A 57,053-nucleotide genomic window follows, 5' to 3' on the forward strand; every position below is an offset into this window, starting at 1 on the left:
TGCGCGCCTGGACGACCTGGAAGATCCGTTCAAGCTGTACCGTTGCCACACCATCATGAACTGCGCACGGACCTGCCCGAAGGGGCTGAACCCGGCACTGGCGATCGCCGAGATCAAGAAATTGATGATGGCGCGTCGCGCTTGACCGACGGGTGCTGCCGGTGACGGGCATGGCCCGTCACTACCGTGGACGCATCGCAGGTAGAGCGGGGCCATGCCCCGCTGCCCGCCACCTGCAGAGCGGGACCATGCCCCGCTGCCGCCCTGTAGAGCGGGGCCATGCCCCGCTGCGGGTTTGAAGGAACGCAACAATGGACGAAGCCATTCTGCTGAAAAAGCTGCGCTGGCGCTGCCGCCGCGGCATGCGTGAGCTGGACCAGCTGTTCGAACGCTACCTGGACCGCGAGTGGCCTGCGGCACCTGCGGAAGAACGCGAGGTTTTCCTGTTCCTGCTGGACTGCGAAGACGATAAGTTGTGGCGGTGGTTCATGGGCTACGAGGCCTGCCCGCATGCACACGCCGTCCCCATGCTCGACCGGATCCGCGCCCTCGAGGCTTGAGTGGCGTCCTTCGCGCCTGCAGGCCGGCGCCGAAGCACTGGTACTGGCGGCGGCGCCCTGGTTGATCGCCGCCAGCGACCTGCCTGTACGCTGGCAGCCTCCACTGGTGCTGTCCTGCTGGTTGTTCGGCCTGGGAGGACTGTGGCGCGCGCTGCGCAGGCCGCGCCAGCGGCTGTGGCTGCAGGCCCTGCCAAGGCCGTTGCTGCTTGACGGAATCGAACTGGAGGCGCCTTCGCTGCAGGCACGTGGCCCCTGGCTGCAGCTGCGCTGGCAGGGGCCGGGGCAGGGTGGCTGCCTGTTGTTCTGGCCCGATGTCCTCGATCGCGCGCAGCGACGTGAACTGCGTCTGGCCATCCGTGCGCGACAGGTTTCCCGTCGGCCGTCGTCAGTGGCACCATAAGCTGAATTCCCCGGCGCACCTGAATGTTCAAACCCATCCCCGTGGCCATCGGCCTGCGCTACCTGCGCGCCAAGCGGCGCAATGGCTTCATTTCCTTCATTTCCATGGCGTCCATCCTGGGCATCGCGCTGGGCGTGACCGTGCTGATCACCACCCTGGCGGTGATGAGCGGGTTCCAGAAGGAGATCCGCGACCGCCTGCTGCAGATGTCCGCGCATACCACCATCAGCCGCGACGGTGAGCCGATGAGCGACTGGCAGCGCGCGGTCGATACCGCCTACAAGGATGCACGCGTGGCCGGCGCCGCGCCGTACATCGAGATCCAGGCGATGATCAGCGGCCCGCGCGTGCAGGGGGCGTTGGTGCAGGGCGTGGACCCGGCCATGGAACCGAAGGTGTCGGTGGTCGCCGAGAAGATGAAGAAGGGCCGCTTCGACAGCCTGCAGCAGGGCAGCTACAACATGATCCTCGGCCAGGAGCTGGCGCTGTGGCTGGGCGTTGACGTGGGCGACCAGGTGGTGGTGACGCTGGCCGAAGTGCAGGGCACGCCGATGGGGGCGATCCCGCGGATGAAGCGCTTCACCGTCAGTGGCATCTTCGAAGCCGGTTACAACGAGATCGATCGCGGCGTTGCCTTCGCCAACATGGAAGACCTCGAGCGCGTGCTGCGCATCGACGGCGCCACCGGCGTGCGCCTGAAGCTGCACGACATGGACCAGGCGCTGGAGGTGGGCGTGGACCTGGCGCAACGCCTGGGCGGCGCATACCGGGTCAGCGACTGGACCCAGCAGAACGCGAACCTGTACCACTCGCTGCGGATGGAAAAAGTGGTGATGGGCATCCTGCTGTCACTGATCATCGCCATGGGGGCGTTCAACCTGGTGTCCTCGCAGGTGATGCTGGTCACCGACAAGCAGGCCGACATCGCGATCCTGCGCACGCTGGGCCTGACCCCGCGCGGGGTGATGGGTGTGTTCATGGTGCAGGGTTCGATGATCGGCATCATCGGCACCTTGTCAGGCGTCATCGGCGGCATCGCCCTGACCCTGAACCTGGAACGCATCCTTGGCGCCATCGAGGCGTTGTTCAACGTCAAGCTGCTGCCGGAAGACGTCTACTACATCACCGGCCTGCCGACGGACATGCAGCCTGGCGACATCGTGGTGATCACCGTGGTGGCGCTGCTGATGAGTTTCCTGGCCACCCTGTACCCGGCGTGGCGCGCGGCCCGCACCCAGCCTGCGGAGGCGCTGCGTTATGAATGAGGTTTTTTCTCCCGGGCAGGAAGTGGTCCGTGCCGAGGCACTGGGCAAGACCTACGCCGAGGGCAAGCTGCATACGCCCGTGTTCGATGGCCTGGACCTGCAGGTGACGGCTGGCGAAACGGTGGCGATCATCGGCGCGTCCGGTGCCGGCAAGAGCACCCTGCTGCACCTGCTGGGCGGGTTGGACATCCCCAGCGCCGGCGAAGTGTTCGTGGCCGGCCAGCAGATGTCCACGTTGTCCGACAGCGAGCGCGGCAAGCTGCGCAACCAGGCGCTGGGTTTCGTATACCAGTTCCACCACCTGCTGCCGGAGTTCACCGCGCTGGAAAACGTGATGATGCCGGTACTGCTGGGCGGCGGTGATGTTGCCGCGGCCAACGAGCGTGCGCGCCAATTGCTGGAATCGGTCGGGCTGGGGCATCGCCTGCAGCACAAGCCCGGTGAGCTTTCAGGTGGCGAACGCCAGCGCGCGGCAGTGGCACGTGCGTTGGTGAACCAGCCGGCCTGCGTGCTCGGCGACGAGCCGACCGGCAACCTGGACGACCGCACCGCCGGCACCGTGTTCGACCTGATGCTGGAACTGAACCGCGCGCGCCACACCTCGCTGGTACTGGTCACCCATGACCGCAGCCTGGCACGGCGGCTGGACCGGGTGCTGGAGCTGCGCGAAGGCAAGCTCCACGCGCTGGCGCGCGCCGAGGTCTGAACGCGGCTTCGGGGCCTGGTCCTGTTGCCTGCAGCAAAAGGACCGGGCTCCTCTACAGACAATCCAGGTCAAGCCAGGTCGACGTTCCGCATCGATGTCAGCCAGCGGATGAAGGGCGAGGCAACGGCCTCGCTGCCGGCGGCCGTGGTCAGCCCGAGGCCGTCCGCTTCAGCGAGGTCGCTGGGTGACAGGTCGGGTCTGTCGTCGAGCAGGCCAAATGCCGCACGCCGTTCCAGCGTCTCCAGTGCCTGCCGGTCCACCGGTGAGACAAGCATGCCGGCCATGCCTGATACCGTCGCGCCGTGCTCCACGGCTTCGCCTGGCTCGCCATGTTCGGCGGCCAAGCGCTGCAGGTAGCGATGCGAGTCGGAGCCCGGTTTGATGGTCAGGCCGTCGTCCACCATCAGGCTCATTGGGATTCCGCCGCTCAGCAATGTTGCCGCGTGGATACGCAACCACACCGCTTCGTGCACGATCGGGTCAAGCTGCCTGAGGGCATTGCTGTCGAACCGGGCAGCGCCTGCGGTATCTGGCGCAAGTGAATGTATGGCATCGCTCCGGGTGTCCGGCGACCTGAGTGCGTCTCCCACCACGCCGCGCAGGGCTGCCATCTGCAGCCTCCTGATCCGCTCCGGGGCCTGCAGCGCTTCGTGGCTTGAGCAGAGCTGGGTGACCGTCCGGACGCCGCTGTGGGCTTGCTGCTCGGCCATGTCCATCAGGGAAGTGACATCGGGGTTGCGATCCAGGTGCAGGGACGCCTGCTCCAGATTGAAATGGGTAAGGTGCAGAAGTTCTCGTGGCGGGAAAGCGCCATGCATGTCGAGGATATTCCTGTCGCTGCCTGCCGCATTGATGCGGACGCGGGCGGCCTGGATCATCAGTGGGGCTGGCGAGAACGTTGCCGGTGTTGCATCCGGTGATGCGCGCTCCACGCCGGTGGTGTTGTGCACGCTCACCAGGGCGGCGAACCGGCTGTTCTGCGAAGGTCGGGGCTCGACACCGAAAGTCGGCAATGCAGGCTGACGGGGAACGTGGGTGATGGACATTGGCATGATGCGGCCTGCTGAAGGGGTCGATGGCATGGGGGGACCGTCGCCGATCCACGGGGAGCGGCGAAGCGGCATGGGCCGGGATCATCTGCCGCTGCAACCCGTCGTGCCTTCAGAATGCGTGCAGATGCGGGCAGGCGCGGGCAGGCGCGGGCAGGCACGGCACCTCGCCACGTTCACGGCATCGGGTGCATGATGCGGCGGGAAACCCTTGCACTGGAGGCCGCATGAAGCGTTTGATCGTTGCAGTGGCGATGTGCCTGACCCTGGTCGCCTGCGCCACCGGCGGCCGCCTGGACAGTGCCGAACGGCTTGAGCTGTATCGCGCGCATGCCGGCCCGCCGCAGCAGGACATGCAGTTCTTCGGCAGCCTCAACGGCTGGAACGAGCTTGGTGACAGCGCATTGGCGGTATGGACGCGGCCCAGCGAAGCCTACCTGCTCGAGCTGTCCGGCCCTTGCCAGGACCTGCCGTATGCGCAGGCGATCGGCCTGAGCAGCCAAAGCGGACGGGTGTCGGCACGCTTCGACAAGGTGCTGGTGCGTGGTACCGGTCCCGGCCCGCAGATGCCCTGCCATATCGCCAGCATCCGCAAGCTGGACGTCAAGGCACTGCGCGCGTCCGAACAGGAACTGCGCCAGGCGCAGGCCGAAGAACGATAGCGTCGGGCCACGCCGGGCGGACATTCTCCGCATTGCGCGCTCGCCGGGCATGGCCCGGCGCTACCGGTCAGCGCCGGTCAGCCTGCAGGTTGTCGAAGGTTTCGGTGTAGTCCTTGAACTCCGGAATCACCTGTACCAGGTCGGCTGGAATCGGATCCATGCCGGCGGGCGGCACGATCTTCACCGGCTTCCTGTCCGGATCGGCCGGCGCGTCGACGAGGGTGTTCTGGCGCAGCACCTGCAGGTGGCCGAACATCTGCTGCAGCATCTGCTGCTGTTCGGGGCGCAGCGGGATCTCGATCTCGTCCACCTTCATCTTGCCGTCGGGCATCACGATGATGTTTGGTGCGGGTGCACGGCGCACGGTGACCATGCTGTCACTGACGGTGATCTTTGGCTTGCTGCGCTCGACACGGTGGTTCCGGTATTCCTGGTCGCAGCCGGCAAGGACCAGGCAGAGCAGGGCGGCCAGCAGCAGGAACAGCTTCTTCATGGCGGTCCGTGGAAGTGGGGGGCACGTTAGTGTAATCCCCCCGGCACCGGCCGGCCGTCGTCCAGCGGCGGACGACGGCCGGGTGCGCTCATTTGCCGCAGTCGTCGATGTCGCTCTGGTCCATCGTGGAGTAGGGCGCGAATGCCGGCAGCGAGGCAGCCAGTGCCTGCTGGGACGCCATCAGCGCGGGAAGCCGCGCACAGATCTGGTTGGCTTGCGCCTTCAGCTTGTCGGCCTCTGCATTGATGCGCTCCTCGATGCCGTCGGTATTGCCGGAGAACACGCCCTTCAGCGCTTCGCCAGCGGCTTTCACGCCGAGGTTGGCGCCGGACACGCCGATATCCATGCCGGCCATCGCGATCGCCTCGATCTGACGGCGGTATTCCAGCAACTGGGTGCGCTGTGCGGCGGTGGTGACCACGTCCTTGCCGTCGATCAGCAAGGCGCCTTCGGGAGTGATCTCGGCTTTCGGCAGCCCATCGGCGGACAGTTTGAAATTGCCCTTGGCGATCTCCTTGCGCGCCTTGTCGGTGGCTTCCTGCACGGTGCGGCCGATGGTGCTGGTGGAGTCGCTGACGGTCCGCGCGGCATCGCCGCCGTGTTCACCGCAGCCGGCCAGCGGCAATGCCAGCAGCAGCGCGGGCAGTACGTTGCGCATCTTCATGGTGGTGATCCCCGTGAGGTTGTGGAGTGGCTTACTTGCCGCGTGGCAGGCTGACGGTGCCGCGTACGCCGCTGTGGCGGACGTCGCCGCTGCCGCTGCGTTCGACGGTCAGGTTGCCGCCGACGCCGTCGGCCTTGATGTCGCCCGAACCATGGCTGCCCACGCGCAGGTTGCCGGTGATGTCACGCAGTCCGGTGTCGCCGGAGCCGACCACGCCGATCTCCACGTTGCCGCGCACCTGGCGCACGTCGGTGTCACCGGAACCGATGCTGTCGATGCGCAGATCGCCGCCGATGTCACGCAGGTCGACGTCGCCCGAGCCGATGCTGCCGACGGTCACGTCGCGACGGATATTGGACACGTTCGCATCACCGGAGCCTACCGAGAGCAGGTTCAGGCTCTCGGCGCCGTCGATCAGCAGGTCACCGGAACCCACCGTGGCGTGCACGCTGCCCTGGGTGCGCAGCGCATCGGCATCGCCGGAGCCGAGGTCCACGCTCAGCGACTTCGCGCCTTCGATGTGCGCGTCGCCGGAGCCAACCTTCAGCTGCACCATCACATCGGCTGGCACGCTGCCGCGGATATCCAGCCAGGCGTAGTTGTTGCCCACGACCAGGCCGCGCTTGCCTTCGCGACGCAGGCTGACCACCAGTTTGTCGCCACTGTGCCGCTGGGTGAGGGTGAGGTCGCGCAGCCAGTCGGCGTTGGACGCGCATGCGCGTCCGGACAGCCGTGCCGGTCCGCTACCGGCTTCCACGTGCAGGTCGTGCTGGTTGACCTCGATCACCAGGGTCTTCGCACCGCCCAGGTCGAGCTGCAGGTCGCGGTTCTCGGTGAACCTGCAGGGCGCATCGTTGGCCAGGGCGGACAGCGGCAGCAGCATCAGGGTGGTGCAGGCAAGCAGGGTACGCATGGCGGTTGGCTCCTTGTACGAGGAAGACTCAGATTTCGCCGGCGCGGCGGCGCAGGCGGATGGCGATGACGATGAAGACCACGCCCACCGCCGCGCCGATCCACAGCTCCGGCAGGCTCAGTGCCGCCAGCTGGCTGGTCGGCGACAGGGCGGCGGCAAGGTTGTCCCTGTTTCCGGAAATGCTCGCAAGCTGCTCGCTGCGGTAGAACAGGTCACTGCCCGGCAGGGTGCCCAGCAGCAGGCGCCCGACGATGTTCTTCCAGAACCAGGCGCTGGTCATGTCGAAGGCGGTCATCACCCGCGTGGTGCTGACGATGATGCCGGCGAACAGCGGCAGCATCACCGCCCACAGGAACGGCTTGGTCCGGGCCCAGGCCGAACACAGCAGCAGCCAGCCCACCGTCGGCAGGGCCCACAGCAGGTACACCGGAATCCAGGACAGGTGGCCGGCGGCAATGGACAGCGGGCTGGCCGGTCCCCAGATCAGCGCCATGGCATCGCCACCATGCGCCATCACCACCACCGAGATGACCAGCACGAAGATGAACATGGTGAGGATGGAGGCGACCACGGCGATCAGCGGCGCCACCAGCAGGGCGCTGGCGGCCTTGGACAGCACCGTCTGTGCATCCGACAGCGGCAGCGACTTCCAGAACAGGATGCTGCGGTCGCGGCGATCGTCGTACAGCGCGCCCAGGCAGTAGAAGAACACCACGAAGGCCAGCACGATGAACGGCCACAGCGAGCTCAGCACCAGGGTCAGGTCCAGGCCATTGGCCAGGTCGGCCATGTCCTTGGCATCGAGCTGGCTGGTCAGCAGGTTGAGGTCCAGGCCGTTGACGTTTATGTCGCTGTTGTTGATGTGCAGCTCGCCCTGCGCGGCGGCGCGGCGCATCGCCCACAGGCCGAACAGGATGCCGATGGTGCTCATCAGCAGCGACACGATGCCGGCAATGAACGGGGCGTACAGGAAGCCACCGCGGTTCTCCCAGTATTCGCGCTTGAGCAGCCAGCGCAGCGTGCCGGCCTTGCTGATCGGATGGTTCACGGCGTTCATGCGTAGGTTCCCTTCATGATGGCGACGAACAGATCGGCCAGGCCGGGGCTGCGGGTCTCGCCAAGGGTGGTCAGCTGGGTGCGTGGCACGCTGTCGAACAGCAATACCGATTTGCCGAACGGCAGGCTGCGTTCGTCGATCGGCTTGAGCGCGCGGGCATTGTCGACCTGGTCGGCGTTGACCAGTACTTCGGTGTAGCGCTCGCCCACTTCATCCATTTCCGCGCTGAGCACGATCCTGCCGTCGCGGATGAACATCACGTCGGTGAGGATGTGTTCGATCTCCTCCACCTGGTGGGTGGTGACGATGATGGTCTTCTGCTCGTCGAAGTAATCCTCCAGCAGGCGCTGGTAGAACTCCTTGCGGTACAGGATGTCCAGGCCCAGGGTGGGCTCGTCCAGCACCAGCACCTTGGCGTCGATGGCCATCACCAGCGCCAGGTGCAGCTGCACGATCATGCCCTTGGACAGTTCACGCACGCGCTGCTTCGGCTGCAGCTTGGTGGTGGACAGGAACCGCTCGCAGCGGGCCCGGTCGAAACGCGGATGCACCCCGGCGATGAAGTCGATGGCCTCGCGCACCTTCAGCCAGCGTGGCAATACGGCGACGTCGGCGATGAAGCAGATGTCGTTCATCAGCTCGTCGCGGTGGCTGCGCGGATCCTTGCCCAGCACGCTCAGCTCGCCCTCCACCGAGGACAGCCCCAGCAGCGCTTTGAGTGCCGTGGTCTTGCCGGCACCGTTGGGCCCGATCAGGCCGACGATGCGCCCGGCAGGGATGCTGAAGCTGGTGTTGTCCAGCGCAAGGGTGCGCTTGTAGGCCTTGCGCAGGCCCCGCGCGGTGATCACATCCTGGCTTGCTGCGGCGTTCATGGGTTCTTCCCTTGGGTCAGCAGTTCGTCCACGTCCAGGCCCAGGCGCTGGATGCGCTCGAGCACGGCCGGCCATTCTTCGTTGAGGAAGCGGTCGCGCTCGCTGCTGCGCAGCTGGGTGGCCGCCTCTTCGGTCATGAACATGCCCAGTCCGCGACGCTTCTCGACCAGGCCTTCGTCGGCCAGTTCCTGGTAGGCGCGGGACACGGTAATGGGGTTGAGCTGGTAGTCGGCCGCCACCTGGCGCACCGAGGGCAGGGCGTCGCCCGGCTTGATGATTCCATCAAGCATCATGGCGATCACGCGCTCCTTCAGCTGACGGTAGATCGGAGCACCATCGCTCCATTGGATATCGCTCATGGTCAGCTCCGGGAATTCAGCGACTGTGCGAATGAAAAATACGGCATGGACAGGGAGCTGTTCAGCCGCCGCGGGGGGGAGGGCGCCGGCTGGAGGTTCCCAGCGTTCGGCACGGCCGCATCCTGCAGGCCTTCCAGCAACGGGGCGGCGTCGGGTTCATCGGCACCGCCCGGTGCCACGCCAAGCCACAGCGACAGGAGCAGCAGGCACGCCACGCTGGCGACCATGCGGATATCAGGACGTCGAAGTGACGTTTTCATCGGCTCCCCCTGTCTCGGGTGACTGGTGTTGTAGTCAACTATAACACCTACATTCGACAGTGCAAGTGTCGCTGATGACCAACTGATGGCATAGAGGGAGGGTATTCAGCAATGTGCTGTCGCAGTGAGCGGCTCCGGGCCGCATGCAGCCCGCTGGCACGACGTTCCACCACGTGCCATAAGGCCGCAGAGGCCCCGGTGCTATAGTCTGCCGCGATATCCGGGCCGGTGGCCCGGTCCCTGCCCCTCCACCAGGAAGCCCCTGCCATGTTGCCTTCATCCTCCTCGTTCAACGGTGGTTCGCGCGCGCGGGCGCGCCTGCTGGGTGCCATGCTGGTACTCGGCAGCCTGGTGCTGCCCTCGGCTTCCTTCGCCGCCGGCGACCTGCTGGACGTGTCGTATCGTACGCTGGCGGGCAAAGAGGCGGTGAACCTGAAGCAGCGCTACCACGGCCGCGTGCTGCTGGTGGTCAATACCGCGAGCAAATGCGGCTTCACCCCTCAATATGAAGGCCTGGAAGCGCTGCAGAAGGCGTACTCCGGTCGCGGCCTGAGCGTGCTGGGCTTCCCGTCGAATGACTTCAAGGGCCAGGAGCCGGGCGACGAGAAGCAGATCCAGGAATTCTGCACGCTGACCTACGGCGTGAAGTTCCCGATGTTCGAAAAGGTGCACGTGGTCGGCGACGACGCCACTCCGCTCTACAAGGCACTGGCTTCGGCCACCGGCGTGGCGCCGGGCTGGAACTTCCATAAATACCTGGTCGGCCGCGATGGCAAGGTCATCGCCCAGTTCCCGAGCAAGGTCAAGCCGGACGACAAGGAGCTGGTGGCGGCCATCGAACGCGCGCTGGCTGCACCGGCAGCCCATTGAACGACGCACGCGCGCCTCGACATCCGGGGCGTGCGTGCGACAATGATCGTTTTCGCGCCGACGTCGGCGTCCAGTCACTTCCAGGAATGCAACACATGAAGATGGGAATGCGTGGCGCTGCGGCGTCGGTTCTGATTCTGGCGATGGGTGCCACCGGTACCGTGATGTCGCAGCAACCCGCTGCTGCTCCCGCAGCAGCCAAGGAGACCAGTAACTTGAATCCCAAGCAGAAGCTCGGCCATGCCATCGGCGCCGATGTCGCCCGTTCGCTCGAAGCGATCAAGACCCACATCGACCTGGCCGCCATGCGCGAAGCCGTGCAGGCCACGTTCGACGGCAAGCAGCCGTTGATCACGCAGAAGGACGCGCAGGATACCGATGCCGCGCTGCGCCAGGCGATGATGATCGCCAATGGCCAGCAGGTGCCGGGCATGGCGCCGGGTTCGGCTGCACCGAAGGTGGACAACCGCAAGGTCGGCCTGATGCTGGGCAGCTACATGGTCGGCCCGTCGCTGGCCGAGCTGAAGGGCGACATCGATGTCGACGCCCTGTTCGATTCGGTCAAGACCGCCTTCGAGGGTGGCCAGCCGAAGATCAGCCAGGAAGAAGGCGCCGCCACGCTGCAGGCCTACATGGCCGGCAAGCAGGCTGAAATGCAGGCCAAGGCCGCGCAGCTGGGCCAGGCCAACCGCCAGGAAGGCAACGCGTTCCTGGCAAAGAACAAGACCGTTCCGGGCGTGGTCACCACGGCATCGGGCCTGCAGTACCAGATCATCCGTCCGGGCAGCGGCGAGCGCCCGATGCCGACCAGCAAGGTCAAGGTCAACTACGAAGGCAAGCTGCTGGACGGTACCGTGTTCGACAGCAGCTACCAGCGCGGCGAGCCGGTCGAGTTCGGCCTGGACCAGGTGATCAAGGGCTGGACCGAGGGCGTGGCCCTGATGCCGGTCGGTTCCAAGTATCGTTTCTGGATCCCGGGCGAACTGGCGTATGGCGAGAACGGCACCCAGGGTGGCCCGATCGGCCCGAATGCCACGCTGACCTTCGACGTCGAACTGCTGGGCGTCCAGCCGTAAGGCTGCAGGGACTCAACGAATGCGCGTTGCGATCTTCGGCACCGGCTACGTCGGCCTGGTCACCGGCACCTGCCTGGCCGAGGTCGGCCACCAGGTGACCTGCGTGGACATCGACCAGGCCAAGGTCGACGGCCTGAACCACGGCATCATCCCGATCTACGAGCCGGGACTGGAGCCGATGGTGAAGGAGAACCATGCTGCGTTCCGGCTGGCGTTCACCGTCGACGCGGCCTCGGCCATCGGCCAGTGCCCGGTGGTGTTCATCGCCGTGGGCACGCCGCCGGACGAAGATGGCAGCGCCGACCTGCAGTACGTGCTGGCCGTGGCCCGCACCATCGGCCGGCACATCCAGGTGCCGACCGTGGTGGTCAACAAGTCGACGGTGCCGGTCGGTACCGCCGACAAGGTGCGTGCGGTGATCGCCGCTGAACTGTCCGCGCGCGGCGTGGACATCGCTTTCGACGTGGTCTCCAATCCGGAGTTCCTCAAGGAAGGCGATGCGGTAGCCGACTGCATGCGGCCTGACCGCATCGTGGTGGGCTCGGCGAATGCGGATTCGGTGGCGCTGATGCGCCGCCTGTATGCGCCCTTCAACCGCAACCACGATCGCGTGGTGGAAATGGACGTGCGTTCGGCCGAACTGACCAAGTACGCGGCCAACGCCATGCTGGCCACCAAGATTTCGTTCATGAACGAAATCGCCAACATCGCCGAGCGGGTGGGCGCCGACGTGGAACAGGTGCGCCAGGGGATCGGTTCGGATCCGCGCATCGGCTGGCACTTCATCTACCCCGGTGCCGGTTATGGTGGTTCCTGTTTCCCCAAGGATGTCCAGGCGCTGGCGCGCACGGCGCAGCAGGCGGGCTTGGAGCCGCGCCTGTTGAATGCCGTGGAGGCGGTCAACGATGCACAGAAGGGACATCTGTTTGAACTGATCCAGCGGCATTACGGCAGTGATGGCGTGCGTGGCCGGACCATCGCCGTGTGGGGGTTGGCATTCAAGCCGAACACCGACGACATGCGTGCCGCATCCAGCCGTCGGCTGCTGGAGCAACTGTGGGATGCCGGTGCGTGCGTGCGCGCCTACGATCCCGAAGCGATGGACGAGGCGCGGCGCATCTTTGGCCAGCGTGGCGACCTTGTGTTCTGTGACAGCGCGGGGGCTGCGCTGGACGGTGCAGACGCGCTGGCCGTGGTCACCGAATGGAAGCCGTTCCGCAGCCCCGACTTCGCGCGCCTGCGCGAGGCGCTGGCGGACGCGGTGGTTTTCGATGGCCGCAACCTGTATGACCCGGCCGAGATCGAAGCGGCGGGGCTGGCCTATTACGGCATTGGCCGGGGACGATCACTGCATGTCTGAGATGTTGCCAAGCGAACGCGAACAGGCGCTGGAAGAGCGCCTGGTCGAGCTGGAAATGCGTGTTTCCTTCCAGGAGCAGGCATTGGCCGAGTTGAGCGAAGCGCTGGCTGATGCGCGCATGGAAGGTACCCGCAATGCGGGCCTGATGCGCGTCCTGCTGGAGGACCTGGGCAAGGTCCGCAACGCGCTGTATTCCTCTGATCCGGTGGATGAGCCGCCACCGCCGCACTACTGATCTTTCCTTATGAGCGATACCCTCCGCGACCAGCTGATGGGCCTGGGCTTCAAGCCTGCGCCGAAGCCTGAACGTAACAATGACCGCAAGCCGGACCGCAAACCCGATGGCCGCCGTGATGGGCGTCCAGTTGGCGGCAAGCCTGCGCCTGCCGGTGGCAGGCCGGGTGGCCAGAAGCCTGGCCAACCGCGTCCGTCCCCGGGCAGGCCCGGCAACCCCGGCAATCCGGGTAACCGTCCGAATCGCCCGCAGGGCGCACGCAAGCCGCGCTCGCAGGAAGAAATGGACCTGGCCAAGGCCTATGCCATCCGTGCCCAGCGCGAGAAGGAAGAGCGCATCGAGGCAGAGCGCCTGAAGCAGGAAGAAGCCCGCCAGCGCCGGGAAGCCAAGGCGAAGCTGGAAGAACTGCTGAAGGACAAGGCGCTCAATACCGAAGATGCCGACATCGCCCGGCACTTCCCCTATGGCGGCAAGATCAAGCGCATCTACGTGACTGCCGACCAGTTGAAGGCACTCAACGCGGGTGAGCTGGGCGTGGTGCAGGTGGCCGGGCGTTACATGCTGGTGACCGCCGACCTGCTGGCGCAGGCCGAGGCGATCTTCGCCCAGGCCGTGGCGCTGAAGGTGGATCCGGATGCGCCGGCGGAAGACGATCCGTATGCCGACCCGCAGTACCAGGTGCCGGACGACCTGGTCTGGTAGCGCCGGGCGATGCCCGGCGGCGTTTCCTGGCAACGGCCCGCTGCGCTCGCCGACCATGGGTCGGCGCTACCGAAGCTCCGGTTGTAGCGCCGGGCCATGCCCGGCGGTGTTTCCGGCAACGGCCCGCTGCGCTCGCCGACCATGGGTCGGCGCTACCGAAGCTTCGGTTGTAGCGCCGGGCCATGCCCGGCGGCGTTTCCTCCGGTCCGGCTCGTTCACTCGGTGATCGGGCCAGCCACTTCCTGGCCTGCCTGCCATACGACGCGGATGCTGCGGCTGTTTTCGATGTCAGCCAGCGGGTCGGCGTCCAGCACCAGCAGGTCGGCACGTTTGCCTGTGGCGATACGACCACGGTCGGCCAACCCCAGCAGGTCCGCCGCATCGGCGGTGGCAACCTGCAGCGCCCGCGCCGGGCTCAATCCTGCCTCGGTGAGCAGCTTCAGTTCGCGATGTTCGGCAAAACCGATCACCCGTTGCGGCATGGCGCCCGAATCGGTGCCGAAGCCCAGCTTCACGCCTCCCGCATATACCCGGCGCAGGTTCTCCAGGTTCATTTCCACGGCCTTGCGCGCACCGGGAATGCCCGCACCCGCGAGTTGCTGGCTCTGCCATTGCGGCTGCTCCCAGCGCTCACGGACCGTGCTGGGCAGGGCTGCGCGCAGGAATGGCGTCTGCAGTTGCTGCGGATTCTCCGCATACCAGTAGTTGGCTTCGTCGATGTTCACCGTGGCGATGTAGCCGGTGCCCTGCTCACGCATCTTCCGCACCAGCATCGGGTCCACCGCACGGTCGCGGATGCCGTGGGCGATGATGTCCACCCTGGCATCCACCAGATCCCTGGCCTGGTCCAGGTCGCGGATGTGCGCGGCCACTTTCAGTCCGCGTGCATGCGCTTCGGCGATGGCGGCACGATAGATCTCCGCTGGCATCATCGGCACCTTGCCGCCCAGGTTGTCCACCCACAGCTTGATCAGGTCCACGCCGTCGGCCTGCTGGCTGGCCACGGCCGCGCGGGCTTCTTCGGCGTTGCGCGGACGCGCTACCGCGTCGCGTTGCAGGCCCATGGCGGCGGCTGGGGGGGCTCCGTCCACCGCGCCGATGCCACCACCGGCGCCATACAGTTGCGCGCCGAGTTTCGGGTCCGCGTTGACTTCCCTGCGGATGGCGAAGAAGTCGTGGCCGTTCATGCCAAGCGCGGTCACCGTGGTGACGCCATAGCGCTGGAACTGGCGCAGGTCGCGGACCACGTTGTCGCGCGTGTAATAGCGATCGCCATGCTCCAGGCCGTCGGTATTGCCGACGTGGGCATGGTCGCTGACCAGTCCAGGCAGCAGGGTCTTGCCGTGGTAATCGATGCGACGGGCACCGGTAGCCGCAGCGGGCAGTGGATTGCCGACATGCACGATGCGCGCGCCATCGATCAGTACCGGGGTGATGCCGAGATCACGGGTGCCATCGAACACCCGGGCGTTCTCCAGCAATACCGGCTCGGCGGCCGCGGGCAGGGCAATGGCGGCGAGCAGCATGGCCCACGGGAGGGTCGGTCGCATCGTCGGATCCTGTCGAAGGGGAACCATGAGACTACCCGTTCGTTGGCGGCGCTTCCAACGCACCGGGCCTGCGGCATCGGGGTGATCGAGGCGTACCTCGCCGGGCATGGCCCGGCGCTACAACCGAAGCATCGGTAGCGCCGACCCATGGTCGGCGAGCGCAGCGGGCCGTTGCCGGAAACGCCGCCGGGCATGGCCCGGCGCTACGCCTCATTCCGGATCGTAGTCCAGGTTCGATGCCAGCCAGCGCTCGGCCTGGGCACGGTCCACGCCCTTGCGCCGGGCGTAATCGCCCACCTGTTCGCGGCTGAGCCGGCCCACCACGAAATACTGGCTCTTCGGATGGCTGAAGTAGTAGCCGGACACGGCGGCCGTCGGCAGCATGGCGTAGCTTTCGGTCAACTGCATGCCGGCGTTGCCTTCGGCGTCGAGCAGCCGGAACAGCGTCTGCTTCTCGCTGTGTTCGGGGCAGGCCGGGTAGCCGGGGGCCGGCCGGATGCCGCTGTACTTCTCGTCGATGAGCGATGCGTTGTCCAGCTGTTCACCGCTGGCATGGCCCCAGAAATCGGTACGCACGCGTTGGTGCAGGCGTTCGGCCAGCGCCTCGGCGAAGCGGTCGGCCAGCGCCTTGAGCAGGATGGCGTTGTAATCGTCGTGGTCGGCCTCGAAACGCGCGACATGCGCATCGATGCCGATACCCGCGGTGACTGCGAATGCACCGATCCAGTCCTGGCGCCCGCTGTCGGCCGGGGCAATGAAGTCGGCCAGGCAGAAGTCCGGCCGCTCCGCCGGCTTGTCCACCTGCTGGCGCAGGAAATGCAGGGTGGTCGCACCGTCCGGGTGCTGCACCAGCACATCGTCGCCGATGCTGTTGGCCGGCCACAGACCGAATACCGCCCGTGCCTGCAACCACTTCTCGTCGACGATGCGCCCCAGCATCGCACGCGCGTCCTGGTACAGCTCGCTGGCCTGGGTGCCGACGATCTCATCGGTGAGGATTGCCGGGTACTTGCCGGCCAGTTCCCAGGCCTGGAAGAACGGCGTCCAGTCGATGTAGTCGACCAGTTCGGCCAGTGGGTAGTCGTCGAACACATGCAGGCCGGGACGGTTCGGTGCAGGAGGAACATACTGCTCCCAGCCACCGTCGAATTTCTGCCCGCGCGCGTGGGCCAGGCTGACCAGCCGCTTGGCATCGCCGCGGTTGCGGTGGCGCTGGCGGATCTCCGCGTACTCGGCCTCGTTGGCGGCCACGAAGCTGGCGCGCAGGTCGCGCGAGATCAGTGACTGGGCCACGCCGACCGCACGCGAGGCATCCTTCACCCACACCGTGGGCGCCTTGTAATGCGGGTCGATCTTCAACGCGGTATGCGCGCGCGAGGTGGTGGCACCGCCGATCATCAACGGCAGGGTGAAGCCCTGCCGCTGCATCTCGCGGGCGACGTGGCTCATCTCTTCCAGCGACGGCGTGATCAGGCCGGACAAGCCGATGATGTCGGCATTCTCGGCGAGCGCCGCGTCGAGGATCTTCTGTGCCGGGACCATCACGCCCAGGTCGATCACCTCGAAGTTGTTGCAGGCCAGCACCACGCCGACGATGTTCTTGCCGATGTCATGCACGTCACCCTTGACCGTGGCCATGATGATCCTGCCGTTGCTGCGCGCGGTATCGCCGCTGCGTGCCTTCTCCGCTTCGATGTAGGGCAGCAGGTAGGCCACCGCCTTCTTCATCACCCGCGCGGACTTGACCACCTGTGGCAGGAACATCTTGCCGGCGCCGAACAGGTCGCCGACCACGTTCATGCCGTCCATCAGCGGGCCTTCGATCACATCCAGTGGCCGCGTGGCGGCTTGCCGCGCAAGCTCGGTGTCCTCCTCCACCCATGCATCCAGTCCGTGCACCAGCGCGTGCGCCAGGCGGGCATTGACCGGCTTGTCGCGCCAGCCGAGGTCTTCCACCCGCGCCGCGCCCTTCTTGCCTTTGTAGCGTTCGGCGATCTCCAGCAGGCGCTCGGTGCCATCGCTGCGCCGGTTGAGGATCACGTCCTCCACGCGTTCGCGCAGCTCCGGATCCAGGTCGTCATAGATCGGCATTGCGCCAGCGTTGACGATACCCATGTCCATGCCGGCCGCGATGGCGTGGAACAGGAACACCGAATGGATCGCCTGGCGGACGGTTTCATTGCCGCGGAACGAGAACGACACATTGGAGACACCACCGGAAACGTGGCAGTGCGGCAGCGTGCGCTTGATGATGCGGGTGGCTTCGATGAAGTCCACCGCATAGTTGTCGTGTTCCTCGATGCCGGTAGCCACGGCAAAGATGTTGGGGTCGAAGATGATGTCCTGGGGCGGGAAGCCGACTTCATCGACGAGGATGCGATAGGCGCGGGTGCAGATCTCCACCTTGCGTGCGCAGGTATCGGCCTGGCCATCTTCGTCGAAGGCCATCACCACCGCGGCGGCGCCATAGCGCAGCACCTTGCGTGCCTGTTCGACGAAGGCGGGCTGGCCTTCCTTCAGCGAGATCGAATTGACCACGCTCTTGCCCTGCAGGCACTTCAGGCCGGCTTCGATCACGCTCCATTTCGACGAATCGACCATCACGGGAATGCGTGCGATGTCCGGCTCGGACATGATCAGGTTGAGGTAGCGGGTCATCGCCGCTTCCGAATCGATCAGGCCCTCGTCCATGTTGACGTCGAGGATCTGCGCGCCGCTGGCCACCTGTTGCCGGGCCACGTCCACCGCCTCTTCGTAGCGTTCTTCCTTGACCAGCTTGCGGAACTGGGCGCTGCCGGTGACGTTGGTGCGCTCGCCGATGTTGACGAACAACAGCTCCGGGGTGATGACCAGCGGTTCCAGGCCGGACAGGCGGGTGGGTCGGATGGAGGTCACGCGGCCTGCTCCTGTTCACCGGGCAGGCGGCGTGGCGCGATGCCAGCCACGGCATCGGCGATGGCACGGATGTGCGCGGGGGTACTCCCGCAGCAGCCACCGACCAGGTTCAACAGGCCGTCGTCGACGAAGCCGCGCAGGGTGGCGGCCATTTCTTCCGGTGTTTCATCGTACTCACCGAACGCGTTGGGCAGCCCGGCGTTGGGGTGGGCGCTGACGAAACAGTCGGCAAGCTGGGACAGGGTTTCCACGTGCGGGCGCATCGCATCGGCGCCGAGGGCGCAGTTGAGCCCGATCGACAATGGCCGGGCGTGTGCCAGCGACGCCAGGAAAGCTTCGGCGGTCTGCCCGGACAAGGTGCGCCCGGAGGCGTCGGTGATGGTGCCGGAGATCATCACCGGCAGCCGGGCACCGCGTGCATCGAAGACTTCCTCCACCGCGAACAGGGCAGCCTTGGCGTTGAGGGTGTCGAAGATGGTTTCGACCATGATGGTGTCGGCGCCGCCGTCGATGAGGCCCTCGATGGCCTCCCGATAGGTCCCGCGAAGTTCGTCGAAGCTGGTGTTGCGGAAGCCGGGGTCGTTGACGTCCGGGCTGATCGAGGCGGTGCGGCTGGTGGGTCCCAGCACGCCGATCACGAAGCGCGGTTTGTCCGGCGTGGTGGCCTCCACCGCATCACAGCAGGCGCGCGCCACGGCGGCACCGGCCTTGTTCAATTCATAGACCAGGTGTTCAAGGTGGTAATCGGCCTGGCTGACCGACGTAGCGTTGAACGTATTGGTTTCCACCAGGTCGGCGCCGGCCTGCAGGTACTCGGTGTGGATGGCGCCGATGAGCCCGGGCCGGGTCAGCAGGAGCAGGTCGTTGTTGCCCTTGAGGTCGTGTCCTTCGGCGGGCGCATGGTCGCAGCCCGGCCCATGCTGGTGGTCGAAGCCACCGGCAAACCGCTCACCGCGGTAGTCGTCTTCCTGCAGGCCGTGGCGTTGGATCATGGTACCCATCGCACCGTCGATGATCAGGATGCGCGCGCGCAGGGCGGCAAGCAGGGCATTGGCACGTTCGGGATGCAGCCAGGGCAGGGCGGGCACGGCGACCTCAGGGTTTGTGGGCGATCAGCGAGATGACTTCGAAATGCGGCGGGCGCTTCTCGCGGGTTACCGTCTCCAGGCTGGACACCTGCAGGCCGGCCTTGTCGACGAACTTCTTCAGTTCCTTGTCGCTGAAACCGAGGTTGACATGCCCATAGGCATCCACCGCCGCCTTGTGCTCGTGGCGGGCAAGGCTGCACAGCAGCAGCCGTCCGCCGGGACGCAGTACGCGTGCCGCTTCGGTCACCGCCTGTGCCGGTTTGCTGGCATAGGTCAGCGCGTGCATCAGCACCACCAGGTCGAAGCTGCGGTCCTTGAAGGGCAGGGCATGCATGTCGCCCTCCTGCACTTCCACGTTCGGCAGCCGGCGCAGGCGCTCGCTTGCCGCCGCCACCACGCGTGCGCTGGTGTCGATGCACACGTAGCGGCTGGCATGCGGCGCGACAAGTTCTGCCAGCACGCCGTCGCCGGAGGCGATATCCAGCACGTCGCCGGTTTCCAGCAGCGGCAGTGCAGTACGCGCCAGCGCTTCCCAGGTGCGGCCCGGTGAGTAATGGCGTTCCATGTCGCCGGCCACGCTGTCGGCCCAGTTCTGGTCGGCGGCGCGGCTGGCCAGCACCGATGGGACCCGCTCGGCGTCCTGGCGCAGCAGCGGGTCATCGCTGCCGGTGCTCAGGGCATGCCACAATGCGCGCTGCGCCGGGTCCAGCTGGGCGTCGTCGAAGCGGTAGTAGGCCGACACGCCAGCGCGCCGGTCACGCACCAGTCCGGCTTCCTTCAGGCGCGCGAGATGGGTCGAAACCCGCGGCTGGGCCAGCCGGGTGATCGCCGAGAGTTCGGCCACGGTCAGCTCTTCCTGCTCCAGCAGCGCCAGCAGGCGCACCCGGGTGGCGTCGGCAAATACTTTCAGCCGGGTCGACCAGTCCTCGAGATCCATAAATATCCACCTATCGCGATAGAAGGATATTTTCGCCTCCGCGCCGGCCACGGTCAAGGTCGCGCCGGCCGCGCCCAACGGCAACGCAGGTGCTTTCCAGCGCGGCTGGCGTTGCGTGTCCAGTGCGCGTGGGGGCGCGCGACCGGCCAGGAGAATGGAAGGGCAGGCCTCACAGTCAGCTGCCGATGCGATGCCCCCGGTACAATCCGCCAACCATTATCCCGGGAGGGTTGTTGTGGATTTCAGCTTTACTGAAGAGCAGTTGATGCTGCAGGACGTGGCGCGGCGCATCGCGCAGGAAAAAATCGCTCCCAGCGCGGAGCACCATGACCGCACCGGAGAGTTCCCGCTGGCCAATATCCAGCTGCTGGGTGAAAACGGCCTGATGGGCATCGAAGTGCCGGCCGAATACGGCGGGGCGGGCATGGACCCGATCGCGTATGTGCTGGCGATGGTGGAGGTCGCCGCTGGCGATGCGGCGCATTCGACCATCATGTCGGTCAACAATTCGCTGTTCTGCAACGGCATCCTGACCCATGGCAGCGAAGCGCAGAAGCAGAAATACGTGCGCGCCATCGCCGAAGGCACGGCCATCGGTGCGTTCGCGTTGACCGAGCCGCAGTCCGGATCCGATGCCACGGCCATGCGCTGCCGCGCGGTCAAGCAGGCCGATGGCACCTATGTCATCAACGGCAAGAAGAGCTGGATCACCTCCGGCCCGGTGGCCAAGTACATCGTGCTGTTCGCGATGAGCGAACCGGACAAGGGCGCACGTGGCATCACCGCCTTCATGATCGACACCGACAACGCGGGCTTCGGCCGCGGCAAGACCGAGCCGAAGCTGGGCATCCGTGCCTCGGCCACCTGCGAAATCGAGTTCAACGATTACGTGGCGCAGGCCGAAGACGTGCTGGGCCAGGAAGGCGAAGGCTTCAAGATTGCCATGGGCGTACTCGATGCTGGCCGCATCGGCATTGCTTCGCAGGCCATCGGCATCGCCCGCGCCGCCTATGAAGCGACCCTGGAGTACGTGAAGGATCGCAAGGCCTTCGGTGCCGCCATCGGTACCTTCCAGATGACCCAGGCCAAGATCGCGGACATGAAGTGCAAGCTGGACGCGGCGCTGCTGTTGACCCTGCGCGCCGCGTGGGTGAAAGGCCAGGGCAAGCGTTTCAGCAACGAGGCTGCCATCGCCAAGCTGACTGCTTCGGAGGCGGCGATGTGGATCACCCACCAGGCCGTCCAGATCCACGGCGGCATGGGGTATTCGAAGGAAATGCCGCTGGAGCGTTATTTCCGCGATGCCAAGATCACCGAGATCTACGAAGGCACCTCGGAGATCCAGCGCCTGGTCATCGCCCGCAACGAAACCGGCCTGCGCTGAGGGCGGGTCGAGCGGGTGACACCCCGCCCGGCCTTCGACAGGCCATGCACACCTTGACGTAGCGCCGGGCCATGCCCGGCGGATTCTCCACGGCGCCGCTGCGCTCGCCGGGCATGGCCCGGCGCTACCGTGCGTTATTCCGGCGATGGGTGAAGAACCAAAAAAAAGGCCCCGGATCGCTCCGGGGCCTTTCATTGTCATCCGTCCGTGCGCATCAACGGTCCGGACGATGCGCTCCGCCGGCTTCGCTCTGCCGTTCGACGAATTCCTTCGACGGCTCATCCAGCTTGTCGCCCAGCATGCGCCGGACCACCACGAAGAACACCGGGATCATCAGCAGGCCGAGGAAGGTGGCGAACACCATGCCGCCGATCACGCCGGTGCCGATCGCATGGCGCGAATTCGCGCCGGCGCCGGTGGAGATGGCCATCGGGATCACGCCCATGATGAAAGCGAACGAGGTCATCAGGATCGGCCGGAAGCGCAGGCGGGCCGCCTCGATGGTCGCATCGCGCAGCGTCTTGCCTGCCGCACGCTGCTCCACCGCGAACTCGACGATCAGGATCGCGTTCTTCGCCGCCAGGCCGATCACGGTGATCAGGCCGATCTTGAAGAACAGATCGTTGGGCAGGCCACGCAGCATCGAGAACGCCAGTGCCCCCAGTACGCCCAGCGGCACCACCAGCAGCACGGCCACTGGAATCGACCAGCTTTCATACAGCGCGGCCAGGCACAGGAACACCACCACGATGGACAGCACCAACAGCAGCGTGGCGGCATTGCCGGCCAGGATTTCCTGGTAGGACATGCCGGACCAGTCATAGCCGAAGCCAGCGGGCAGGTCGTTGGTGACGATGTCTTCCATTGCCTGCATCGCCTCGCCGGAACTGCGGCCGGTGGCCTGCGAACCGACGATGTTGACCGCCGAATAGCCGTTGTAGCGGCTCAGCGACGGCGATGCGGTGATCCATTCCGAACGCACGACGGTGTTCAGCGGAATCATTGCATTGGTGCCATCGGCATTGGTGGCCAGCGAGGAAGGGCTGTAGAAGCTCTTCAGCGATTCCTCGCCGGTGCGGTACGGGCCATCGGCCTGCATGGTCACGCGCTTGATGCGGCCTTCGCTGAAGAAGTCGTTGACGTACACCGGGGCCAGCATCAGCTGGATGGTGCTGTACACGTCGGTCACCGACATGCCCATGGTCTGTGCCTGCACGCGGTCCACGTGCAGCGCCAGCTGCGGGGCATCTTCCAGGCCGTTGGGCCGCACGCCGGTCAGCACGTCACTCTTCTGTGCAGCCGCCCCCAGTGCGATGTTGCGCGCGTTGGTCAGCTGCTCGAAGCCTGCGCCGGCACGGTCCTGCAGCCACATGTCGAAACCGCCGAACTGGCCCAGGCCCTGCACGGTGGGCAGGTTGACCACGAAGATCTGTGCTTCCTTGATCCCGTAGAACGCGCCGTTCAGGTTGTTGATGAGGTCGGGCACGGTGATCTCGCGCTCGGACCAGGGTTTGAGGCGGATGAAGCCCATGCCCACGTTTTCACCGGAACCGACGAAGCTGAAGCCAGCAATCTGCAGCAGTCCTTCGAAGCCTTCCTGTTTCTCCAGGATGCCGCGCATCTGGGCGAACACTTCGTTGGTCTGCCCCTTGGTGGCACCCGGCGGCAGCTGCACGATGGCCAGCGCGTAGCCCTGGTCTTCCTCGGGCAGGAAGCTGCCGGGCATGCGCGTGAACAGGAATGCGCACAGCGCTCCCAGCACCACGAACAGGATCATCCAGCGCGGGGCGTGGCGCACCGCGGAGGTGATGTGGCCCACGTAGGTGCCGCTGATCTTGTCGTAGTACTTGTTGAAGGTGCGGTAGACGATGTTCGGCTTGTCGTTGTGCGTCGGCTTGAGGAAGGTGGCGCACAGTGCCGGGGTGAAGCCCAGCGCGAGGAAGGCCGAAAAGCCCATCGAAATGGCGATGGTCAGTGCGAACTGCTTGTAGATTTCGCCAGCCGCACCGCCCTGCAGGGCCGACGGAATGAACACCGCCGCCAGCACCACGGTGATGGCCACCACCGCGCCGGTGATCTGGGTCATGGCCTTCTGCGTGGCCTGCTTGGGGGCAAGCTTCTCCTCGGTCATGATGCGTTCGACGTTCTCGATCACCACGATCGCGTCATCGACCACGATGCCGATCGCCAGCACCAGCGCGAACAGGGTCAGCTGGTTGATCGTGAAGCCGATCATCCACATGCCCAGGAACGTACCCAGCAGGGCCACCGGGATCACCAGGGTCGGGATCAGGGTGGCACGGAAGTTCTGCAGGAAGATCAGCATCACCAGGAAGACCAGCAGGATCGCCTCGACCAGGGTCTTGACCACTTCCTCGATGGAGATCTTGACGAAGGTGGTGCTGTCGTACGGCGAGAACCAGCTGACGCCCGCCGGGAAGCTGGGGGCCAGTTCGTCCATCTTCGCGCGCACGGCTTCAGCCACGTTCAGTGCGTTGGCACCGGGCAGCAGCTGGATCGCGAAGGCACCGGTCGGCTTGCCGTTGTACTGGGTGTCGAAGCCGTAGTTGTTCGCACCGAAGGCAATGCGTGCGATGTCCTTCAGCAACACGCGCGAGCCGTCCGCGTTGGCACGCAGGATGATGTTCTCGAACTCTTCCGGGGTGCTGAAGCGGCCTTCGGCCGACACCGTCGCGGTGAAGTGCTGGCCCTGCGGGGCCGGGTCCGAACCTACCGAACCGGCGGCGAACTGGACGTTCTGCTCACGTACCGCGGCCAGCACCTGGCTGGCCGACAGGCCATAGCCCTGCATCTTTTCCGGGTTGAGCCAGATGTTCATGGCGTACTCGGAACCGAACTGCTGGGTGCTGCCGACGCCGGGGATGCGCGAGACCTGGTCGAGCACGCGCGAGCCGACGATATCGTTCAGCGCGTCACGGCTGATGGCTGCCGAATCGGACTGCAGCGCGACCACCATCAGGAAGCCGGCGTTGGCCTTGGCCACCACCACGCCCTGCTGGGTCACTTCCGAAGGCAGTCGCGGCGTGGCCAGCGAGACCTTGTTCTGCACCTGCACCTGGGCGATGTCCGCATCGGTGCCGGTTTCGAAGGTCAGGGTGACCGTCGCGCGGCCGTTGGATGCCGACGAAGAACTGAAGTACAGCAGGTGGTCGATGCCGGTGAGCTGCTGCTCGATCACCTGGGTGACCGATTTCTCGGTGGTATCCGCGCTCGCACCCGGGTAGGTGGCGGTCACGGTGACCTGTGGCGGGGCGATGCTGGGGTAGGACTCTACGCCCAGGTTGAGGATCGCGATCACGCCGCTGAGCGAGATCAGGATCGCTACCACCCAGGCAAAGACCGGGTGTTCGATGAAAAATTTAGGCATGACGGAGGGTTCCCGTTACTGCTTGGTCGAATCGGAGGCCGGCGCAGCCTGGTCGGCTGGCGCCTGTTCCTGCGGAGCCGGCGCGGCCTTGGCATCGCCCGCGGCGGCGGGTGCCTGGCCGCCAGCGGCTGCCTGGTCCGGCGTCCACGGCTTTGCGGTGGCCGGTGCGCCTTCCTTCACCTTCTGGGTGCCGGCGACCACGACCTTGTCGCCAGGCTGCAGGCCATCGGTGACCAGCCAGTTGCCGCCCTGGGCACCTTCGGTCCTGACGTTGCGGCGTATGACCTTGCCATCGGCACCGACCACCATCAGGTAGCCGCCGGTGGCATCGCGCAGCAACGCCGGCTGCGGTACCAGGTAGGCATTGTTTCGCTCACCCAGGGTGGCCTGGAAGCTGACGAACGCGCCCGGCAGCAGGATGCGATCCGGGTTGGGCAGCAGGGCGCGCAGCGACACCGCACCGGTGGTCGGGTCGACCGTGGTGGAAGAGAAGTCCAGCGTGCCGTCCTCACCATAGGTACTGCCGTCAGCCAGCTTCACCTGTACCGTCGCCTTGCCGTCGCCACTCAGCGCCAGCGCGCCCTTGGCCTGGGCGGCACGCAGCTGCGACAGCTCGTCCACGCTCAGCGAGAAGTTGACATACAGCGGATCCAGCTGGTCCACCGTGGTCAACAGGGTGGTGTCGCCCTGGCCGACCAGTGCGCCTTCGGTGACCTGCTGCTTGCCGGCCACGCCGCTGATCGGTGCGGTCACTTCGGCATAGCCCAGGCTGATGCGCGAGCTGCTCACCGCCGCCTCGGCCTGCTTCACCGCGGCCTGCGCAGTGCGCTCGGTCGATTCGGCGTTGTCCAGGTCGGCCTTGGAAACATAGGCCTGCGGCGCCAGCGAGCGCGCCCGGTCGGCGGCGACCTTGGCATTGGCGTAGGTCGCCCTGGCCGACGCCAGCTGTGCCTCGGACGCATTGAGTTCGGCGCGCAGCGGAGCCGGGTCGATCAGGAACAGGGTCTGGCCCTGCTTGACCTCGCTGCCTTCCTGGTACACGCGCTTGAGCAGCACGCCCGGTACGCGCGCGCGCACGTCGGAACTGCGGTAGGGCGACAGGCGGCCGACCAGTTCGCGCTGCAGCGGCAGGGTCTGCGGCTTGGCATCGATCACGCCCACTTCCGGCGGCGGGGGCGTCTGCTGTTCCGGCTGCTTGCAGGCTGCCAGTGCGACAGCGACGGCGCACGTCAATGCGAGGGTGCGGAGTGGGGCGATCATCAGGAGAAACTCCGGTGTTGGTTTGAATGCGGCTGGGTCGGCACTGCTGGTGCGAAGGCACGCAGGAAGCTGTCGACGGAAAATTCGGCCCAACGCAGACGCGTGGCGGCGTCATCGCGGTGGGTCATGTGGAAGCGTTGTCGGTCCAGGTCCTGGCCACCGATCATGCTGATCAGCAGTTCGGCCATGAAGTGCGGGTCGTCATGCCTGAGCTGGCCGCAGCGGGCTGTGGTTTCCATCCATTCAGCAAGATGAAGCGTCAGCGCGCCGGTGCCATCACGATAAAGGTTGCGGGCCTCGTCCGGAAAGCGCGCCGCGTCGGCCGAGATCAGCCTGCAGGCCTGGGCCACGTGCGGCTGGCTGAAATGTTCCAGGTAATCGGTGGCGAACCGCAGCAGGCTGTTGCGCGGATCCTGCGCGCGCGGGCCACACAATCCTGCGGTTGCCCGCCGGACGTGCCGCTCCACTACCCGGCGCAGCAGTTCCTGCTTGCTGCCGTAGCGCGAATACAGGGTCTGCTTGGAGCAGCCGGCGTGCTGGGCCACCGCTTCCATGCTCATCTGCATGCCATGCCGCGCCAGCAGTTCGCGCACGGCATCGAACACACGCAGGTCGCGCGCGTCCATGTCGGATGCGGGAGGAGGGGCAGGGGTCACGGAGTGGACTATACCGTCCAGTTCAGAATTGTGGAATCGTACCGACGGCTATTCCGTGACATCGGCCAGCACTTTCCAACCCGTGGAGTGGCATCGGCATCAACAGCGCCTGCCAGGCGCCGTGGCGAATGCATGTAAACGCCACCCAACCCGTATCCGCATATTCCGTCCTGCAGCAAGGCCTTTTCACATAACAGGGCTACAATTTCATTTTCCCAACTGGGCAATACGCGTCGCTCTGCCATGAAATCGCAAAAGACTGCAGTCAAAACCGTGAAAAGCAAGCCCGAGTCGGCTGATACCCAGCGTGCCCCGGCATCGGGTTTCTCCCTGGAGCCGGTGTACACGGCCTTGCGCAAGCGATACCCGGCGGCCGGGCAGGCCGAGGCAGTGGCGTTCGCCAGCGATTTCTACCGGCGCATGGAAGCGGACGAGTTCCCGCGCCATAGCGCCGAAGAATGGGCAGCGCTTGCCGCCGACACGCTGGAGTTCGCGCGCAGCCGCAAGGCCGGCAAGGCGAACGTGCGTGTTTTCAACCCGACGGCCAAGGCCCATGGTTGGGAATCGCCGCATACCGTGCTGCAGATCGTCAACGACGACATGCCGTTCCTTGTCGACACGGTCACCATGGCGCTGGCCGAGCAGGGCATCGGCGTGCACGTGCTGGGCCACCCGGTGATCCGTTTCAGCCGTGACAAGGCCGGCAAGCTGGCCAAGGTCGGCGAAGGCGAGGTCGAGTCGGTGATGCTGCTGGAAATGGACCGGCAGAGCCCCGAGGCGATGGCGGCGGTCGAGCAGCGCATCAACAAGGCGCTGGAGGAAGTCCGCTCGATCGTGCGCGACTGGCAGCCGATGCGTGACAAGGCACTCGCCGTGGCCGACGATCTCGGCAACCGCCAGCTGCCGGTGGACGATGCCTCCCGCAGCGAAGCACAGGAGTTCCTGCGCTGGGCCGCGGAGAACCATTTCACTTTCTTCGGCTACCGCGAATACCGCGTGCAGAAGGAAGGCAAGGAAGACGTGCTGGCGCCGCTGGACGACACCGGCCTGGGCCTGATGCGCGGCCGTGACAAGTCTGCTGCGCGCCCGGTCAAGACGCTTGCCGCGCAGGGACTGAACACCACGTCCGGGTTGAAGGACGCGCTGATCCTGACCAAGACCAACGCGCGTTCGCGCGTGCACCGCACCGGTTACATGGACTACATCGGCGTGCTGGAGTTCGACGCCAAGGGCCGGATCATCGGCGAACAGCGTTTCCTCGGCCTGTTTACTTCCAGTGCCTACAACCGCCGCCCGTGGGAAATCCCGCTGGTGCGCCAGCGCTACGAGCACGTGATGGAGCGCTCCGGGTTGTCGTTGTCCAGCCATAGTGGCAAGGCGCTGCGCCACATCCTGGAAACCCTGCCGCGCGAGGAACTGTTCCAGTCCAGCGAGGATGAACTGTTCCGCACCGCGATGGGCGTTCTGGGCCTGCAGGAGCGCGTGCGCAGCCGCCTGTTCCTGCGTCGCGACAAGTACAGCCGTTTCATTTCCGCGCTGGCGTTCCTGCCGCGCGAGCGCTTCAACACCGACGTGCGCCTGCGCATCGAGGCGATGTTGAAGGACACCCTGCATGGCGAACACGTGGACAGTTCGGTGGTGCTCGGTGATTCACCGCTGGCCCAGGTGCACCTGATCGTGCGTCCCAAGGCCGGCCCGGTGCTGGACGTGGACACCAGCGCGCTGGAGCAGAACCTGGCCCACCTGTTGCGCAACTGGCAGGACGACCTGCGCGAAGCGCTGGTCAGCCGCCATGGCGAGTCCGAAGGCCTGCGCATTGCCGCACGCATCGGCAAGGCCTTGCCGGCCGGTTACATCGAAGACAACAGCACGGCGGTGGCCGCCAGTGATGTCAGCCAGCTCGATGCGCTGACCGGTCCGGACGACCTGCGCCTGAGCCTGCAGGCCGTGCCGCGCGAGAACGGCGATGGCCTGCGCCTGAAGCTGTACCGCCAGCTGGATGACATCCCGCTGTCCGATGCGCTGCCGATGATGGAAAACATGGGCCTGCGCGTGATCGCCGAGCGCCCGTACCGCCTGTCGGTCGACAACGCGCCGGTGTACGTGCAGGACTTCGAGGTCGAGTCGGTCGCCGGTTCCATCGATGCGGCAAGCGTGGACGAGGCCTTCGGCGAGACCTTTGCCCGTGTGTGGCATGGCGATGCGGAGAACGATGGCTTCAACCGCCTGGTGCTGGCCGCCGGCCTGCATTGGCGCCAGGTGTCGATGCTGCGTGGCTACTGCAAGTACCTGCTGCAGACCGGCGTGCCGTTCTCGCAGGCCTACGTGGAAGGTACGTTCACCCGTTACCCGCTGTTGGCCCGCCTGCTGGTGGAACTGTTCGAGGCACGCTTCGACCCGGCCACTGGCAATGAAAGCAAGGACGACATCGCCGCCGGCCAGGCGGCGTTGAAGGCCCACCTGGACGTACTGGCTGCCGGCGACGAAGCCACCCTGAAGGTGCTCAAGAGCGTGGTCGACGCACGCAAGGGCAGCCGTGACGGGCAGATGCAGGCCGCGCGCGATGCGCTGTTGAAGCTGATGGACCGCGTCTCCAGCCTGGACGAGGACCGCATCCTGCGCAGCTTCATGGGCGTGATCGACGCCACCCTGCGCACCAGTTATTACCAGACCGATGCCAGCGGCCAGCACGGCCATTGCATCAGCTTCAAGTTCGATTCGGCGCTGGTGCCGGACCTGCCCAAGCCGCGCCCGTACCGCGAGATCTTCGTCTATGGCCCGCGCGTGGAAGGCGTGCACCTGCGCTTCGGCGCGGTGGCCCGTGGTGGCCTGCGCTGGTCGGACCGCCGCGAAGACTTCCGTACCGAAGTGCTGGGCCTGGTCAAGGCGCAGATGGTCAAGAACACGGTCATCGTGCCGGTCGGGGCCAAGGGCGGCTTCTTCGCCAAGGTGCCGCCGGCCAGCGGCGACCGCGACGCGGTGTTCGCCAATGGCGTGGCCTGCTACAAGCTGTTCATCCAGGGCCTGCTGGATATCACCGACAACATCGTCAACAACAGGATCGTGCCGCCCATCGACGTGGTCCGCCACGACATGGACGACCCGTACCTGGTGGTGGCGGCTGACAAGGGCACCGCGACGTTCTCCGACATCGCCAATGGCCTGGCCGTGGCGCATGGTTTCTGGATGGGCGATGCGTTCGCCTCTGGTGGTTCGGTGGGTTACGACCACAAGGGCATGGGCATCACCGCACGCGGTGCATGGGAGTCGGTCAAGCGCCATTTCCGTGCGCTGGGCCATGACAGCCAGAGCCAGGACTTCACCGCCGCCGGCGTCGGCGACATGTCCGGTGATGTGTTCGGCAACGGCATGCTGCTGTCGCGCCACATCCGCCTGGTCGCCGCGTTCGACCACCGGCATATCTTCCTGGACCCGGATCCGGATGCGGCCAGCACGTTCGTCGAGCGTGAGCGCCTGTTCACCGTGCCGCGTTCCAGCTGGGCCGACTACGATGCCAAGCTGATCAGCAAGGGTGGCGGCATCTACCCGCGCACGCTCAAGTCGATCGAGATCACCCCGCAGGTGCGCCAGGCGCTGGGCCTGGACGAGAACGTCAAGGCGCTGGCCCCGAACGACCTGATGAGTGCGATCCTGAAGGCGCCGGTCGACCTGCTGTGGAATGGCGGCATCGGTACCTACGTCAAGGCCGCCAGCGAGCAGCACAGTGACGTCGGTGACCGCGCCAACAACGCGCTGCGCGTCAATGGCGGCGAGCTGCGCTGCAAGGTGGTGGGCGAGGGCGGCAACCTGGGCATGACCCAGCTGGGCCGCATCGAAGCCGCCCAGGCCGGCGTGCTGCTCAATACCGATTTCATCGACAATTCCGCCGGCGTGGACACCTCCGATCACGAGGTGAACATCAAGATCCTGCTCAACGACGTGGTGCGTGCGAAGAAGCTCACCGTCGAGCAGCGCAACAAGCTGCTGGCTTCGATGACCGATGAAGTCGCCGCCCTGGTGCTGAACGACAACTACCGCCAGAACCAGGCGCTCAGCCTGATGGAGCGGATGGCGGTCAAGCGCCTGGGCTCCAAGCAGCACTTCATCCGGGTGCTGGAACAGCAGGGCCTGCTGGACCGGCAGATCGAGTTCCTGCCTTCCGATGCCGAGCTGTCCCAGCGCAAGGCGCGCGGGCAGGGCCTGACCCGCCCGGAGCTGTCGGTGCTGCTGTCCTATTCCAAGCTGGTGGCGTTCAACCAGTTGCTGGACTCGGACATCCCTGAAGACCCGTACCTGTCCAAGGAGCTGCAGCGTTACTTCCCGCAGCCGTTGCAGAAGAAGTACGCCGATGCGATGGAGCGCCACCGCCTGAAGCGCGAAATCATCGCTACTGCGGTAACCAACCAGACCATCAACCGGATGGGCGCGACGTTCCTGATGCGCATGCAGGAAGACACCGGCCGCTCCGTCGCCGAGGTCGCCAAGGCCTACACGATCAGCCGCGAGACGCTGGATGCACGCGCGCTGTGGGCGCAGATCGACGCGCTGGACGGCAGCTTGCCCGAATCGGTGCAGATCGACGCGCTGGAAGTGATCTGGAAGCTGCAGCGTTCGTTCGTACGCTGGCTGCTGTCCCGCCCCGGCCCGATGCCCGGCATCACCGCGGCGGTGGATCGTTACCAGGGCCCGTTCAACGACATCCGTGTCGCATCGGGAATCCTGCCCGATTCGCAGCGGCCGACGTATGAAGGGCTGGTCCAGCAGTGGAACGAGAAGGGGCTGCCGGCCGCGCTGTCGCAGCAGTTGGCTGAGCTGCACTTCCTGGAACCGGCCTTCGACATCATCGAGCTGGCGCGTACCCGCAAGCTCAAGCCGGTGGATGTTTCCAAGATCCACTTCCGGCTGGGAGAGGCGCTCAGCCTGCCGTGGCTGTTCGAGCAGATCGATGCGCTGGAGGTCAATGGCCGCTGGCATGCGGTTGCCCGTGGCGTGCTGCGTGACGAGCTGGCTGCGCACCACCGCGTCCTGACCGGCCAGGTACTGGCGACCCGGGGCTCGAATGCGGAAGCCAAGGTCGCTGCCTGGATCGGCCGCGACGACAACAGCCTGCGTTTCACCCTGGCGATGCTGGTGGAATTGGCCGAGCAGAAGGCACTGGACTATCCGACCGTGTCGGTCGCGGTGCAGCGCCTGGGCCAGCTGGCTGCGCATGGTGCGTAACTGAGGTAGTGCCGGGCCATGCCCGGCATGCGTGAAACGGAACGGCCCCGCGAAAGCGGGGCCGTTCTGCGTTGGGGTCTGCCGTTCGCCGGGCATGGCCCGGCGCTACCGACGCGCATGGTTCCAGGTAGCACCGGGCCATGCCCGGCGAGCGCAGCGGCGCTCGGTTATGCTCTCCATCAAGCCTTCCCCCCGGATCCACCGATGAGCGACACCCCCCGCATTGCCTTCCTGGCCAGCAATACCGAACCCGCACGGATGGCGCTGGCTGCGATGGTCTCGCGCCATGGCGATTTCTCCCCGGAAGAGGCCGATGTGCTGTGTCCGTTGGGCGGGGATGGCTTCATGCTGCAGACCCTGCACCGCCATGGCCATCTGGGCAAGCCGGTGTTCGGCATGAAACTGGGCACGGTGGGCTTCCTGATGAACCAGTATCTTGCCGAAGAGGACGTGCCGGCGCGGATCGCGCTGGCCGAGCCGGCCAACCTGCGGCCACTGGAAATGATCGCGCTGACCGAGTCAGGCACCACAACCGGTTCGCTGGCCTACAACGATGTCTCGCTGCTGCGGCAGACCCGCCAGGCGGCGCACATCGGCATCGACCTCAACGGCCAGGAGCGCGTGGCCGAACTGATCGGTGATGGCGTGCTGGTCGCCACGCCGGCCGGCAGCACGGCCTACAACTATTCCGCCCATGGGCCGGTCCTCCCGTTGGGCTCGCATACCATCGCGCTGACGCCGTTGGCGCCTTACCGTCCGCGCCGCTGGCGCGGCGCCATCCTCAAGGCCGACACCGAAGTGCGCTTTCGGGTGCTGGACCCGTACAAGCGTCCGGTCAGCGTCACCGCTGATTCGCATGAAACCCGTGACGTGGTCGAAGTGACCATCCGCGAATCGCGCGAACGCCGGGTCACCTTGCTGTTCGACCCCGAGCACAACCTGGAAGACCGGATCCTGTCCGAACAGTTCGTGTTCTGAGCGACAATAGGCCGCCGGCAACCGCCGGCCGCTGCAAGGAAACCGACCCGATGGGCGACAACACCCCCCGTTTGCTGACCGTTGCGGTGACCTCGCGCGCCCTGTTCGATCTCGAAGAAAGCCATGCGTTGTTCGAGCGCGAGGGCGTGGATGCCTATGCCACCTACCAGCGTGAACACGAGGACGATGTGCTCGGCCCCGGTGTTGCGTTCCCGGTGGTGCGCAAGCTGCTGGCCCTGAACCAGGGCGCCAGCCCGGAGAATCCCCGCGTCGAGGTGATCCTGCTGTCGCGCAATTCGGCCGATACCGGCCTGCGCATCTTCAATTCCATCCAGCACTATGGGCTGGGCATCATCCGTGCCACGTTCACTGCCGGTGAGCCGACCTGGCCTTACGTGAAGCCCTTCGGCACCGATCTGTTCCTGTCGGCCAATCCCGAATCGGTACGCAGTGCGTTGCGCCATGGCATCGCCGCAGCCACCATCCTGCCCAAGCCGCCCGGCGAAACGGCGGCGGCAGCGGCCGACCAGGTGGTGGACACGCGGCGGCCGGCTGGCCAGCTGCGCATTGCCTTCGACGGCGATGCGGTGATCTTCGGTGATGAAAGCGAGCGGATTTCACGCGAGCAGGGCGTGGAAGCCTTCGGTCGCCATGAACGCGAACGCGCGCGCGAGGCGCTGAGCGGCGGTCCGTTCCGCGGCTTCCTGTCCGCCCTGCATACACTGCAGGAAGTATTTCCTTCCGGCGACGACGCACCGATCCGGACCGCGCTGGTGACCGCGCGCTCGGCGCCGGCACACGAACGGGTGATCCGCACCCTGCGCGAGTGGGGCGTGCGCCTGGATGAGGCGCTGTTCCTCGGTGGCCGCCACAAGGGGCCGTTCCTGCAGGCCTTCGGCGCGGATATCTTCTTCGATGATTCGCAGCACAACATCGACAGTGCGCGCGAGCACGTTGCCGCCGGCCACGTGCCGCATGGGGTGGCCAACGAAGGGCCGTGATGCGCGCGGATCATCGCGACGCCGGGATCGCATTGCGCAGGTCGACCACGCGCCAGCGCAGGCCCTGCGGTTCCAGCACCACCTGCAACGGCGGTTGGCCGGGGCCCCGCTCGATATCGACGACGAAACGGTCCAGGCGTTCGAAACGATGGCGTGCTTCCTTCAACGGCTGCGCGGTTTCCACCGGTGCCCATGAGTCGCCGCCCTGCAGTTCATTGCGCCCGCGTTTGTACAGTACATGGCCCTGCAGCAGGGCACCGATGCCCATGGGCGTCACCAGGGTGTCCACCGCCGCGCCGCCAAGCTGGTCGCCCACGCCGTGCAGCAAAGCGCCGAAGGGGCTGCCGGCGACATCCGGGCCGGCCTGGCGTACCAGGTAATCGCTCAGTTGCGCGCGCAGGCTGGCACGCACCCGTGGGAAGTCGACATGACGGTCCAGCCGCGTGGTGTCGCGCTGCTCGATCGCCTGCGACAGGCCATGCACGGTGAGGTAGGGGCCGCTGAACCACCAGGCGCATGCGGCCAGCAGCAGCAACAACACGATGGCGGCGGATTTCTTCATGGGCAGGGCGGCGGCGGGAGGTCATGCCAGCCTGCCGCATCCGTGCCCGGGGCGGGTTAAGCCCCGGTGACCGGGTTCAGAATTCCAGGTCGAGCGAGGCGCACAGGTAATCCACGAAAGGCCCCAGCGTCGCCAGGTCCTTGCCCAGCGTGGACAGCAGGCGCGGCCCGATCATCGTGGCATCGTCCAGCGGGCGCCACATCACCCAGTTGCGGTGTTTCAGGTCTTCGATGAACTCGAAGTCCGCCGGGAATCCGCGCGGCGGCCGTACCAGTTTTTCGTTCTGTTCCAGTTCGAAGCGACGACGCAGGGCAGGTGCATGCGCGGCCTGCTTCCAACTGCCGGGATTGTCCAGGATGAAGTGGCGGATGCGGCGCTGGGTATCCGGCTCCGGGTGCCACAGGCCTGCGCCGACGAAGCTTCCACCTGGTTGCAGGTGGACATAGAACGAAGGGGCGGCAACCTCGCGGCGCCGCTCATGGAACAGACGCGCGCCCTGCCAGCTTTTGTACGGTGATTTGTCGTTGGAAAAGCGCGCATCCCGGTAGATGCGGAACAGCGAGCCGCCCACCGTGCGCGTGTCGGCCCGGAACTTCGGGCTGACTTCGGCCAGCGCCGGCTGCAGGTCACCGATCAGGCGCAGGAACGGCTGCCGTACATGGTCTTCGTATTGCTGCTTGTGGTCGTTGAACCACGGCTTCTCGTTATGCAGCGCAAGCGCGCGAAGGAAGCGGAAGCTGGCATCGGAAAAGTAGCGGCTCACAGGTCCTCCTGCAGCTGGTTGCCCCAGTCCCGCAATGCCTGCAGCAGGGCGGGGCGTCGTGGGTCGTCGGATGGTTCGGCGGCCAGGGTATCGATCTGCTGCTGGAACTGTTGCAGGTTCAGTTCGCCCAGGCCTTCCTCGCCGGCCAGGCGGCGACGGCGGTAAGCCTGCCAACGCTCGCGGTCGTCGGCGTCCAGGCTGTCGCGATGGTTGCGTGCCCGGTAACGGAACAGCAGTTCCGGCAGGCGCGGATCGTTGAACTGGCTTTCCAGCGCGGCAAGTGCCTGTGGTGCGGTAGTGCGTACGCGCGCCAGCAAGGGTTTGTCGCCCGCACCCAGAAAGCCGTCGTATACGGAAGCATCGACGTCGGAGACGCCCATCTCGCGCTGCCGTGCATAGACCTGGCGCGCTTTCTCCGCCAGTTGCGGCGCATGCGGCCGCAACTGCTCCACCTTGGCCATGATGGCCGCGACGTCCAGCCCCAGCCGGGCATGGTCATCCGGGCGCAGGTGGTTCCAGGCCACCAATGCCGGCACCTTGTTGGCGTGGACTTCCTTCAGCGGCACCCGTGCCACGCCCTCGGGCAGTTCGCTGGCACGCAGGTACAGGCGTTCGGCGATGACCTCGGCAGGCAGGTCCAGCAGTGCCTCGACGTCGCCATCCAGGTCGAACACGATATAGCGGTTGTTGATCTGCGGGTGCACGGCAAGCGGCAGCACCGGTGCCGCGCACAGCCGCGCTGCCGGGTAGCGCATGGAAACGTGCAGCAATGGCTGCAAGGCGGTGACATCCAGCAGGCTGGATACGAAGCGCTTGTCGCGCAGGCGCAGCGCGTAATCCCACAGGCGTGGCTGTGCGTTGCGGAACAGCCGCGCCATGCCGATGGTGGCGCGCACGTCGGAGAGGGCCTCGTGGGCATCGCCTTCGCGCACGCCGTTGGCATCGGCCAGGTGCTCCAGCTTGAACGAGGTGGCGCCGTCCTCGCGCTTGGGCCATTGGATACCCTGCGGGCGCAATGCGTGCATCAGCCGCAGCATGTCCAGCAGGTCCCAGCGCGAGTTGCCATTGCGCCATTCGCGCTCGTAGGGATCGAAGAAGTTGCGGAACAGGCCGTGGCGGACGAACTCGTCGTCGAAGCGCAGGGTGTTGTAGCCCAATGCGCAGGTGCCCGGCCGGCCCATCAGCTCGTTGATCCGTGCAAATGCTTCGGCTTCGCCCACGCCTTCGGCCAGCGCATGTTGCGGGGTGATGCCGGTGACCAGGGTGGCATGGGGCGAGGGCAGCAGGTCATCGGCGGGACGCACGAAAAAACTGCTGGGTTCGTCGATCTCGTTGAGATCGGCATCGGTGCGGATCGCGGCGAACTGGGCGATGCGGGTACGGCGTGGATCCTGGCCAAAAGTTTCCAGGTCGTAGAACAGGAAGCTGTCGGCCATCAGTGCGCGCCCTCCAGGACAGGCAGCTTGGCGTGGACTTCGGCCTGCAGCGCCGGCCAGTCGATCTGCTGCAGTGAATCGAGGCCGCTGGTGGCGTTGCGCAGGATGCGGCGCTGTATCCGGGTGCGCTCCAGCGCGACCGCATAGGGCGTGTGCAGGAAAGTAACCATGGTGTAGTGTGGCACGAAGCGCGTGGGCCACCGTTGTTGCAGGGCCAGTTCCAGTTCACGCTGCAGCAGGAAGGCGGGGTCGGCGACCTGGTCGCGCATCTCCAGGTAGTTTTCCAGTGCCATCTGCTGGATTGCCCATGCGTTGGGCGATCGCTCCACTTCGAACGCGGCATAGGCACGCTGCAGGTCGCTGGCATCGTCCAGCTGGCGCGCCAGCGCAACACAGTCCTCGAATGCGCAGTTCATGCCCTGGCCGTGGAACGGCACCATCGCATGTGCGGCATCGCCGATCAGCACGGCCTTGCCGTCGGTGTGCCAGCGTTCCAGGTACAGCGTGCCCAGCAGGCCCGGCGGATGCGCTTCCCAATCTTCCACCAGGGTGGGGATCAGCGGCAGCGCATCGGGAAAGTCGCGCGCGAACATGGCCTGCGCCTCGGCACCGGTGGTGACCGTGTTGAATCCGGGATCGCCCTTGTTCGGCAGGAACACGGTGACGGTGAAGGTGCCTTCGTGGTTGGGCAGGGCGATGCACATGTAGCGTCCGCGGGGCCAGATATGCAGCGCATTGGGGTCGATCTGGAACGCGTTGCCGGCCGCTGGGGGAATCTCCAGTTCCTTGTAGGAGTGGTCGAGGAACTCGGTGCGCTCGCCGAGCGGCTGGCGCCGGTTCATCGCCGCCCGCAGCGCCGAACCGGCACCGTCGGCGCCGACCAGGCTGTTGAACTGGATGTCGTGCGGGGTGTCGTCGCGGTCGTCGATGAAGCGCGCATGGCCTGCATCGAAGTCCACCGTATGCAGGCGGCGGTGGAAGTGCACTTCAGCCCCGGCCTGCTCGGCCAGTTCCAGCAGCGTGATGTTCAGGTCGCGGCGATGGATCGACCAGATCACTTCGCTGTCGTCGCGCCCATAGCGCTGCAACTGCGGCGGGGTACCATCGCGCGGATGGACCATCCGCCCGCGCATCATCACCGCGCGCGCCATCACCGCTGCCTCGACGTTGTCGCCCGCCTGGCGCAATGCGTTCCGGCCGCGCTCGGCAAGGGCCAGGTTGATCGAGCGGCCGCTTTCATAACCGCTGACGCGCGGGTCGCCGCGACGTTCGTAAACGGTAACGCGCCATCCACGGCGTGACAGCAGGATGGCCAGCAGCGAGCCGGCCAGGCCGGCGCCGACGATGGCCAGGGAACGCGACGGGGAGGGTTTCAACGAGGTATCCGACACGGCATCAAAGGCCAGTCCATGCCTGCACTTCGTCCACGAAGTGGTGCAGGTCCTGGTAACGGTTGTAGAGGGGGGTCGGCGAAATACGGATGACATCGGGCTCGCGCCAGTCGCCCAGCACGCCGGCGGCGTGCAGGTGCTCGAACAGGGCGCGGCCGCGTTCGCGGCCACCGATGACACGCAGCGAGAGCTGGCAGCCGCGGCGCTCGTCTTCGGCCGGGGTCACCCGTTCCAGCACATGCGGCAACCGCGCCTGCACCAGCGCGTCGAGCAGGCCGGTAAGCGCCAGCGATTTGGTCCGCAGCGCGCCCATGCCCGCCCGCTCGAACAGGTCCAGCGAGGCCCGCAACGGGGCCAGGCCGAGGATCGGCGGATTGCTCAGCTGCCAGCCTTCGGCGCCTGCGGCCGGGATGAACTGCGGGGCCATCTGGAAGCGCGTGGCTTCTTCATGGCCCCACCAGCCGGCGAAGCGGGGCAGGGTGGTATCGCGGTGGTGTCGTTCGTGCACGAACGCGCCCGCCACGGCACCGGGGCCGCTGTTGAGGTATTTGTAATGGCACCAGACGGCGAAGTCCGCGCCGATATCGTGCAGCTGCAACGGCAGGTTGCCGACCGAGTGGGCCAGGTCGAAGCCTACGTTCGCGCCCTGCGCGCGTGCCAGGGCTGCGATGGCGTGCAGGTCGAAGGCCTGGCCGGTGCGATATTGGACACCCGGCCACAACACCAGCGCCAGGCGCGCTCCGTGCACGGCGATGGCCTGTTCGATGGCGGCCGTGGAGATCGTGCCTGTCGCTTCGTCCGGTTGCACTTCCACCAGGCAGTCGGCCGGATCGAATCCGTGGAAGCGGATCTGTGCCTCCACCGCATGGCGGTCGGTGGGGAAGGCACCTGCCTCCATCAGGATCACCGGGCGCTGCGTGGTAGGGCGGTAGAAGCTCACCATCATCAGGTGCAGGTTCACGCTCAGGGTGTTCATCGCCACTACTTCGCTGGGCAGTGCACCGACCACCCGCGCCAGCGGTTCGCTGACCAGCCTGTGGTAACGCAGCCATTGCGTGGGGCCGGTGAAGTGGCCTTCCACGGCCAGATCTGCCCACTGCGTCATGACCTCCTGCACGGCGGCCTGTGCACCGCGCGGCTGCAGGCCCAGCGAGTTGCCGACGAAGTAGGTTTGTTCGCCGCCAGCATGGCGTGGGATCAGGAACTCGTTGCGCAGGTCACGCAGCGGATCGTTGGCATCCAGGGCGAGGGCATGGGCACGACTGAGCGGTTCGGACATGGCATTAACGACACAATATGACGTGTTTGCCAGTGTACCGCGTGCCACGCGCTGCACGGGTAGCGCCGAGCCGTGCTCGGCGGATTGTTGGCCCATCGAGGGAAGCCGCCGGGCATGGCCCGGCGCTACGGGTTCGGGCGGTCGTCAGCGGAGCCGGTTCGGGCGGTCGGCAGCGGAACCGGTTCGGGTGGTCAGCAGAGGAACCGGTTCGGGTGGTCGTCAGCGGAGCCGGTTCAGGCGGTCGGCAGCGGATCCAGCTGCCCGCACTGCGCGCAGGTGCGCAGCTCCACGCTGGCGTGGTAGCGCGCGAACACCTTCGGCAGGTCGGTCTCGATGTTCTGCAGGTGGAACCACTCTTCGTGAAGCTTGTGATTGCAGTTCCCGCAGTACCACGCCACGCCATCGCGCTCGTGCGACAGGCGCTTGCGTTCCACCACCAGCCCGACGCCGCCGGCTGGCCGGCGCGGTGAGTGCGGAACATTGCCGGGCAGCAGGAAGATCTCGCCGGCACGGATCGGGATGTCGCGCACCTGCCCGTCTTCCTGCACCTTCAGCACCATCTCGCCTTCGAGCTGGTAGAACCACTCCGGACCTTCATCGATGTGGAAATCAGTGCGCGAGTTCGGTCCGCCGACCACCATCACGATGAAGTCGCCGTTCTCGATCATCTTGTTGCCGACCGGCGGTTTCAGCAGGTGGCGGTGCTCTTCGACCCAGGCCATCAGATTGATCGGCGAAGCAAGCATGGTGGAGCTCCCGGTGGAACGGTCAGTCGCGCTTGCCTTCGCGCGGGACGAAGGACAACGCCTTCTCGTAGGCGGGCTGCAGTTCTTCAGGACTGCCCACGTCGATGCCCATCTCGCGCACGCGGCCATCCTTCAGGCTGTACACCCAGCCATGCACCATCAGCTTCTGGCCGCGGGCCCACGCATCCTGGACGATGGTCGAATGGCAGGCGTTGACCACCTGCTCGATCACGTTGAGTTCGCACAGGCGTGCGTGCTTCAGGTCCGGGTCGGTGATCGGATCAAGGATCGCCGCGTGCCGCTGCGCGACATCGCCGACGTGGCGCAGCCAGTTGTCCGCCAGGCCCACGCGTACCTTGTTCAGGCTGGCATACACGCCGCCGCAGCCGTAATGACCCACGATCAGGATGTGCTTGACCTTCAGCTGGTCCACCGCGTATTGGATCACGCTCAGGCAGTTGAGGTCGGTATGCACCACCACGTTGGCCACGTTGCGGTGCACGAACACCTCGCCCGGCGCCATGCCGATGATCTGGTTGGCTGGCACGCGCGAGTCGGAGCAGCCGATCCACAGGTATTCCGGGTTCTGCTGCGTGGCCAGCTGATGGAAGAACTCCGGATCTTCCTTCTCGATCCGGTCCGCCCATTCGCGGTTGTTCTGCAGCAGCATGTGGATGTCTTTCATCGTTCGGTTGTCCCTGGCGTGAGGTGGAGGGCAAGGCGCGGCTGTTCCGGTCGCGTCGTCGCGGGAAACGCAGGCTGGCATCAAGGGCCGTGGCGGTCGGGCATGGCCAGGGCACGGCGCATCCATTGCGCCAGTTCGTGCGATGCAGGGGAAGGCAACTGCTCCAGGGCGGCGATGACGGCCTGCTGGTTGGCGGCTGGATGGTTCTGGCTGAACTTCAGTTTCAGCTGGACCTGCTGCACCACGAAGCGGAATCCGATGATGCCGCGCAGCTGGCTGCGCTGGTCATCGCGGTTGGCGTCGAAGCGCCAGGCCTGGCCGACGCCGGCCTCGAAATGATCGGCGGTCGCGGCGACCAGCGTGGCCAGCGCGTGCGCATCGTCGAACGGCTGCAGTTCACCACGCAGTTCGGCTGCAGCGTAGTTCCAGGTGGGTACGCGCGCGGCCTCTTCCTTGTCCGGATACCACGATGCCGATACGTAGCCATGCGGCCCATCCACCAGCACCTTGGCCATGCCGCCGTGACGGGATTGCGGATTGGCTTTCGCCCAATGTCCGTGCAGCGTGATGCGGTCACCATCGCGTACGTACAACACCGGTAGCCGGGTCAGTTCGGGCAGGCCGTCATCGCCAGGGGTAAGCAGGGTGATGAACGGATCGCGTGCCAGCAACTGCTCCAGCCACTGCAGGTCGGTCTCGACGAAGGCGCGGGGGGTGAACATCCAGCTTAGACAGTGCGGCCCAGCGACTGCACCATCAGTCCGCGAAGGCCTTCGCCGGTGGTGGCCTGGGGTGGCTGCACTTCATGCAACGAGAAGCCGCGCACCAGGGCATCCTCCTCGTCCAGGCCGTTGAACTCGACGAACTCGGCGTCGAACAGCTGGGCACGCGCCGTGTCTTCGCCGTCATAGCTCAGCGTATTGCCATCACTGTCCAGCACCTCGGCAGTACCGGCAGGACGAATGCGCAGGCGTGCCCAGATCAGCGTATTGCCGAGGCTGGCCAGCCACCAGCTGTCATGGGAAAGGGTGTCGTCGGTCATTTCGTGATTACCAGAGCGAGGCCAGCCAGAGCAGGGCGGCCATGCCCAGTCCGGCCAGCAAGGTCAACAGCGACACCCATGCCGGTGTCGCCAGCCCGGTCAGCGAACGGTCTGGCTGCGTGCGGTAGTCGCGCCGCAGCAGCCAGGCCAGGGCTTCGGGCTTGAGGAAGGCGCCGCTGCCAAAGCGCTGCGACAGGGCGGGATGGCGGTCGCGCAGGTGCACCAGGGTCAGTGGCCAGAAGATCACGAAGGCACTGAACCCGGCGATCGCCACGCCAAAGAAACACAGCGCGAAAAACAGGGTCATGGGGCAGGGCCTCCGTGGTCGGGTGGGGGGTCAGAAGTCGGCGCTGCCTGGTGCACGCGGGTAGGCGATGGCATCGCGGATGTTGGACAACCCGCAGACATATACCACCAGGCGCTCGAAGCCGAGGCCGAAACCGGCATGCGGCACCGAGCCGTAACGGCGGAAATCGCGGTACCAGCCGTAATGCTCGCGATCCAGGCCAAACTGGGCCATGCGCGCATCCAGTACGTCCAGGCGCTCCTCGCGCTGGCTGCCGCCGATGATCTCGCCGATGCCCGGGGCCAGCACGTCCATCGCCGCGACGGTCTTGCCGTCATCGTTCAGGCGCATGTAGAAGGCCTTGATGTGCTCGGGGTAGTTGGTCACCACCACCGGCCGGCCGATGTGTTCCTCGGTCAGCCAGCGTTCGTGCTCGGTCTGCAGGTCCAGGCCCCATTCCACCGGGAAATCGAATTTCTTGCCGGAGTCCTGCAGCAGCTTCACCGCCTCGGTGTAGTCGATCTGCTCGAACGGGGCATTGATGAAGTTCTCCAGCTTGGAGATCGCGTTCTTGTCCACGCGCTCGGCGAGGAACGCCAGGTCGTCGCCGCGTTCGTCCAGTACGGCGCGGAACAGGTACTTCAGGAACTGCTCGGCCAGGCGCGCGTCTTCGGCCAGGTCGGCGAAGGCGATTTCCGGCTCGATCATCCAGAACTCGGCCAGGTGGCGGGTGGTGTGGCTGTTCTCGGCGCGGAAGGTCGGACCGAAGGTATACACCTTGCTCAGCGCCAGGCAGTAGGCCTCCACGTTGAGCTGGCCGGACACCGTAAGGAAGGTTTCCTTGCCGAAGAAGTCACGGCTGAAATCCACTTCACCGCGGTCGTTGCGTGGCAGGTTCACCATGTCCAGGGTGGAGACGCGGAACATCTGCCCGGCGCCTTCGGCGTCGGAGGTGGTGATGATCGGGGTGCTGATCCAGTTGAAGCCGTTCTGGTGGAAGAAACGGTGCACGGCCTGCGACAGGCAGTTGCGGATGCGGGTGACCGCGCCGAACAGGTTGGTACGAGGGCGCAGGTGGGCCACTTCGCGCAGGAACTCCGGCGACATCGGCTTGGGCTGGATGGGGTAGGTGAGGGGGTCTTCGACCCAACCGACCACTTCCACGGCGGTAGCCTGGATCTCGAATGACTGGCCCTTGCCCTGGGATTTCACCAGCGTGCCGCTGGCGATCAGCGAACAGCCGCTGGTCAGGCGCTTGACCTCGTCGAAGTTGGCCAGGGATTCGCCCGCTACCACCTGGATGGGGGCAAAGCAGGAGCCGTCGGTGACGTTGATGAAGGCCAGGTTCGCCGACCCGCGCACCGTGCGCACCCAGCCGCGTACCGTGACTTCGCCGCCTTCCGGGATCTTCCCGGCAAGCGCATGTTCAACGCTGACCACCGTCATGACTTGAATCCTCTGCTGATCGACTCGATCTTTGAACGAGAAGTTTACCGGTTGCAGCGTTCTGCTTGCGAGGCATTTCTGCGCCGCCGGTGGCCTTTATAATCGTCCCGTACCTTCGTGGAGCTTTCCCATGGCCGTCAGCCTGACCCCCATTGCCTTCGAGCGCGTGCAGCGCTTCGTCGCCCAGACCCCGGGTGCGCTGGGCCTGCGCTTCGGCGTCACCCGCACCGGCTGCTCCGGCTGGGGCCATGTGACCGACCTGGCCCGCGATGAGCGCGAGGGCGACAGCGTGTTCGACCAGGACGGCGTGCGCATCTACGTGGATGCGCAGAGCCTGCCGCTGGTGGATGGCACCGTCATCGACTTCGGCAAGCACGGCCTGAGCGAGACCTTCACCTTCCAGAATCCCAACGCATCGGCCGAATGCGGCTGCGGCGAGAGCTTCACCACGGACGAGTCGCACCGCTGAGCGAAAGGGGGCAGGTCCATTGCGGCCATGGAGCCCTCGGTAACGCCGAGCCATGCTCGGCGGCTTTGGGCATGCTCGGCGGCTTTTTGGGGTAGGGGGCTGATGGTTTCCGCCGAGCATCGCTCGGCACTACCCCCCCCCACGCCCCTCGCGAACACCGTCGTTCGACCAGCCCCTCATCAACGGCAGTCAGTTGCCAGCAACGCCGTGCCACGCCGGCGTTCCAGTGCCATCGCCACGCCCCACAACAACAGGCCTGCCGCCGCTGCCGCTGCACCGACATACCCGGTGGAAGCGTGTCCGAAGCCTGCGCCGATGGCCATGCCGCCCAGCCACGGGCCGAGCGCGTTGGCGGTATTGAAGGCCGCGTGGTTGGACGCGGCCGCCAAGGTCTGGGCCTCACCGGCCGCATCCATCAGCCGGGTCTGCAGGGCGACAGCCAGTGCCCCCATCGTGCCCACCGCAATGATGGCCGGCACCATCGCCCAGGCCGAGTGCGCCGCCAGCGGGAACAGCAGCAGGACCACCACCGACCATGCCAGCAGCACCCCGGCAGCGCGGAACTGCAGCCGATCCACCAGCCAGCCGCCCATTACGTTGCCGATGATGGCGCCGATACCGAACAGGCCTACCGCCGCAGGCATCCAGCGTTCATCGATGCCGGTCACGTTGACCAGCGTCGGGGCGAGATAAGTGAAGACGCAGAACATGCCGGCAAAGCCGATCGAGCCGATCGCAAGCGCCAGCCAGACCTGGGGCCGGTTGAACGCGCGCAGCTCGCGCATCGGGCTGGTGCGTACTTCGTTGGGATCGCGTGCCAGGTGGCGCGCCACCATGACCACGGTGGCCAGTGCCAGCAGGCTGACCAGGGCAAAGGCAGTGCGCCAGGTGAACTGCTGGCCCAGCCAGGTGGTCAGCGGATTGCCGACCAGGATGGCGATGGACAGGCCCATCAGCACCTTGGAAACGGCCGCGCCCCGTTGCGCCGGTGGGCTGATCGAGGCGGCCACCAGCATCGCAACCCCGAAATAGGCGCCGTGCGGCAGGCCGGCCACGAAGCGCGCCAGCAGCATGGTGTGGTAGTTCGGGGCCAGCGCGCTGGCCAAGTTGCCGATGGCGTAGAAGCCCATCAGGCCCAGCAGCAGGTTGCGGCGGCTCACCCCGGCACCGGCGAACGCCAGCAGCGGTGCCCCGATCACCACGCCGATGGCGTAGGCGCTGATCAGGTGGCCGACCTGTGCTTCGGTGATCGACAGCCCGCGGCTGATGTCCAGCATCAGGCCCATGCTAGCGAACTCGCTGGTGCCGATGGCAAAGCCGCCCAGCGACAGCGCCAGCAGGATGAAGGTGCGCTGGCGCGGCGTCAGTGCGGCGGCCAGGGAGGAGGTGGCTGCCAGGGGAGCGGACGGGTTCACGGAAATCCGGGGCATGTAAACGATTGCAGATTATACTGCTGCGGTGCAGCACGATGGCGTTCTTTCCGTCCCGCCCGCTGAACGCTGTTTTCCTGACAGGGGCTGGGTTGGCAAAAAGGGGGGGGGTAGCGCCGAACCGGGCGCAGCGGCAGCCTTTTGCCGGGCATGGCCCGGCGCTGCAGGTCATCCACGGCCGGTCCAGTTGCTCTTGGGTCCTGCAGCGGGCATAATTTCCGGCTTCCTGCGCCTTGCGCGGGAACCCTTGCCCCACCGCCGCCTCAACTGCGGGGGGCTGTCCGGCCTCAACGGCCACATCCGAAAGGTAGATAAACATGAGTCGTCATTACGAAATCGTGTTCCTGGTCCATCCGGACCAGAGCGAGCAGGTCCCGGCCATGATCGAGCGTTACAAGTCGCTCGTCGAGAACGGCAACGGCACCATCCACCGTCTGGAAGACTGGGGCCGCCGTCAGCTGGCGTACCCGATCCAGAACCTGGTGAAGGCCCACTACGTCATGCTCAACATCGAAGTTGACCAGGCCGTGCTGAGCGAGCTGGTGGAAAGCTTCCGCTTCAATGACGCCGTGCTGCGCAACCTGGTCGTCAAGCGCGATGGCCCGGACACCGAGCAGTCGCTGATCATGAAGAGCAAGGACGAGAAGGGCGACAAGCCCGAGCGTGGCGAGCGTCGTCGTCGTGACGACGAAGAAGGTGAGACCACCACCCCCGCCGCTGACAACGATGCCGGCGAAGACGCCGCTTCGGCCGCTTAAGGAGCACTGACATGTCCAAGTTCTTCCGTCGCCGCAAGTTCTGCAAGTTCACGGCCGAAGGTGTCAAGGAGATCGACTACAAGGATCTCAACACCCTGCGCCAGTACCTGACCGAGAACGGCAAGATCGTGCCGAGCCGCGTCACCGGTACCAAGTCGAAGTACCAGCGCCAGCTGGCAACGGCCGTCAAGCGCGCCCGTTTCCTGGCCCTGATCCCGTACACCGACAACCACGACGTCTGATGTCGGCGGGGCGGCCTCGCGCCGCCCTCCCGCACCTGATATTCGGACAGCCACCCGCTGCGGGGCATCGCCTCGCTAACGAATACCAACTGGAGCAACACCATGCAGCTGATCCTCCTGCAGAAAGTCACCAACCTCGGCAACCTCGGCGACCTGGTCGACGTGAAGCCGGGCTACGGCCGTAACTTCCTCGTGCCGCAGGGCAAGGCCGTGCCGGCCACCGAGAGCAACAAGGCCGAGTTCGAAGCCAAGCGCGCCGAGTATGAAGCCAAGGCACAGGCCTCGCATGCCGAAGCTGACGGCCGCAAGGCCAAGCTGGAAGGCCAGTCGGTCACCATCGCTGCCAACGCATCCACCGAAGGCAAGCTGTACGGTTCGGTCGGCGAGCGCGAAATCGCTGCCGCCTTCACCGCTGCCGGCCTGCCGGTGAGCAAGAGCGAAGTGATCATGGCCGAAGGCCATTTCCGCAACATTGGCGAGTACGAAGTCACCGTGCACCTGCACGCCGACGTCGAAACCACCGTCAAGGTCGTGGTCGAAGCCGAAAAGGCCTGATCCCGCGCCGCAAGGCGTGGCATCATCGAAACGGGCGCCCCTGGGCGCCCGTTTCGTTTTTGGGCGCGGCAGAACCGCCGCCGCCTGCCGCCCCGTCCATGCGTAGACCCCGGTCACATCGGTATACTCGGGACATGACACCCGTTGCAGGGCCCTGATCCCAGTTGGATCAAGGGCTTGGCGGGTAAAATGCAGGCCGCGCGACGGCCCCAGCCCGGAAACCCTATGCGTCTTTCCACGATCAAGCTGTCCGGCTTCAAGTCCTTCGTCGATCCGACAACGCTGCACCTGCCGACCAACATGACGGGCGTGGTGGGACCCAATGGTTGCGGAAAGTCCAACATCATCGATGCGGTGCGCTGGGTGATGGGCGAAAGTTCGGCCAGCCGGCTGCGCGGCGATTCGCTCACCGACGTGATCTTTTCCGGCTCGGCAGCGCGCAAGCCGGTATCCCAGGCCACGGTCGAGCTCATCTTCGACAACAGCGACCACGCCATCTCTGGTGAGTACGCTTCGTTCAACGAGATTTCGGTCAAACGCACGGTCAGCCGCGACGGCAGCAGCAACTATTACCTCAACGGCACCAAATGCCGCCGGCGCGACATCACCGATCTGTTCCTCGGAACCGGCCTGGGGCCGCGCAGTTATTCGATCATCGAACAGGGCATGATCAGCCAGATCATCGAAGCACGTCCCGAGGACCTGCGCGTGTACCTGGAAGAAGCCGCCGGCATTTCCAAGTACAAGGAACGGCGCAAGGAAACCGAGACCCGCATCCGGCATACCCGCGAGAACCTTGACCGGCTTGGCGACCTGCGTGATGAGATCGGCAAGCAGCTGGAGCACCTCAAGCGCCAGGCGCGCCAGGCCGAGCAGTACCAGGCATTGCAGGAAGAGCGCCGGGTCAAGGACGCCGAATGGAAGACGTTGGAGTTCCGTGGCCTTGACGGCCGGTTGGGCAAGCTGCGCGAGGGGCTTTCGCAGGAAGAAACCCGGCTGCAGCAACTGATCGCCGAACAGCGCGACGCCGAGGCGCGCATCGAGACCTCGCGCGTGCGTCGCGAGGAATCCGCCGAGGCACTCAACGCGGCCCAGGCCGAGGTGTACCAGGTCGGTAGCGCGCTGGCCCGGCTGGAACAGCAGATCCAGCACCAGCGCGAACTGTCGCAGCGCTTGCACAAGGCGCGCGATGAAACGCAGCAGGCACTGGCTGAATTGGGCCAGCACATCAGTGGCGACGAGGCCCGGCTGATGGTGCTGCGCGAGGCGGTGGACGCGGCGACGCCACAGCTGGAGCAGTTGCAGGAAGAGAACGAGATCAAGCAGGACAGCCTGCGTGATGCAGAGGCCAGGCTGGGTGATTGGCAGGCACGCTGGGAACAGCACACCCGGCAAAGCTCGGAAGCCTCGCGTTCGGGTGAGGTGGAGCGCACGCGGGTGGATTACCTGGACAAGCAGGTGCTGGAAGCGGACCGGCGTCGCGAGACGCTGCAGGCCGAACGTGCCGGGCTGGACGTGGATGCGCTGGAAGCAGCCTTTGAACAACTGCACCTGCAGCACGATACGCAGAAGACCACGCTGGATGAGCTGGGCGAACAGGTGGAGCTGCGCAAGCAGGAAGTCGCCAGCGTGCAGGAGCAGCAGCGTGCAGGCCAGAACGAACTGGCTGAACTGCGCAAGCAGGCCAACGGCGTGCGCGGCAGGCTGGCATCGCTGGAAACCCTGCAACAGGCTGCATTGGGCCAGGAGCAGGGCGCGGCGGTTGCCTGGCTGAAGGCGCGCGGACTGGATTCGGTGACGCGCGTGGGCGAGCGCCTGCAGGTCGAACCGGGCTGGGAAAATGCCGTGGAAAGCGCGCTGGGCCAGCTGATCGAAGGCGTCCTGGTGGAGGCGCCCGGACAGCTGGTGGATGCGCTGGGCGAACTCGGCGAGGGGCGCATCGCGCTGGTCGCCGACGATGACGCGCCGCTGCAGGTGGCTGCCACCTCGCTGGCAGCGAAGGTGCAGGGACCTGCGGCGATCCGTCGGCTGCTGGCACGCCTGCATGTGGCCGAGGACCTTGCCGCCGCGCATCGCCTGCAGGCGACATTGGGCGAGGGCGATTCGGTGATCACCCGCAGCGGCGAGCGGTTGGGCGAAGGCTGGGTACGCGTGTCGCGCTCCGGTGCCGCCAAGCAGGGCGCGCTGTTGCGTGAGCGCGAGATCAACACCCTGCGCGAGCAGATCGAGCAGCTGCAGCAGCGCGAGAGTGCACTGGAGCAGCAGCTGTCAGGTTTCCGCGACCAGTTGCTGTCCGCGGAACAGCAGCGCGAAGACGTGCAGCGTTCGTTGTACCAGGCCCACCGCAGCGTGTCCGAACTGGGTGGCCAGTTGCAGGGGCAGCAAGGCAAGCTGGAGGCCGCCCGCACCCGCATCGACCGCATAGAAGGCGAACTGGCGCAGTTGCTGGAAACCCTGGAAATCAACCGTGAGCAGGCGCGCGAGGCGCGGTCACGGCTGGAGGATGCGGTCAGCAGCATGGGCGACCTGGAATCGGTCCGGCAGGTGCTGGAGAACGAGCGTCGCCAGATGAGCGAGGCACGCGACCGTGCCCGTGATGCGGCTCGCAGCACCCGCGAGACCTCGCATTCGCTTGCGCTCACCTTGGAATCCCAACGTGCCCAGGTGGCGTCGTTGAGCCAGGCGCTGGAGCGCATGAGTACCCAGCGTGGCCAGCTGGACTCGCGGCTGGGCGAACTGCATGCCCAACTGGATGACGGCGACAGCCCGGTGGAATCGCTGCAGGCCGAACACCAGAATGCGCTGGAAGAGCGCGTGCGCGCCGATGGCGTGCTGTCGCAGGCGCGTTCGCTGCTCGATGGCATCGACGTGGAACTGCGAGAGCTGGAGCAGACCCGTCACAAGCGCGATGAGCAGGCACTTGCCCAGCGCGAGCGCATTTCGCAGCGCAGGCTGGACCAGCAGGCGCTGGTGTTGAGTGCCGAACAGCTGCAGGCAGCAGTGGAAAAGGCCGGTTTCGTGCTGGAAGAGGTCATCGCCAGCCTGCCCGAAGAGGCACGGCCGGGCGAATGGGAGCAGGCCGTGCAGCAGATCGATGCGCGCATGCGGCGGCTGGAGCCGGTCAACCTGGCGGCGATCCAGGAATATGGCGAAGCATCGCAGCGTTCGGAATACCTGGACGCGCAGAACGTGGACCTGACCACCGCGCTGGAAACGCTGGAGGACGCGATCCGCAAGATCGACCGCGAAACCCGCGGCCGTTTCAAGGACACCTTCGACCGCGTCAACGCCGGTGTCCAGACGCTGTATCCGCGCCTGTTCGGCGGCGGCCATGCCTACCTGGAGCTGACCGGCGAAGACCTGCTGGATACCGGCGTGACCATCATGGCGCGACCGCCGGGCAAGCGTGTTTCCAGCATTTCGCTGCTGTCCGGTGGTGAGAAGGCGATGACCGCCGTGGCGCTGGTATTCGCCATTTTCCAGCTCAACCCCGCGCCTTTCTGCCTGCTGGACGAAGTCGACGCGCCGTTGGACGAGGCGAACGTCGGCCGCCTGGCCAACATGGTCAAGGAGATGAGCGAGAAGGTGCAGTTCCTGTTCGTCAGCCACAACAAGGCGACCATGGAGGCCGCGCACCAGTTGTCGGGCGTGACCATGCGCGAGCCGGGCGTGAGCCGCCTGGTCAGCGTGGATCTGGAAGAGGCCGCGCGCCTGGCGGGGGCGGCCTGATACGTGCCCTGCACGCCGGTCTGGTGCATTCTTGCCGCCGAACCCGGTGCAAGACGCGTTGCATCGTGCCATTCTTGTCTGAACGTATTTAGCCGGAGACCCTTCGAATGTCCGACACCGCACTGCTGCGCATCGGCATCCTTACTGCCGGCCTGCTGTTGATCGCCGCGATCTTCCTGTTTGGCCGTCCGAAAAAGAAGACCCAGGGACGCCGAGTCGACGGCGAGGCCGGGTCCGACAAGGCGCAACGCCGCGAACCCGTATTGGGTGGAGGCGATGCCGCCGCCGATGGCGACGCAGGCCTGGCAGCGGAAGCTGGCCTGGAGGGCGAGGGACTGCAGGCCGAACTGGGATTGAACGATGCCGCTGTCCACAGCGACCTTGGCAAGCGGGCCAACCAGGATTTCGACAAGATCGTATCGTTGTTCGTCGCTGCGCGCGCCGGTGAGGTGCTGCGCGGCGAGGACATCGTGGTGGCGGCGGAGAAGACCGGCCTGGTGTTCGGCCACATGAGCGTGTTCCATCGCCTGGTCGAAGGCCATCCGGAGCGCGGACCGATCTTCTCGATGGCCAGCATCATGAAGCCGGGCAGCTTCGACATGGCCACCATCCGCGAGATGGAAACCCCGGCCATCGCCTTTTTCCTGACCCTGCCTGCGCCGATGACTGCGCTGGACGCATGGGAGAAAATGCTGCCCACGGTGCAGCGCATGGCCGAACTGCTGGATGCGGTGGTGCTGGATGACGGCCGCAATGCGCTGGGCCGCCAGCGTATCGCGCATATCCGCGACGACCTGCGCGCCTACGACCGCCAGCACCAGGCCCCGCCGCTGACCAAGACCCCGCGCTGGTAACGGCGACACGGTAGTGACGGGCCATGCCCGTCACCCGCGCGCAGCGCGGTGTAGTAGGACCAACAGCGCCGCAGAAGCAGCGGGTCACGGACCCGCTCTACCCATTGCGGGTAGTGACGGGCCATGCCCGTCACCCGCGCGCAGCGCGGTGTAGTAGGACCAACAGCGCCGCAGAAGCAGCGGGTCACGGACCCGCTCTACCCATTGCGGGTAATGACGGGCCATGCCCGTCACCCGCGCGCAGCGCGGTGTAGTAGGACCAACGGCGCCCCAGGAGCAGCGGGTCATGGACCCGCTCTACCAATGCAGGTAGTGACGGGCCATGCCCGTCACCCGCGCGCAGCGCGGTGTAGTAGGACCAACAGCGCCGCAGAAGCAGCGGGTCATGGACCCGCTCTACCCATTGCAGGTAGTGACGGGCCATGCCCGTCACCCGCGCGCAGCGCGGGATAGTCGCACTAATAGCGCCCCAGGAGCAGCGGGTCATGGACCCGCTCTACCAGTGCAGGTAGTGACGGGCCATGCCCGTCACCCACGCGCAGCGCGGCGCAGGTATCCGTCGTCATGTCCGCAGCATCTTCCCGGATGACCGGCCAGGCCTGTCATCCTTCCGGCCATCTGCACCATGCAAAGGGGTATTCACCGACTTGCTGGCTCAACCCCGCCCGCACGGGATTGGCTGCGATGTACCGCGCGTGGCGGACAAGCGACTCCTCCCGCCGGAGCGCATGATCGAAATACCCGGCCTGCCACAGGGATCCATGCCATCCCATGCGTCGATTCACCAAGCGCCCGCTGCGTGATTTCAGTTGGCCGATACAGTCCGCGAGCACACCGGCGCGCAGTTCCAGCAGCCAATGCAGGTGGTCGGGCATGACCACCCAGGCCATCGTCCGGCTTCGTCCGGCACGCTCTGCCGCGCGGATGCCGTCCACCACGATGGCGGCATTGCCGGGATCTTCGAATACCGGACGACGGCCGGCAACCACGGCGGTCACTGAATAAACGTGTCCAACACAGGACCAGCGGCCGATGGCGAGTTGAGAGCTGGACATGCGGCCAGCGTGTCGCAGCCGCGCCAGGAGCCGTATCGGCGTTTGCCGTTCCGGCATATCGGCATACCGCAGAAGCAGCGGGTCATGGACCCGCTCTACCGACCTAGGTAGTGACGGGCCATGCCCGTCACCCGCGCGCAGCGCGGTGTAGTGGGGACCAATAGCGCCGCAGAAGCAGCGGGTCATGGACCCGCTCTACCAATGCAGGTAGTGACGGGCCATGCCCGTCACCCACATGCAGCGCGGCGTAATCGGCCAGAACACACCATGGGCGGTAGAATCGCCGCCTGTCCATGGACCACCGGATCCGTATGAGCCCAACCTCCGCCCAGCGCATCGAGGCGCTGCGTCGCCAGATCACGCGCGCCAATGAAGCCTATAATGAGCGTGACGAGCTGCTGATCCCGGATGCGGACTATGACGCACTGGTGCGCGAGCTGCAGGCGCTGGAACAGGCGCATCCAGAGCTGGGCAGCATCGATTCGCCTACGGCGACCGTAGGCGGACGACCCTCCTCGCGTTTCACCGAAGTGGTCCATGCCGTGCCCATGCTGTCGCTGGGCAACGCCTTCAGCGATGAAGAGGTCGCGGATTTCGTGCGCCGCATCGATGACCGCCTGGGGCGCCGCACCTTGGCGTTTTCCGCCGAGCCCAAACTGGATGGCCTGGCGATCAGCCTGCGCTACGAAGACGGCCGGTTCGTGCAGGGCGCCACCCGCGGCGACGGCAGCAAGGGCGAGGATGTCACCGCCAACCTGCGCCAGATCGGCGACATCCCACACCGGTTGCATGGCCGTGCCTGGCCGGACGTGCTGGAAGTGCGTGGCGAGGTGTACATGGCGCGCGCTGATTTTGAAGCCTATAACGAGCGCGCACGCCTGCACGGCGGCAAGGTGCTGGCCAATCCACGCAACGGCGCCGCGGGCTCGCTGCGCCAGCTGGATCCGAAGATCAGCGCGCAACGGCGGCTGAGCTTCTTCGCCTATGGCACCGGGCTGGTAGAGGGTGGCGAGCTGCCCGACACCCATTCGCAGCTGCTGCAACAGCTCCGCGCCTGGGGCTTTCCGGTCAGCGACTTGTGCAAGGTGGTCACCGATACCGAAGGCCTGTTGGGGTACTACAGGGACGTGGGCGAGCGGCGCGATGGGTTGGCTTTCGACATCGATGGCGTGGTCTACAAACTCGACGATCGCGAAGGGCAGCAGGCCATGGGTTTCGTCGCGCGTGCGCCGCGCTGGGCCATCGCGCACAAGTTCCCCGCACAGGAACAGAGCACTACGGTGGAGGCCATCGAGATCCAGATCGGCCGTACCGGTGCGGCCACGCCGGTCGCCCGCCTGGCGCCGGTCGCGGTTGCCGGGGTGATCGTATCCAATGCCACCCTGCACAACGCCGACCAGATCGAGCGGCTGGACGTGCGGGTCGGCGACAGCGTGATCGTGCGTCGCGCCGGTGACGTGATTCCTGAAGTGGTCAGCGTGATCCTGGAGCGGCGCCCGCAAGGCACCGCGGCCTGGCAGATGCCTACGCAATGCCCCGTGTGCGGTTCGGAGATCGTGCGCGAGGAAGGCGCGGCGGCATGGCGCTGTTCCGGCGAGCTGAGCTGTCCGGCGCAGCGCAAGGAGGCGATCGCACATTTCGCCTCGCGCAGGGCGATGGACATCGACGGGCTGGGCAACAAGTACATCGAAACGCTGGTCGACGCCGGTATCGTGCGCGGCGTAGCCGATCTGTACCGCCTGACCCATGACACCCTGTTGCAGCTGAAACTCGTATTGGATGCCGAAGACCCGTCGGCGCTGGCCGCCAGCTACCAGCCACACCTGCCCGCAGAAGGCAGCACGGCCGTGCTCAATGCGGTGCTGAAGCTGGATGCGAACGACCCCGGCTGGCGTGCCCAGGCCCTGGCGCAGCCGATAGCCTTCCACTGGAACACCAGGAAGATCGCCACCCGTTGGGCCGGGAACCTGATCGCGGCCATCGACGCCAGCCGCAATGCCGCGCTTGAGCGCCTGTTGTTCGCGCTGGGCATCGAGCATGTCGGGGAGAGCACGGCCAAGGCACTGGCGAACTGGTTCGGCGAGCTGGAGCTGATCCGCCATCTGCCGTGGCCGCTGTTCAAGCGCGTGCCGGATATCGGCGGCGAGGTGGCGCGTTCGCTGGGGCATTTCTTCGAACAGGCGGGCAATCAGCAGGCCATCGATGACCTGCTGCAGGTCGGCCAGGTACGGATCGTCGATGCGCATCCGCCCAGCGCGAAACTGCGCGAAGGACTGGACCTGGCGCAGCTGTTGGTGGAGGCCGAGATTCCCGGCATCACCCGCCTGCGCGCTGAAAAGCTGGTCGCGGCATTGAGCAGTGCCGGCGCCATCCTGGATGCCGAGCATGGCCAGTTCGTCAATGCCGGCCTGCCCGATGACACCGCCCGCAGCCTGGCCCATTGGCTGGACAGTGACAGCCATGGGGCGATGCTGCTGCAGGCCGAACAGAAGATGCAGGATATCCTGCGCAGGGCGCCGGCCCAGGCCGAACAGGTTGCCGGACCGCTGGATGGCCAGACGGCGGTGCTGACCGGCACGCTGACCGCGCTGACCCGCGACGCGGCCAGGGAGCGGCTGGAAGCACTTGGCGCCAAGGTGGCCAGTAGCGTGTCGAAGAAGACCAGTTTCGTGGTCGCCGGAACCGAGGCAGGTTCCAAGCTCGACAAGGCCCAGTCGCTCGGCGTGCCGGTATGGGACGAAGACCAACTGCTGGCCTTCCTGGCCAGCCACGAATGACGAATACCTGCCAGGCCGGTGCCTGGCCGTACCAGAAGGAGAGTGGCATGCAGACCACGTCGCTGGATTTCCGCCTTGCTACGCGCGCCGACGAAGCGCAGTTGCTCACGCTGATGCGGGCGTTCTACGTTGAAGACCAGATCCAGTTCGATGAGGCACGCGTGCAGCGCGGCGTGGATGCGCTGCTGGCCGATCCACGCAATGGCGAGGTCCTGCTGTGGCTGGACGCGGATGGCGCCGTTGGCGGTTATGCGGTCATCGCCATCGGCTTCAGCCTGGAGCAGGGCGGGCATTTCGCGCTGCTCGATGAGCTCTACCTCGCCCCCGGCCTGCGCGGCGGCGGGCGTGGCAAGCAGGCGCTGGCCATCGTTGAGCAGCGTGCGCGCGGGCGCGGGGTGGCGCGCCTGCGGTTGGAAGTGAACCGTCACAACGCATTGGCGCGGCGCCTGTACGAGGCCACGGGTTACATCGACGACACGCGCGACCTGATGACCCTGCCGCTCGACCATCCCCGGGATGGCCTGCTGTGAGCCAGCTGCTGGACGCACTGCACCGGCGTGCCGCGCTCAATGCGCTGGTACGGGGTTTCTTCGCCACGCGTGGCGTGCTGGAAGTGGAAACGCCGATCCTGTCGGCAGCCGGCAATACCGAACCCAACATCGACAGCTTCCAGGCCGATTTCAGTGGCCACCGCGATGCGGGTACGCGCCGTCGCTGGCTGCGTACCTCACCGGAGTTTCCGCTCAAGCGCCTGCTCGCGGCCGGCGTTGGCGACTGCTACGAACTGGGCAGGGTATTCCGCAACGGCGAAGCGGGCGGCCGGCACAATCCCGAGTTCACCATGCTGGAATGGTACCGGGTGGGCTGGGACCACCATCGCCTGGTCGGTGAAACCGCCGAGCTGGTACAGCAGGCCCTGGGCCTTGTCGGCCGGCAGGCGACGTTGCAGGTGGTCGATTACCGCACGCTGTATCGCCAGCACCTGGGTGTGGATCCGTTCGATGATTCGATCGAACAGCTGCGGGCACCACTGGCTGGCATCGAGATCGCTGCGGACGGCCTGGGCCGCGACGACTGGCTCGATCTGCTGATGACGCACTGCATTCAACCCACCTTCGATGACGCGGTGATGACCGTGGTGCATGACTGGCCGGCATCGCAGGCTGCGCTGGCCCGCGTGCGGACGGGCACGCCACCGCTGGCGGAGCGTTTCGAGTTGTACCTGGGATCGGTGGAACTGGCCAACGGATACCACGAACTGGGCGACCCACGGGAGCAGCGCGAACGCTTCGAACGTGACCTGCAGCGCCGTCGCCTGCAGGGTCGACCGCTGCCCCCCCTCGACGAAGCACTGCTGGCGGCCCTGCCGGCGATGCCGCCCTGTGCGGGCGTAGCGGTGGGCGTGGACCGGCTGCTGATGGCAATGCAGCGCACGCCGCGCATCGCCGACGTGCTTGCTTTCGATTTCGCCAACGCCTGAACGGCGCGTCCAGCCCTTGCAGGCGACAGGCGATGATGCTCTTATCACGCCCGGTGCCGCATGGTGGCGTCGGAACATGAACACAGGGCAGGGTGGTCGTTGAAAAAGCTGTTGGCAGGCACGGGCACCTCGCTGGGCGGGCTGCTGCTCTGGGTCGCGTTGCTGCCGTCGGCCGCCGCGCAGGAGCGGGACGCCTATGCCGGCACGG

53 protein-coding genes (2 of these 53 running past the window's edge) are annotated in these 57,053 nt (G+C 66.0%); 25 read left to right on the forward strand and 28 right to left on the reverse strand.

Annotation, left to right across the window (positions count from 1 at the left end; all coding sequences use genetic code 11):
* The 5 genes from H4O11_RS02170 to lolD form a co-directional block, all read left to right on the forward strand.
* Positions 1-145: the 3' end of a succinate dehydrogenase iron-sulfur subunit gene (locus H4O11_RS02170; RefSeq protein WP_182337789.1), read on the forward strand. 641 nt of this gene lie to the left of the window's left edge; the window shows 145 of its 786 coding nt (coding positions 642-786); its start codon lies beyond the left edge, outside the window; it ends in the stop codon at positions 143-145.
* A gap of 166 nt (positions 146-311) precedes the next feature.
* Positions 312-560, forward strand: a complete 249-nt coding sequence (locus tag H4O11_RS02175) for an FAD assembly factor SdhE (RefSeq protein ID WP_182337790.1) — start codon at positions 312-314, stop codon at positions 558-560.
* On the forward strand, positions 511-960 hold the full coding sequence (locus H4O11_RS02180; protein WP_182337791.1) for a hypothetical protein: 450 nt from the start codon (positions 511-513) through the stop codon (positions 958-960). Before H4O11_RS02175 ends, H4O11_RS02180 begins: the two co-directional genes overlap by 50 nt.
* A 23-nt stretch (positions 961-983) precedes the next feature.
* Positions 984-2,225, forward strand: coding sequence for a lipoprotein-releasing ABC transporter permease subunit (locus H4O11_RS02185; protein ID WP_182337792.1), 1,242 nt, complete (start codon positions 984-986; stop codon positions 2,223-2,225).
* Positions 2,218-2,931 carry a lipoprotein-releasing ABC transporter ATP-binding protein LolD gene (lolD, locus tag H4O11_RS02190; RefSeq protein WP_182337793.1) on the forward strand — a complete coding sequence of 238 codons (714 nt, stop codon included), beginning with the start codon at positions 2,218-2,220 and terminating at the stop codon, positions 2,929-2,931. Before H4O11_RS02185 ends, lolD begins: the two co-directional genes overlap by 8 nt.
* Positions 2,932-2,999: 68 nt before the next feature.
* Here lolD and H4O11_RS02195 read toward each other — a convergent pair whose 3' ends face one another.
* Positions 3,000-4,055 carry a hypothetical protein gene (locus tag H4O11_RS02195; RefSeq protein ID WP_182337794.1) on the reverse strand — a complete coding sequence of 352 codons (1,056 nt, stop codon included), beginning with the start codon at positions 4,053-4,055 and terminating at the stop codon, positions 3,000-3,002.
* 152 nt (positions 4,056-4,207) lie between these two features.
* Here H4O11_RS02195 and H4O11_RS02200 point away from each other — a divergent pair, with 152 nt between their 5' ends.
* A complete protein-coding gene (locus H4O11_RS02200) occupies positions 4,208-4,642 on the forward strand; it encodes a DUF6491 family protein (protein ID WP_182337795.1) in 435 nt (144 codons plus the stop codon).
* A gap of 67 nt (positions 4,643-4,709) precedes the next feature.
* Here H4O11_RS02200 and H4O11_RS02205 read toward each other — a convergent pair whose 3' ends face one another.
* From H4O11_RS02205 to H4O11_RS02235, 7 genes are all read right to left on the reverse strand, one after another.
* Positions 4,710-5,135 carry a hypothetical protein gene (locus H4O11_RS02205; RefSeq protein ID WP_182337796.1) on the reverse strand — a complete coding sequence of 142 codons (426 nt, stop codon included), beginning with the start codon at positions 5,133-5,135 and terminating at the stop codon, positions 4,710-4,712.
* Between the two features lie 88 nt (positions 5,136-5,223).
* On the reverse strand, positions 5,224-5,799 hold the full coding sequence (locus H4O11_RS02210) for a YggN family protein (RefSeq protein ID WP_182337797.1): 576 nt from the start codon (positions 5,797-5,799) through the stop codon (positions 5,224-5,226).
* A 31-nt stretch (positions 5,800-5,830) separates the two neighbouring features.
* Positions 5,831-6,712, reverse strand: a complete 882-nt coding sequence (locus H4O11_RS02215) for a DUF4097 family beta strand repeat-containing protein (protein WP_182337798.1) — start codon at positions 6,710-6,712, stop codon at positions 5,831-5,833.
* Between the two features lie 28 nt (positions 6,713-6,740).
* Positions 6,741-7,769 (reverse strand): hypothetical protein, encoded by a 1,029-nt coding sequence (locus tag H4O11_RS02220; RefSeq protein WP_182337799.1) that lies wholly within the window; start codon positions 7,767-7,769, stop codon positions 6,741-6,743.
* Positions 7,766-8,641: an ABC transporter ATP-binding protein gene (locus tag H4O11_RS02225; protein ID WP_182337800.1), complete on the reverse strand. Its 876-nt coding sequence runs from the start codon at positions 8,639-8,641 to the stop codon at positions 7,766-7,768. The genes H4O11_RS02220 and H4O11_RS02225 overlap by 4 nt, the downstream gene beginning before the upstream one ends.
* Positions 8,638-9,000: a GntR family transcriptional regulator gene (locus H4O11_RS02230; protein ID WP_182337801.1), complete on the reverse strand. Its 363-nt coding sequence runs from the start codon at positions 8,998-9,000 to the stop codon at positions 8,638-8,640. The genes H4O11_RS02225 and H4O11_RS02230 overlap by 4 nt, the downstream gene beginning before the upstream one ends.
* A gap of 2 nt (positions 9,001-9,002) precedes the next feature.
* The gene (locus H4O11_RS02235; RefSeq protein WP_246333212.1) at positions 9,003-9,260 is read right to left on the reverse strand and encodes a hypothetical protein; all 258 of its coding nucleotides are present in this window, start codon (positions 9,258-9,260) and stop codon (positions 9,003-9,005) included.
* Positions 9,261-9,590: 330 nt separating this feature from the next.
* On the opposite strand from H4O11_RS02235, the gene H4O11_RS02240 reads away from it, so the two are divergent.
* The 5 genes from H4O11_RS02240 (at position 9,591) to H4O11_RS02260 (ending at position 13,503) form a co-directional block, all read left to right on the forward strand.
* Positions 9,591-10,130 (forward strand): glutathione peroxidase, encoded by a 540-nt coding sequence (locus tag H4O11_RS02240; RefSeq protein ID WP_182338387.1) that lies wholly within the window; start codon positions 9,591-9,593, stop codon positions 10,128-10,130.
* A 95-nt stretch (positions 10,131-10,225) separates the two neighbouring features.
* Complete coding sequence (locus tag H4O11_RS02245; protein ID WP_182337802.1) at positions 10,226-11,206, forward strand: FKBP-type peptidyl-prolyl cis-trans isomerase; 981 nt, start codon at positions 10,226-10,228, stop codon at positions 11,204-11,206.
* A gap of 19 nt (positions 11,207-11,225) precedes the next feature.
* On the forward strand, positions 11,226-12,566 hold the full coding sequence (locus H4O11_RS02250) for a UDP-glucose dehydrogenase family protein (RefSeq protein ID WP_182337803.1): 1,341 nt from the start codon (positions 11,226-11,228) through the stop codon (positions 12,564-12,566).
* Complete coding sequence (locus H4O11_RS02255) at positions 12,559-12,801, forward strand: SlyX family protein (protein WP_182337804.1); 243 nt, start codon at positions 12,559-12,561, stop codon at positions 12,799-12,801. The genes H4O11_RS02250 and H4O11_RS02255 overlap by 8 nt, the downstream gene beginning before the upstream one ends.
* A 9-nt stretch (positions 12,802-12,810) precedes the next feature.
* A complete protein-coding gene (locus H4O11_RS02260) occupies positions 12,811-13,503 on the forward strand; it encodes a DUF2058 domain-containing protein (RefSeq protein ID WP_182337805.1) in 693 nt (230 codons plus the stop codon).
* A 215-nt stretch (positions 13,504-13,718) separates the two neighbouring features.
* On the opposite strand, the gene H4O11_RS02265 is transcribed toward H4O11_RS02260, so the two are convergent.
* From H4O11_RS02265 to H4O11_RS02280, 4 genes are all read right to left on the reverse strand, one after another.
* Positions 13,719-15,053: an amidohydrolase family protein gene (locus H4O11_RS02265; protein ID WP_182337806.1), complete on the reverse strand. Its 1,335-nt coding sequence runs from the start codon at positions 15,051-15,053 to the stop codon at positions 13,719-13,721.
* Between the two features lie 210 nt (positions 15,054-15,263).
* Positions 15,264-17,948: a methionine synthase gene (gene metH / locus H4O11_RS02270; RefSeq protein ID WP_182337807.1), complete on the reverse strand. Its 2,685-nt coding sequence runs from the start codon at positions 17,946-17,948 to the stop codon at positions 15,264-15,266.
* Positions 17,945-19,036 carry a homocysteine S-methyltransferase family protein gene (locus H4O11_RS02275; RefSeq protein ID WP_182337808.1) on the reverse strand — a complete coding sequence of 364 codons (1,092 nt, stop codon included), beginning with the start codon at positions 19,034-19,036 and terminating at the stop codon, positions 17,945-17,947. Before H4O11_RS02275 ends, metH begins: the two co-directional genes overlap by 4 nt.
* 7 nt (positions 19,037-19,043) lie before the next feature.
* Positions 19,044-19,973, reverse strand: a complete 930-nt coding sequence (locus tag H4O11_RS02280) for an ArsR/SmtB family transcription factor (RefSeq protein WP_182337809.1) — start codon at positions 19,971-19,973, stop codon at positions 19,044-19,046.
* 235 nt (positions 19,974-20,208) lie between these two features.
* Between H4O11_RS02280 and H4O11_RS02285 the strand changes: the two genes are divergently transcribed.
* Positions 20,209-21,357 carry an acyl-CoA dehydrogenase family protein gene (locus tag H4O11_RS02285; protein WP_182337810.1) on the forward strand — a complete coding sequence of 383 codons (1,149 nt, stop codon included), beginning with the start codon at positions 20,209-20,211 and terminating at the stop codon, positions 21,355-21,357.
* A gap of 214 nt (positions 21,358-21,571) precedes the next feature.
* On the opposite strand, the gene H4O11_RS02290 is transcribed toward H4O11_RS02285, so the two are convergent.
* From H4O11_RS02290 to H4O11_RS02300, 3 genes are read right to left on the reverse strand one after another with little or no spacing between them, the layout of a single operon-like run.
* Complete coding sequence (locus H4O11_RS02290) at positions 21,572-24,745, reverse strand: multidrug efflux RND transporter permease subunit (RefSeq protein WP_182337811.1); 3,174 nt, start codon at positions 24,743-24,745, stop codon at positions 21,572-21,574.
* 15 nt (positions 24,746-24,760) lie between these two features.
* Positions 24,761-26,005, reverse strand: a complete 1,245-nt coding sequence (locus tag H4O11_RS02295; protein WP_182337812.1) for an efflux RND transporter periplasmic adaptor subunit — start codon at positions 26,003-26,005, stop codon at positions 24,761-24,763.
* Positions 26,005-26,661: a TetR/AcrR family transcriptional regulator gene (locus H4O11_RS02300; RefSeq protein WP_343042754.1), complete on the reverse strand. Its 657-nt coding sequence runs from the start codon at positions 26,659-26,661 to the stop codon at positions 26,005-26,007. The genes H4O11_RS02295 and H4O11_RS02300 overlap by 1 nt, the downstream gene beginning before the upstream one ends.
* A gap of 243 nt (positions 26,662-26,904) precedes the next feature.
* Between H4O11_RS02300 and H4O11_RS02305 the strand changes: the two genes are divergently transcribed.
* The 3 genes from H4O11_RS02305 (at position 26,905) to H4O11_RS02315 (ending at position 33,860) form a co-directional block, all read left to right on the forward strand.
* A complete protein-coding gene (locus H4O11_RS02305) occupies positions 26,905-31,881 on the forward strand; it encodes an NAD-glutamate dehydrogenase (RefSeq protein WP_182337814.1) in 4,977 nt (1,658 codons plus the stop codon).
* A 204-nt stretch (positions 31,882-32,085) separates the two neighbouring features.
* Complete coding sequence (locus H4O11_RS02310; RefSeq protein ID WP_182337815.1) at positions 32,086-32,859, forward strand: NAD kinase; 774 nt, start codon at positions 32,086-32,088, stop codon at positions 32,857-32,859.
* Positions 32,860-32,909: 50 nt separating this feature from the next.
* The gene (locus H4O11_RS02315; RefSeq protein WP_182337816.1) at positions 32,910-33,860 is read left to right on the forward strand and encodes a 5'-nucleotidase; all 951 of its coding nucleotides are present in this window, start codon (positions 32,910-32,912) and stop codon (positions 33,858-33,860) included.
* A 10-nt stretch (positions 33,861-33,870) separates the two neighbouring features.
* Here the strand turns inward: H4O11_RS02315 and H4O11_RS02320 are convergent, their stop codons facing one another.
* The 11 genes from H4O11_RS02320 to asnS form a co-directional block, all read right to left on the reverse strand.
* On the reverse strand, positions 33,871-34,422 hold the full coding sequence (locus H4O11_RS02320; protein ID WP_182337817.1) for a DUF2939 domain-containing protein: 552 nt from the start codon (positions 34,420-34,422) through the stop codon (positions 33,871-33,873).
* Positions 34,423-34,498: 76 nt separating this feature from the next.
* Positions 34,499-35,185, reverse strand: a complete 687-nt coding sequence (locus H4O11_RS02325) for a TIGR02453 family protein (RefSeq protein WP_182337818.1) — start codon at positions 35,183-35,185, stop codon at positions 34,499-34,501.
* The gene (sbcB, locus tag H4O11_RS02330; protein ID WP_182337819.1) at positions 35,182-36,621 is read right to left on the reverse strand and encodes an exodeoxyribonuclease I; all 1,440 of its coding nucleotides are present in this window, start codon (positions 36,619-36,621) and stop codon (positions 35,182-35,184) included. The genes H4O11_RS02325 and sbcB overlap by 4 nt, the downstream gene beginning before the upstream one ends.
* Positions 36,621-37,997: an FAD-dependent oxidoreductase gene (locus H4O11_RS02335; protein ID WP_246333213.1), complete on the reverse strand. Its 1,377-nt coding sequence runs from the start codon at positions 37,995-37,997 to the stop codon at positions 36,621-36,623. The genes sbcB and H4O11_RS02335 overlap by 1 nt, the downstream gene beginning before the upstream one ends.
* Before the next feature lie 19 nt (positions 37,998-38,016).
* A complete protein-coding gene (gene kynU / locus H4O11_RS02340; RefSeq protein ID WP_182337821.1) occupies positions 38,017-39,291 on the reverse strand; it encodes a kynureninase in 1,275 nt (424 codons plus the stop codon).
* A gap of 233 nt (positions 39,292-39,524) precedes the next feature.
* Positions 39,525-40,037: a 3-hydroxyanthranilate 3,4-dioxygenase gene (locus tag H4O11_RS02345; RefSeq protein ID WP_182337822.1), complete on the reverse strand. Its 513-nt coding sequence runs from the start codon at positions 40,035-40,037 to the stop codon at positions 39,525-39,527.
* Positions 40,038-40,059: 22 nt separating this feature from the next.
* Positions 40,060-40,722, reverse strand: a complete 663-nt coding sequence (gene can, locus H4O11_RS02350; RefSeq protein WP_182337823.1) for a carbonate dehydratase — start codon at positions 40,720-40,722, stop codon at positions 40,060-40,062.
* 80 nt (positions 40,723-40,802) lie between these two features.
* A complete protein-coding gene (locus tag H4O11_RS02355; RefSeq protein ID WP_182337824.1) occupies positions 40,803-41,444 on the reverse strand; it encodes an FMN-binding negative transcriptional regulator in 642 nt (213 codons plus the stop codon).
* A 5-nt stretch (positions 41,445-41,449) separates the two neighbouring features.
* Positions 41,450-41,764: a hypothetical protein gene (locus H4O11_RS02360; RefSeq protein WP_182337825.1), complete on the reverse strand. Its 315-nt coding sequence runs from the start codon at positions 41,762-41,764 to the stop codon at positions 41,450-41,452.
* A 7-nt stretch (positions 41,765-41,771) separates the two neighbouring features.
* On the reverse strand, positions 41,772-42,071 hold the full coding sequence (locus H4O11_RS02365) for a hypothetical protein (protein WP_182337826.1): 300 nt from the start codon (positions 42,069-42,071) through the stop codon (positions 41,772-41,774).
* A gap of 30 nt (positions 42,072-42,101) precedes the next feature.
* Positions 42,102-43,496, reverse strand: coding sequence for an asparagine--tRNA ligase (asnS, locus tag H4O11_RS02370; RefSeq protein ID WP_182337827.1), 1,395 nt, complete (start codon positions 43,494-43,496; stop codon positions 42,102-42,104).
* A gap of 130 nt (positions 43,497-43,626) precedes the next feature.
* Here asnS and H4O11_RS02375 point away from each other — a divergent pair, with 130 nt between their 5' ends.
* Positions 43,627-43,965, forward strand: a complete 339-nt coding sequence (locus tag H4O11_RS02375; protein WP_182337828.1) for a HesB/IscA family protein — start codon at positions 43,627-43,629, stop codon at positions 43,963-43,965.
* Positions 43,966-44,144: 179 nt separating this feature from the next.
* On the opposite strand, the gene H4O11_RS02380 is transcribed toward H4O11_RS02375, so the two are convergent.
* On the reverse strand, positions 44,145-45,362 hold the full coding sequence (locus H4O11_RS02380) for an MFS transporter (protein WP_182338388.1): 1,218 nt from the start codon (positions 45,360-45,362) through the stop codon (positions 44,145-44,147).
* Positions 45,363-45,712: 350 nt separating this feature from the next.
* Here H4O11_RS02380 and rpsF point away from each other — a divergent pair, with 350 nt between their 5' ends.
* The 5 genes from rpsF to zipA all read left to right on the forward strand — a co-directional run bounded on the left by rpsF (position 45,713) and on the right by zipA (position 51,533).
* The gene (rpsF, locus tag H4O11_RS02385; protein WP_182337829.1) at positions 45,713-46,153 is read left to right on the forward strand and encodes a 30S ribosomal protein S6; all 441 of its coding nucleotides are present in this window, start codon (positions 45,713-45,715) and stop codon (positions 46,151-46,153) included.
* Between the two features lie 11 nt (positions 46,154-46,164).
* Positions 46,165-46,395, forward strand: a complete 231-nt coding sequence (gene rpsR, locus H4O11_RS02390) for a 30S ribosomal protein S18 (RefSeq protein ID WP_002804494.1) — start codon at positions 46,165-46,167, stop codon at positions 46,393-46,395.
* Between the two features lie 102 nt (positions 46,396-46,497).
* On the forward strand, positions 46,498-46,950 hold the full coding sequence (rplI, locus tag H4O11_RS02395; RefSeq protein ID WP_182337830.1) for a 50S ribosomal protein L9: 453 nt from the start codon (positions 46,498-46,500) through the stop codon (positions 46,948-46,950).
* Positions 46,951-47,175: 225 nt separating this feature from the next.
* Positions 47,176-50,679, forward strand: a complete 3,504-nt coding sequence (gene smc / locus H4O11_RS02400) for a chromosome segregation protein SMC (RefSeq protein WP_182337831.1) — start codon at positions 47,176-47,178, stop codon at positions 50,677-50,679.
* Positions 50,680-50,786: 107 nt separating this feature from the next.
* Positions 50,787-51,533: a cell division protein ZipA gene (gene zipA, locus H4O11_RS02405; RefSeq protein WP_182337832.1), complete on the forward strand. Its 747-nt coding sequence runs from the start codon at positions 50,787-50,789 to the stop codon at positions 51,531-51,533.
* A 602-nt stretch (positions 51,534-52,135) separates the two neighbouring features.
* Here the strand turns inward: zipA and H4O11_RS02410 are convergent.
* Complete coding sequence (locus H4O11_RS02410) at positions 52,136-52,588, reverse strand: REP-associated tyrosine transposase (protein WP_182338389.1); 453 nt, start codon at positions 52,586-52,588, stop codon at positions 52,136-52,138.
* Between the two features lie 311 nt (positions 52,589-52,899).
* On the opposite strand from H4O11_RS02410, the gene ligA reads away from it, so the two are divergent.
* The 4 genes from ligA to H4O11_RS02430 all read left to right on the forward strand — a co-directional run.
* Positions 52,900-55,365, forward strand: coding sequence for an NAD-dependent DNA ligase LigA (ligA, locus tag H4O11_RS02415; protein ID WP_220466547.1), 2,466 nt, complete (start codon positions 52,900-52,902; stop codon positions 55,363-55,365).
* A gap of 47 nt (positions 55,366-55,412) precedes the next feature.
* Positions 55,413-55,895, forward strand: a complete 483-nt coding sequence (locus H4O11_RS02420; protein ID WP_182337833.1) for a GNAT family N-acetyltransferase — start codon at positions 55,413-55,415, stop codon at positions 55,893-55,895.
* A complete protein-coding gene (epmA, locus tag H4O11_RS02425) occupies positions 55,892-56,845 on the forward strand; it encodes an EF-P lysine aminoacylase EpmA (protein WP_343042756.1) in 954 nt (317 codons plus the stop codon). The genes H4O11_RS02420 and epmA overlap by 4 nt, the downstream gene beginning before the upstream one ends.
* Positions 56,846-57,007: 162 nt before the next feature.
* A protein-coding gene (locus H4O11_RS02430) for a DUF3011 domain-containing protein (RefSeq protein WP_246333263.1) crosses the window boundary here: on the forward strand, positions 57,008-57,053 show its start. It continues 623 nt past the right edge of the window; the window shows 46 of its 669 coding nt (coding positions 1-46); the start codon lies at positions 57,008-57,010; the stop codon falls past the right edge of the window.

The organism is Stenotrophomonas tumulicola (assembly GCF_014117215.1).
In the GTDB taxonomy this organism is placed as follows: Bacteria; Pseudomonadota; Gammaproteobacteria; order Xanthomonadales; family Xanthomonadaceae; genus Stenotrophomonas; species Stenotrophomonas tumulicola.

Coding starts and splice junctions, on each gene's coding strand:
- H4O11_RS02175 (WP_182337790.1), top strand. CDS start 312: ATGGACGAAGCCATTCTGCTGAAAAAGCTGCGCTGGCGCTGCCGCCGC.
- H4O11_RS02180 (WP_182337791.1), top strand. CDS start 511: ATGCACACGCCGTCCCCATGCTCGACCGGATCCGCGCCCTCGAGGCTT.
- H4O11_RS02185 (WP_182337792.1), top strand. CDS start 984: ATGTTCAAACCCATCCCCGTGGCCATCGGCCTGCGCTACCTGCGCGCC.
- lolD (WP_182337793.1), top strand. CDS start 2,218: ATGAATGAGGTTTTTTCTCCCGGGCAGGAAGTGGTCCGTGCCGAGGCA.
- H4O11_RS02195 (WP_182337794.1), bottom strand. CDS start 4,055: ATGCCGCTTCGCCGCTCCCCGTGGATCGGCGACGGTCCCCCCATGCCA.
- H4O11_RS02200 (WP_182337795.1), top strand. CDS start 4,208: ATGAAGCGTTTGATCGTTGCAGTGGCGATGTGCCTGACCCTGGTCGCC.
- H4O11_RS02205 (WP_182337796.1), bottom strand. CDS start 5,135: ATGAAGAAGCTGTTCCTGCTGCTGGCCGCCCTGCTCTGCCTGGTCCTT.
- H4O11_RS02210 (WP_182337797.1), bottom strand. CDS start 5,799: ATGAAGATGCGCAACGTACTGCCCGCGCTGCTGCTGGCATTGCCGCTG.
- H4O11_RS02215 (WP_182337798.1), bottom strand. CDS start 6,712: ATGCGTACCCTGCTTGCCTGCACCACCCTGATGCTGCTGCCGCTGTCC.
- H4O11_RS02220 (WP_182337799.1), bottom strand. CDS start 7,769: ATGAACGCCGTGAACCATCCGATCAGCAAGGCCGGCACGCTGCGCTGG.
- H4O11_RS02225 (WP_182337800.1), bottom strand. CDS start 8,641: ATGAACGCCGCAGCAAGCCAGGATGTGATCACCGCGCGGGGCCTGCGC.
- H4O11_RS02230 (WP_182337801.1), bottom strand. CDS start 9,000: ATGAGCGATATCCAATGGAGCGATGGTGCTCCGATCTACCGTCAGCTG.
- H4O11_RS02235 (WP_246333212.1), bottom strand. CDS start 9,260: ATGAAAACGTCACTTCGACGTCCTGATATCCGCATGGTCGCCAGCGTG.
- H4O11_RS02240 (WP_182338387.1), top strand. CDS start 9,591: ATGCTGGTACTCGGCAGCCTGGTGCTGCCCTCGGCTTCCTTCGCCGCC.
- H4O11_RS02245 (WP_182337802.1), top strand. CDS start 10,226: ATGAAGATGGGAATGCGTGGCGCTGCGGCGTCGGTTCTGATTCTGGCG.
- H4O11_RS02250 (WP_182337803.1), top strand. CDS start 11,226: ATGCGCGTTGCGATCTTCGGCACCGGCTACGTCGGCCTGGTCACCGGC.
- H4O11_RS02255 (WP_182337804.1), top strand. CDS start 12,559: ATGTCTGAGATGTTGCCAAGCGAACGCGAACAGGCGCTGGAAGAGCGC.
- H4O11_RS02260 (WP_182337805.1), top strand. CDS start 12,811: ATGAGCGATACCCTCCGCGACCAGCTGATGGGCCTGGGCTTCAAGCCT.
- H4O11_RS02265 (WP_182337806.1), bottom strand. CDS start 15,053: ATGCGACCGACCCTCCCGTGGGCCATGCTGCTCGCCGCCATTGCCCTG.
- H4O11_RS02280 (WP_182337809.1), bottom strand. CDS start 19,973: ATGGATCTCGAGGACTGGTCGACCCGGCTGAAAGTATTTGCCGACGCC.
- H4O11_RS02290 (WP_182337811.1), bottom strand. CDS start 24,745: ATGCCTAAATTTTTCATCGAACACCCGGTCTTTGCCTGGGTGGTAGCG.
- H4O11_RS02295 (WP_182337812.1), bottom strand. CDS start 26,005: ATGATCGCCCCACTCCGCACCCTCGCATTGACGTGCGCCGTCGCTGTC.
- H4O11_RS02305 (WP_182337814.1), top strand. CDS start 26,905: ATGAAATCGCAAAAGACTGCAGTCAAAACCGTGAAAAGCAAGCCCGAG.
- H4O11_RS02310 (WP_182337815.1), top strand. CDS start 32,086: ATGAGCGACACCCCCCGCATTGCCTTCCTGGCCAGCAATACCGAACCC.
- H4O11_RS02315 (WP_182337816.1), top strand. CDS start 32,910: ATGGGCGACAACACCCCCCGTTTGCTGACCGTTGCGGTGACCTCGCGC.
- H4O11_RS02320 (WP_182337817.1), bottom strand. CDS start 34,422: ATGAAGAAATCCGCCGCCATCGTGTTGTTGCTGCTGCTGGCCGCATGC.
- sbcB (WP_182337819.1), bottom strand. CDS start 36,621: ATGGCCGACAGCTTCCTGTTCTACGACCTGGAAACTTTTGGCCAGGAT.
- kynU (WP_182337821.1), bottom strand. CDS start 39,291: ATGTCCGAACCGCTCAGTCGTGCCCATGCCCTCGCCCTGGATGCCAAC.
- H4O11_RS02345 (WP_182337822.1), bottom strand. CDS start 40,037: ATGCTTGCTTCGCCGATCAATCTGATGGCCTGGGTCGAAGAGCACCGC.
- can (WP_182337823.1), bottom strand. CDS start 40,722: ATGAAAGACATCCACATGCTGCTGCAGAACAACCGCGAATGGGCGGAC.
- H4O11_RS02355 (WP_182337824.1), bottom strand. CDS start 41,444: ATGTTCACCCCCCGCGCCTTCGTCGAGACCGACCTGCAGTGGCTGGAG.
- H4O11_RS02360 (WP_182337825.1), bottom strand. CDS start 41,764: ATGACCGACGACACCCTTTCCCATGACAGCTGGTGGCTGGCCAGCCTC.
- H4O11_RS02365 (WP_182337826.1), bottom strand. CDS start 42,071: ATGACCCTGTTTTTCGCGCTGTGTTTCTTTGGCGTGGCGATCGCCGGG.
- asnS (WP_182337827.1), bottom strand. CDS start 43,496: ATGACGGTGGTCAGCGTTGAACATGCGCTTGCCGGGAAGATCCCGGAA.
- H4O11_RS02375 (WP_182337828.1), top strand. CDS start 43,627: ATGGCCGTCAGCCTGACCCCCATTGCCTTCGAGCGCGTGCAGCGCTTC.
- rpsF (WP_182337829.1), top strand. CDS start 45,713: ATGAGTCGTCATTACGAAATCGTGTTCCTGGTCCATCCGGACCAGAGC.
- rpsR (WP_002804494.1), top strand. CDS start 46,165: ATGTCCAAGTTCTTCCGTCGCCGCAAGTTCTGCAAGTTCACGGCCGAA.
- rplI (WP_182337830.1), top strand. CDS start 46,498: ATGCAGCTGATCCTCCTGCAGAAAGTCACCAACCTCGGCAACCTCGGC.
- smc (WP_182337831.1), top strand. CDS start 47,176: ATGCGTCTTTCCACGATCAAGCTGTCCGGCTTCAAGTCCTTCGTCGAT.
- zipA (WP_182337832.1), top strand. CDS start 50,787: ATGTCCGACACCGCACTGCTGCGCATCGGCATCCTTACTGCCGGCCTG.
- H4O11_RS02410 (WP_182338389.1), bottom strand. CDS start 52,588: ATGTCCAGCTCTCAACTCGCCATCGGCCGCTGGTCCTGTGTTGGACAC.
- ligA (WP_220466547.1), top strand. CDS start 52,900: ATGAGCCCAACCTCCGCCCAGCGCATCGAGGCGCTGCGTCGCCAGATC.
- H4O11_RS02420 (WP_182337833.1), top strand. CDS start 55,413: ATGCAGACCACGTCGCTGGATTTCCGCCTTGCTACGCGCGCCGACGAA.